56 protein-coding genes and 1 pseudogene (1 of these 57 only partly in view) are annotated in these 54,900 nt (G+C 73.1%); 20 read left to right on the forward strand and 37 right to left on the reverse strand.

Features of this window, described 5'->3' with window-relative positions:
- A partial coding sequence (locus ACLJWH_RS32165; RefSeq protein ID WP_411145292.1) for a terminase large subunit domain-containing protein occupies positions 1-580 on the reverse strand: 580 nt, incomplete at its 3' end.
- Positions 573-1,097, reverse strand: a complete 525-nt coding sequence (locus tag ACLJWH_RS32170) for a helix-turn-helix domain-containing protein (protein WP_411145293.1) — start codon at positions 1,095-1,097, stop codon at positions 573-575. The genes ACLJWH_RS32170 and ACLJWH_RS32165, both read right to left, overlap by 8 nt.
- Positions 1,098-1,168: 71 nt before the next feature.
- Here ACLJWH_RS32170 and ACLJWH_RS32175 point away from each other — a divergent pair, with 71 nt between their 5' ends.
- Positions 1,169-1,495 carry a DUF2511 domain-containing protein gene (locus tag ACLJWH_RS32175; RefSeq protein WP_411145294.1) on the forward strand — a complete coding sequence of 109 codons (327 nt, stop codon included), beginning with the start codon at positions 1,169-1,171 and terminating at the stop codon, positions 1,493-1,495.
- A 266-nt stretch (positions 1,496-1,761) separates the two neighbouring features.
- Here the strand turns inward: ACLJWH_RS32175 and ACLJWH_RS32180 are convergent, their stop codons facing one another.
- The 20 genes from ACLJWH_RS32180 to ACLJWH_RS32275 all read right to left on the reverse strand — a co-directional run bounded on the left by ACLJWH_RS32180 (position 1,762) and on the right by ACLJWH_RS32275 (position 13,095).
- Positions 1,762-2,442, reverse strand: coding sequence for a hypothetical protein (locus ACLJWH_RS32180; protein WP_411145295.1), 681 nt, complete (start codon positions 2,440-2,442; stop codon positions 1,762-1,764).
- A gap of 58 nt (positions 2,443-2,500) precedes the next feature.
- Positions 2,501-4,030: a hypothetical protein gene (locus ACLJWH_RS32185; protein ID WP_411145296.1), complete on the reverse strand. Its 1,530-nt coding sequence runs from the start codon at positions 4,028-4,030 to the stop codon at positions 2,501-2,503.
- 185 nt (positions 4,031-4,215) lie between these two features.
- On the reverse strand, positions 4,216-5,031 hold the full coding sequence (locus tag ACLJWH_RS32190; RefSeq protein ID WP_411145297.1) for a hypothetical protein: 816 nt from the start codon (positions 5,029-5,031) through the stop codon (positions 4,216-4,218).
- Positions 5,028-5,285: a hypothetical protein gene (locus ACLJWH_RS32195; RefSeq protein WP_411145298.1), complete on the reverse strand. Its 258-nt coding sequence runs from the start codon at positions 5,283-5,285 to the stop codon at positions 5,028-5,030. The genes ACLJWH_RS32190 and ACLJWH_RS32195 overlap by 4 nt, the downstream gene beginning before the upstream one ends.
- Positions 5,286-5,311: 26 nt before the next feature.
- A complete protein-coding gene (locus ACLJWH_RS32200) occupies positions 5,312-5,593 on the reverse strand; it encodes a hypothetical protein (RefSeq protein WP_411145299.1) in 282 nt (93 codons plus the stop codon).
- Entirely contained in the window at positions 5,590-5,973 is a 384-nt protein-coding gene (locus tag ACLJWH_RS32205; RefSeq protein ID WP_411145300.1) for a hypothetical protein, read from the reverse strand. Before ACLJWH_RS32205 ends, ACLJWH_RS32200 begins: the two co-directional genes overlap by 4 nt.
- Positions 5,974-6,069: 96 nt before the next feature.
- Positions 6,070-6,429, reverse strand: a complete 360-nt coding sequence (locus tag ACLJWH_RS32210; RefSeq protein ID WP_411145301.1) for a hypothetical protein — start codon at positions 6,427-6,429, stop codon at positions 6,070-6,072.
- Between the two features lie 80 nt (positions 6,430-6,509).
- Positions 6,510-6,974, reverse strand: a complete 465-nt coding sequence (locus ACLJWH_RS32215; protein ID WP_411145302.1) for a single-stranded DNA-binding protein — start codon at positions 6,972-6,974, stop codon at positions 6,510-6,512.
- A complete protein-coding gene (locus ACLJWH_RS32220; RefSeq protein WP_411145303.1) occupies positions 6,974-7,486 on the reverse strand; it encodes an HNH endonuclease signature motif containing protein in 513 nt (170 codons plus the stop codon). Before ACLJWH_RS32220 ends, ACLJWH_RS32215 begins: the two co-directional genes overlap by 1 nt.
- A 126-nt stretch (positions 7,487-7,612) precedes the next feature.
- Entirely contained in the window at positions 7,613-7,753 is a 141-nt protein-coding gene (locus ACLJWH_RS32225; RefSeq protein ID WP_411145304.1) for a hypothetical protein, read from the reverse strand.
- Positions 7,750-8,325 (reverse strand): hypothetical protein, encoded by a 576-nt coding sequence (locus ACLJWH_RS32230; protein WP_411145305.1) that lies wholly within the window; start codon positions 8,323-8,325, stop codon positions 7,750-7,752. Before ACLJWH_RS32230 ends, ACLJWH_RS32225 begins: the two co-directional genes overlap by 4 nt.
- A complete protein-coding gene (locus tag ACLJWH_RS32235; RefSeq protein WP_411145306.1) occupies positions 8,322-9,044 on the reverse strand; it encodes a cell surface glycoprotein in 723 nt (240 codons plus the stop codon). The genes ACLJWH_RS32230 and ACLJWH_RS32235 overlap by 4 nt, the downstream gene beginning before the upstream one ends.
- The gene (locus ACLJWH_RS32240; protein ID WP_411145307.1) at positions 9,041-9,937 is read right to left on the reverse strand and encodes a hypothetical protein; all 897 of its coding nucleotides are present in this window, start codon (positions 9,935-9,937) and stop codon (positions 9,041-9,043) included. The genes ACLJWH_RS32235 and ACLJWH_RS32240 overlap by 4 nt, the downstream gene beginning before the upstream one ends.
- Before the next feature lie 70 nt (positions 9,938-10,007).
- Positions 10,008-10,244, reverse strand: coding sequence for an aromatic ring-opening dioxygenase LigA (locus tag ACLJWH_RS32245; protein WP_411145308.1), 237 nt, complete (start codon positions 10,242-10,244; stop codon positions 10,008-10,010).
- Positions 10,241-10,807, reverse strand: a complete 567-nt coding sequence (locus tag ACLJWH_RS32250) for a hypothetical protein (protein WP_411145309.1) — start codon at positions 10,805-10,807, stop codon at positions 10,241-10,243. The genes ACLJWH_RS32245 and ACLJWH_RS32250 overlap by 4 nt, the downstream gene beginning before the upstream one ends.
- On the reverse strand, positions 10,804-11,862 hold the full coding sequence (locus ACLJWH_RS32255; RefSeq protein ID WP_411145310.1) for an ERF family protein: 1,059 nt from the start codon (positions 11,860-11,862) through the stop codon (positions 10,804-10,806). The genes ACLJWH_RS32250 and ACLJWH_RS32255 overlap by 4 nt, the downstream gene beginning before the upstream one ends.
- A complete protein-coding gene (locus ACLJWH_RS32260) occupies positions 11,859-12,236 on the reverse strand; it encodes a hypothetical protein (RefSeq protein ID WP_411145311.1) in 378 nt (125 codons plus the stop codon). Before ACLJWH_RS32260 ends, ACLJWH_RS32255 begins: the two co-directional genes overlap by 4 nt.
- Complete coding sequence (locus ACLJWH_RS32265; RefSeq protein WP_411145312.1) at positions 12,233-12,610, reverse strand: hypothetical protein; 378 nt, start codon at positions 12,608-12,610, stop codon at positions 12,233-12,235. Before ACLJWH_RS32265 ends, ACLJWH_RS32260 begins: the two co-directional genes overlap by 4 nt.
- A gap of 66 nt (positions 12,611-12,676) precedes the next feature.
- Positions 12,677-12,874: a hypothetical protein gene (locus ACLJWH_RS32270; protein WP_411145313.1), complete on the reverse strand. Its 198-nt coding sequence runs from the start codon at positions 12,872-12,874 to the stop codon at positions 12,677-12,679.
- The gene (locus tag ACLJWH_RS32275; protein WP_411145314.1) at positions 12,871-13,095 is read right to left on the reverse strand and encodes an XRE family transcriptional regulator; all 225 of its coding nucleotides are present in this window, start codon (positions 13,093-13,095) and stop codon (positions 12,871-12,873) included. The genes ACLJWH_RS32270 and ACLJWH_RS32275 overlap by 4 nt, the downstream gene beginning before the upstream one ends.
- A gap of 342 nt (positions 13,096-13,437) precedes the next feature.
- Between ACLJWH_RS32275 and ACLJWH_RS32280 the strand changes: the two genes are divergently transcribed.
- The 6 genes and pseudogenes from ACLJWH_RS32280 (at position 13,438) to ACLJWH_RS32305 (ending at position 18,661) form a co-directional block, all read left to right on the forward strand.
- Positions 13,438-13,827, forward strand: coding sequence for a helix-turn-helix domain-containing protein (locus ACLJWH_RS32280; RefSeq protein ID WP_411145315.1), 390 nt, complete (start codon positions 13,438-13,440; stop codon positions 13,825-13,827).
- A 26-nt stretch (positions 13,828-13,853) separates the two neighbouring features.
- A complete protein-coding gene (locus ACLJWH_RS32285) occupies positions 13,854-14,258 on the forward strand; it encodes a hypothetical protein (RefSeq protein WP_411145316.1) in 405 nt (134 codons plus the stop codon).
- Positions 14,255-15,904 carry a recombinase family protein gene (locus ACLJWH_RS32290; protein ID WP_411145317.1) on the forward strand — a complete coding sequence of 550 codons (1,650 nt, stop codon included), beginning with the start codon at positions 14,255-14,257 and terminating at the stop codon, positions 15,902-15,904. The genes ACLJWH_RS32285 and ACLJWH_RS32290 overlap by 4 nt, the downstream gene beginning before the upstream one ends.
- A 107-nt stretch (positions 15,905-16,011) precedes the next feature.
- Positions 16,012-16,965, forward strand: a pseudogene (locus ACLJWH_RS32295) (AMP-binding protein); the annotation flags it as partial.
- A gap of 245 nt (positions 16,966-17,210) precedes the next feature.
- Positions 17,211-18,041 (forward strand): enoyl-CoA hydratase family protein, encoded by an 831-nt coding sequence (locus ACLJWH_RS32300; protein ID WP_411145450.1) that lies wholly within the window; start codon positions 17,211-17,213, stop codon positions 18,039-18,041.
- Positions 18,029-18,661 (forward strand): TetR/AcrR family transcriptional regulator, encoded by a 633-nt coding sequence (locus ACLJWH_RS32305; RefSeq protein WP_411145318.1) that lies wholly within the window; start codon positions 18,029-18,031, stop codon positions 18,659-18,661. Before ACLJWH_RS32300 ends, ACLJWH_RS32305 begins: the two co-directional genes overlap by 13 nt.
- Before the next feature lie 70 nt (positions 18,662-18,731).
- Here ACLJWH_RS32305 and ACLJWH_RS32310 read toward each other — a convergent pair whose 3' ends face one another.
- Complete coding sequence (locus ACLJWH_RS32310; RefSeq protein WP_411145319.1) at positions 18,732-19,832, reverse strand: citrate synthase 2; 1,101 nt, start codon at positions 19,830-19,832, stop codon at positions 18,732-18,734.
- Between the two features lie 423 nt (positions 19,833-20,255).
- Here ACLJWH_RS32310 and pdxH point away from each other — a divergent pair, with 423 nt between their 5' ends.
- On the forward strand, positions 20,256-20,987 hold the full coding sequence (pdxH, locus tag ACLJWH_RS32315; protein WP_411145320.1) for a pyridoxamine 5'-phosphate oxidase: 732 nt from the start codon (positions 20,256-20,258) through the stop codon (positions 20,985-20,987).
- Positions 20,988-21,640: 653 nt separating this feature from the next.
- Positions 21,641-23,095, forward strand: a complete 1,455-nt coding sequence (locus tag ACLJWH_RS32320) for a PAS domain-containing protein (protein ID WP_411145451.1) — start codon at positions 21,641-21,643, stop codon at positions 23,093-23,095.
- A 141-nt stretch (positions 23,096-23,236) separates the two neighbouring features.
- Here the strand turns inward: ACLJWH_RS32320 and ACLJWH_RS32325 are convergent, their stop codons facing one another.
- Positions 23,237-23,995, reverse strand: a complete 759-nt coding sequence (locus tag ACLJWH_RS32325; RefSeq protein WP_411145321.1) for an SIS domain-containing protein — start codon at positions 23,993-23,995, stop codon at positions 23,237-23,239.
- Positions 23,996-24,265: 270 nt separating this feature from the next.
- Here ACLJWH_RS32325 and ACLJWH_RS32330 point away from each other — a divergent pair, with 270 nt between their 5' ends.
- On the forward strand, positions 24,266-24,958 hold the full coding sequence (locus ACLJWH_RS32330; protein WP_411145322.1) for a metal-dependent transcriptional regulator: 693 nt from the start codon (positions 24,266-24,268) through the stop codon (positions 24,956-24,958).
- A gap of 877 nt (positions 24,959-25,835) precedes the next feature.
- Complete coding sequence (locus ACLJWH_RS32335) at positions 25,836-26,735, forward strand: alpha/beta fold hydrolase (protein ID WP_411145323.1); 900 nt, start codon at positions 25,836-25,838, stop codon at positions 26,733-26,735.
- A gap of 360 nt (positions 26,736-27,095) precedes the next feature.
- Here ACLJWH_RS32335 and ACLJWH_RS32340 read toward each other — a convergent pair whose 3' ends face one another.
- The 4 genes from ACLJWH_RS32340 to ACLJWH_RS32355 form a co-directional block, all read right to left on the reverse strand.
- Positions 27,096-27,779, reverse strand: coding sequence for a hypothetical protein (locus ACLJWH_RS32340; protein ID WP_411145324.1), 684 nt, complete (start codon positions 27,777-27,779; stop codon positions 27,096-27,098).
- A 421-nt stretch (positions 27,780-28,200) separates the two neighbouring features.
- A complete protein-coding gene (locus ACLJWH_RS32345) occupies positions 28,201-29,838 on the reverse strand; it encodes a transporter (RefSeq protein ID WP_411145325.1) in 1,638 nt (545 codons plus the stop codon).
- Positions 29,835-30,668 carry an ABC transporter ATP-binding protein gene (locus tag ACLJWH_RS32350; RefSeq protein ID WP_411145452.1) on the reverse strand — a complete coding sequence of 278 codons (834 nt, stop codon included), beginning with the start codon at positions 30,666-30,668 and terminating at the stop codon, positions 29,835-29,837. The genes ACLJWH_RS32345 and ACLJWH_RS32350 overlap by 4 nt, the downstream gene beginning before the upstream one ends.
- A 273-nt stretch (positions 30,669-30,941) precedes the next feature.
- Positions 30,942-31,613, reverse strand: coding sequence for a bifunctional DNA primase/polymerase (locus tag ACLJWH_RS32355; protein ID WP_411145326.1), 672 nt, complete (start codon positions 31,611-31,613; stop codon positions 30,942-30,944).
- A gap of 494 nt (positions 31,614-32,107) precedes the next feature.
- Here ACLJWH_RS32355 and ACLJWH_RS32360 point away from each other — a divergent pair, with 494 nt between their 5' ends.
- Both ACLJWH_RS32360 and ACLJWH_RS32365 read left to right on the forward strand, forming a co-directional pair.
- Positions 32,108-33,508 (forward strand): transcriptional regulator, encoded by a 1,401-nt coding sequence (locus ACLJWH_RS32360; protein WP_411145327.1) that lies wholly within the window; start codon positions 32,108-32,110, stop codon positions 33,506-33,508.
- A 325-nt stretch (positions 33,509-33,833) separates the two neighbouring features.
- The gene (locus tag ACLJWH_RS32365; RefSeq protein ID WP_411145328.1) at positions 33,834-35,825 is read left to right on the forward strand and encodes a hypothetical protein; all 1,992 of its coding nucleotides are present in this window, start codon (positions 33,834-33,836) and stop codon (positions 35,823-35,825) included.
- A gap of 118 nt (positions 35,826-35,943) precedes the next feature.
- On the opposite strand, the gene ACLJWH_RS32370 is transcribed toward ACLJWH_RS32365, so the two are convergent.
- Positions 35,944-37,296, reverse strand: coding sequence for an ABC transporter substrate-binding protein (locus ACLJWH_RS32370; protein ID WP_411145329.1), 1,353 nt, complete (start codon positions 37,294-37,296; stop codon positions 35,944-35,946).
- Positions 37,297-37,466: 170 nt separating this feature from the next.
- Between ACLJWH_RS32370 and ACLJWH_RS32375 the strand changes: the two genes are divergently transcribed.
- Together ACLJWH_RS32375 and purU are read left to right on the forward strand one after the other, a co-directional pair.
- Positions 37,467-37,925, forward strand: a complete 459-nt coding sequence (locus ACLJWH_RS32375) for an SCO4402 family protein (protein ID WP_411145453.1) — start codon at positions 37,467-37,469, stop codon at positions 37,923-37,925.
- Positions 37,926-37,957: 32 nt separating this feature from the next.
- Entirely contained in the window at positions 37,958-38,839 is an 882-nt protein-coding gene (gene purU, locus ACLJWH_RS32380) for a formyltetrahydrofolate deformylase (RefSeq protein WP_411145330.1), read from the forward strand.
- Positions 38,840-38,936: 97 nt separating this feature from the next.
- On the opposite strand, the gene ACLJWH_RS32385 is transcribed toward purU, so the two are convergent.
- Both ACLJWH_RS32385 and ACLJWH_RS32390 read right to left on the reverse strand, forming a co-directional pair.
- Positions 38,937-40,415 carry a zf-HC2 domain-containing protein gene (locus ACLJWH_RS32385; RefSeq protein ID WP_411145331.1) on the reverse strand — a complete coding sequence of 493 codons (1,479 nt, stop codon included), beginning with the start codon at positions 40,413-40,415 and terminating at the stop codon, positions 38,937-38,939.
- Entirely contained in the window at positions 40,412-41,125 is a 714-nt protein-coding gene (locus tag ACLJWH_RS32390; RefSeq protein ID WP_411145332.1) for a sigma-70 family RNA polymerase sigma factor, read from the reverse strand. Before ACLJWH_RS32390 ends, ACLJWH_RS32385 begins: the two co-directional genes overlap by 4 nt.
- 460 nt (positions 41,126-41,585) lie before the next feature.
- Between ACLJWH_RS32390 and ACLJWH_RS32395 the strand changes: the two genes are divergently transcribed.
- Entirely contained in the window at positions 41,586-41,960 is a 375-nt protein-coding gene (locus ACLJWH_RS32395) for an STAS domain-containing protein (RefSeq protein WP_411145333.1), read from the forward strand.
- Positions 41,961-42,481: 521 nt separating this feature from the next.
- Here ACLJWH_RS32395 and ACLJWH_RS32400 read toward each other — a convergent pair.
- The 5 genes from ACLJWH_RS32400 to ACLJWH_RS32420 form a co-directional block, all read right to left on the reverse strand.
- Positions 42,482-43,273 (reverse strand): ABC transporter permease, encoded by a 792-nt coding sequence (locus tag ACLJWH_RS32400; RefSeq protein ID WP_411145334.1) that lies wholly within the window; start codon positions 43,271-43,273, stop codon positions 42,482-42,484.
- Entirely contained in the window at positions 43,270-44,325 is a 1,056-nt protein-coding gene (locus ACLJWH_RS32405; protein ID WP_411145335.1) for an ATP-binding cassette domain-containing protein, read from the reverse strand. Before ACLJWH_RS32405 ends, ACLJWH_RS32400 begins: the two co-directional genes overlap by 4 nt.
- Before the next feature lie 41 nt (positions 44,326-44,366).
- Entirely contained in the window at positions 44,367-45,203 is an 837-nt protein-coding gene (locus ACLJWH_RS32410) for a DUF4097 family beta strand repeat-containing protein (RefSeq protein ID WP_411145336.1), read from the reverse strand.
- A 131-nt stretch (positions 45,204-45,334) separates the two neighbouring features.
- Entirely contained in the window at positions 45,335-45,871 is a 537-nt protein-coding gene (locus ACLJWH_RS32415) for a hypothetical protein (RefSeq protein ID WP_411145337.1), read from the reverse strand.
- Between the two features lie 79 nt (positions 45,872-45,950).
- Positions 45,951-47,048, reverse strand: a complete 1,098-nt coding sequence (locus tag ACLJWH_RS32420; protein WP_411145338.1) for a hypothetical protein — start codon at positions 47,046-47,048, stop codon at positions 45,951-45,953.
- Between the two features lie 312 nt (positions 47,049-47,360).
- Here ACLJWH_RS32420 and ACLJWH_RS32425 point away from each other — a divergent pair, with 312 nt between their 5' ends.
- From ACLJWH_RS32425 to ACLJWH_RS32435, 3 genes are all read left to right on the forward strand, one after another.
- Entirely contained in the window at positions 47,361-49,349 is a 1,989-nt protein-coding gene (locus ACLJWH_RS32425) for a protein kinase domain-containing protein (protein ID WP_411145339.1), read from the forward strand.
- 138 nt (positions 49,350-49,487) lie between these two features.
- A complete protein-coding gene (locus ACLJWH_RS32430; RefSeq protein ID WP_411145340.1) occupies positions 49,488-51,155 on the forward strand; it encodes a succinic semialdehyde dehydrogenase in 1,668 nt (555 codons plus the stop codon).
- Positions 51,156-51,229: 74 nt separating this feature from the next.
- Positions 51,230-53,215 carry a GMC oxidoreductase gene (locus ACLJWH_RS32435; RefSeq protein ID WP_411145341.1) on the forward strand — a complete coding sequence of 662 codons (1,986 nt, stop codon included), beginning with the start codon at positions 51,230-51,232 and terminating at the stop codon, positions 53,213-53,215.
- A 667-nt stretch (positions 53,216-53,882) separates the two neighbouring features.
- Here ACLJWH_RS32435 and ACLJWH_RS32440 read toward each other — a convergent pair.
- Positions 53,883-54,212, reverse strand: coding sequence for a chorismate mutase (locus ACLJWH_RS32440; protein WP_411145342.1), 330 nt, complete (start codon positions 54,210-54,212; stop codon positions 53,883-53,885).
- A gap of 249 nt (positions 54,213-54,461) precedes the next feature.
- On the opposite strand from ACLJWH_RS32440, the gene guaA reads away from it, so the two are divergent.
- A protein-coding gene (guaA, locus tag ACLJWH_RS32445; protein WP_411145343.1) for a glutamine-hydrolyzing GMP synthase crosses the window boundary here: on the forward strand, positions 54,462-54,900 show its 5' portion. 1,148 nt of this gene lie beyond the right edge of the window; 439 of the gene's 1,587 nt are visible here — the first part of the coding sequence; its start codon is at positions 54,462-54,464; its stop codon lies off the right edge, out of view.

A 54,900-nucleotide genomic window follows, 5' to 3' on the forward strand; every position in this document is an offset into this window, starting at 1 on the left:
TTGACGCACCGCGCGGGGCCGTTCTGTGTGCTGGTGTTCCTGACGAGAGTTGGTCGATGCGAACAATCCGTGACGACCCACCGGCAGGGATATTCATGCGCCGATGTCTCGGATGAATGTTCGTCGTCGCGAGGATCTTCGATCCTGGCACGCTGCAACGGGCCGTGAGCTGGTCAAAGAACGACTTGGGGAGTGTCGTCGCCTCGTCCACGTACGCGCCCGCGCACGTCAGTCCTCGTACTTTCGGTTCGGCCTGGGCGTCGTTGGCGCCGAGGGCGTGCACAGTGCGGCCGAGGACGTGAGCGGTCGGGGCGCCGCTGGTGTAGTGGATATCTTGCGCGACCTCGCCGAACACGTCCGGGTTCATGAGCGGCCCGAACACGTTCCGGGCGAGGCTGTCGCGGGTGCGCCCGACCATGACCAACTCGCCGCCCTTGGGCGGGTCGGCGACGTACCCCAACCACGCTATGAGGCTGGCGATCGTCTTCCCGCTACGTACCGACCCTTCCCACAGGTTCAGGAAGTCGGCGGCCTCGACGATCGAATCGGCCTGCTTCGGGGACAGGGCAAGATCAGTCATCGTCGCCGCCCGGTGCGCTGCCGTGGCGCTCGGCGTAGTTCCGGGCGAGGCCGTCCATAAGGCGGCCGATCACGGAACGGGACTGCTCGCCGGCTTCCTCGCGCGGGGGTGCGAGCTTGAGGGACCGGTCGAGGGCGGCGCCGGCGGTGGCCATCATGGCGCGCCGGTCGGCGGCGTGCGGCTCGGGCTGTACGCGCTCGTCGTACTCGTGGTCCTTGCCCCCCCAGTCCCAATACGTCGTGGGCTCGCTCATCTTCGACAGCTCGCGCTCGGCGATGTCGTGGAGGCGTGAGGCCATTTCGGTACGGCGTGCGGCGAGGTCTGCCGTACGGACTGCGGTGGCGGTGGCGACATCGGCGGCGCGGTCGAAGCTGAGGGGCGGCTCGAACGCCGCGGCGATCTTCGAGACGGTTGACGGCGACCGGCCCATCTGCCGAGCGATCTCGTTGCGGGCCATGCCTCGGCCGTGGAGGCGGCGCACCTGCTCGCGGTCGGTGTCGGTGATTGATCGAGCCATGGGTGGTCACCTCCGCGGCCGGGTAGTGTGCGGATTCTGTGCCTGAATCGTGAATAGGTGGAGGGGACGTCATGCGGCGCATGGTGATGGTTGGTGCTGTGCTGTCAGGTCTACTGCTGGTAGCCGGGTGCGGCGGGAGCGCGGACGCGAAGTCTGGCCAGGAGGTGTCGGCTGCGGAGGTGACGCCGTGGCCGTTGACCGTCGACAAGGGGAGGTTGCAGTGTCACGACGGCGCGGCTGTCACGATCACGGCCGGCGGCACCGAGTACGCGCTTAATGGCACCGCTAAGGCGAAGTACGCGGATCTCGGGCCGATCTGGAAGGACAATCCGAAGATCGCGGGAACCAAGGTGCCGGTAACGAGGCTGTTGGAGCGCGGGCAGAAGCTCTGCGGCTGACAGGGCGACGCCCCGCCGTACGGGGGATGACGGCGGGGCGCTGCTGGTGTTTCCGGGCACGCCGGAGACGCCTCCGATTAGATCACGGATTGGTAACGGTGGCAATGTGCGTCCCCGCGCGCGGGCGTGCGACCGCACCCGCGTCCGGTCGCGCGCGGCACCGACGTAGGGTTGGTGTCAGCCATGGCGGGGGTTGCTCCCACCGTGGCGAGTCGGCCCGCCCGGTGGTGACGTCACCGTGTGCGGGCCGCACCTATGTGCGGGGTCTACTGTTCGGTGCCGGCGGTCCGGCCGCGCTTGCGGTCCTCGGCTGCGCGCCGGGAGCGGCCCAGGGAGTCGGACACGCCTTTCAGCTTGTCGGCCACGTCGCCGACCAGGTCGGCCCGCTGGCGAAGCAGGCGATAGACGAACGACTCGGACACGCCGAGATCGGCGGCGGTGTCCTTGGCCGATACGCCGTGGTCGGCGTCGTCGTAGACGAGTCGCGGTGTCACCGCGGCGGCGGCCTCGGCGGCGAGGCGCAGTGCGCATACTTCGCTGGTGTCGAGCCGGTCGGCGAGGTCGTCGAGGAACTTCTCGCGCGCCTCGGCGTCCTCGGCGGTCGCGGCCCACTGCTCCGCGATTTCGCGTACGTCCTCGAACGGGTCGCGGTCGTCGTCGGGGTCGCCCCCGGCCGCGATGATCTCGGCGCGGCGAGCGTGCTCGAACTCCAGGTGAATGAGGTAAAGCTGGCGGGCAAGATCCTGGGTCACCTTGCCCGGTTCCGGCACGCGGCGCCGTCGGGCCTTCTCGGCGCGGATGAGTTCCCCGGACGTCCACCCCTCGGCGGCGGCCGTCCCCTCGACGGCGGCCTGTTGGCCGGCGGGATCGGTCGGGAACTTCGTCTGGTCGGCGCGCACGTACTCGGCGGCGGTCTGCTCGTCGTCCGGCTGCTGATCGTTGGTCATCTCTGCTGCTCCTTGTGGGAGAGGGGCCCGCCCCCGGTCGAGGGCGGGCCGGGTCGGGCTACTCGGGGCGCCACGCCATGACGCAGCGGCGGGTGTGGGGCTCGATCCGCCATCCGGCCTTGCGCAGCTTTTCGGCGCCGATTTCCAGTTCGACGGCGAAGGGTGCGCCGTCGGTGCGGACGTACCGGCCGGCCTCCAGCCAGTACAGGGCGACGCGGCCGTTCCCGCGGGGTTCGGCGAGGAATCCCCACGCGTCGGGCTTGTGGCCGTCGTCGCCGGGCTCGGCGGCGTAGTCGGTGTGGTCGCTGACCTCGGCGAGGCGCAAGGGGGCGAGCGCGGCAAGGGCGGCGCGGGCGTCGGGGTCCTCGGCGTGCTTGGGCGCGGTGCCCAGGGTCATGCCGCTGTGCGCGACGACGACGCCCTCGACGACGCGGCGCTCGGGGGCCTGCGCGGCGGCGCGGACGGCGATCCGGTCGGCGACTGCCTGCGAGGGGGCCACGCCGTGGGCGGCGCACTCCGCGGCGATCTTGTCGTCGGTCTCGGCACGGTACGCCTCGCGGTCGGCGGCGGCCTTCGTCTTGATCCGGGCGAGGTCGTCGGGGCGGAAGCTCGCGCGGGCGACGATCGGCTCGCGGACGGTCGGGGCGAACAGGGCGCCTTGGTCGGCCGGGCGGTCGACGGGGAACAGGGCGTCGTCGTGGTCCTGCTCGCCGATCCACTCGCCCCGCCACGTGCCGATGCTGGCCTCGGCGTCCGTGACCACGGCGGCGGCTTGCTGCGCCTCGGTGGCCACACTGGCTTGCTCGCTCTCCTCAATGGCGAACAGGGCGGCACGAACCTGCTCCCAGTCAGCGGCGATTTCGTCGCTGCTGATGCCATACGCCCACATGGCGACGGCCTCGGCGAGCTGTGGTGTGTGGATGCGCCGCATGATGTGAGGGCGGTGTGGGCCGCTGGCGAGAACGGCCGTGACGATATCGGCGACGCTCTGCTCGGAGACCTGGACGGGGGCGTGGCCGGCGCGCTGAATCCACAGGCGGGCGGCGCGAATCTTGGCGGGCGTGTGCAGGCTGCGGTTTTCGAGGATTGCGTCGGCGTAGGCGCTGATCACGTGCAGTGGGCGGGTGCTGGTCGGCTCAATGATCAGCGTGCGGCCACGGCCTCGGTGCGCGGCGTCGAGGGCGTCGCGGGTCTCGTCGTCGTTGATGCGCTGCTCGGCGAGGTAGTCGGCGAGGGCGCCGGGAATGACGACCTCACCGGAGCGCGGGGCGGCGGCGGGAATCTCGGGGTACGCCTCGGCGAGGGCCTGGTCGAGGGTGAGCCGTCCGGCGTCGGCCGGGCGCACGGTGCGGTACTGCGCGGCCAGGAACGCCCACGCCTTGGGGGTGAGGAAGTACCCGGCGCGGCCGTTCTCGTCGACGCCCAGACCGACCAGGCCGCGGCGAACCATGGCGCCGTGGGTGCCTCCGCCACGGCCGTTGTTGGTGCGGGCGGTGCTGCCCTGGGGGTTGCTGGCCCAGACGTGCAGGGCGTCGAGCATCCGCGAGGACAGGCCGTCGGCGAGGCGTAGTGCGGTGTAGACCTTCATGGGGGTTGCTCCCTTGGATCGGGCCGGGTGACGTCCGGCCGGCGGTGCCCCGTGTGACGTACGGGGCCCTGCAACACAGACTGTACCGGGTTCTGAACTGAGTTCACAAGAGGGGTGGGGAAAGGCGTCGGGCCCAACTCCCGCGGCGCGCACGAAGGTTGGGGCCGGTCATGGGTGGATGGGGTTCAGGCGGCCGTCGGGCGCCGCGCGCTGATCGCCACCCAAAGCGCGACCAGGTCGCCGCCCCGCCACGCCCTACGCCCCCGCTCGGTGTCCACGGGCGCCGGGCACTCCGGGCCGGTCGAGCAGGTCGCGGCGGCGGCCCGCGGGTCCCCGCCCCCGTTGTGCACGGTGATCCGGCCCACGTGGCAGAACGGGCACGCGTCGTCGAGCGTGAGCGTGCGCCCCTGGCGGCCGAGCGCGACCTCGACGCGGCGGCGCGCGGTGCGGGCCACGTCGGCTATCTGGTCGACCTGGGGCGCCGGGGTGGGGCGGAACAGGTCGCCGTCGGCCTCGGACAGGGCCCGCCCGGCGAGGTAGACGCACGCCCAGTGCAGCCCGTGCGCGCGCGAACCGACCCGGTCGACGATTCGGTCGGCCCCGTGGCGCCACTCGGCGGCGCGAACCGTGGGCAGGCTCCACAGGCGGGCGTCGGTGCGGTCGACGGTGCGCTGTACGCGCTCGGCGACGGCGTCGCACATGGCGAACACGTCGGCCTCGACGTCGAGGGCCGCGTCGAGGGCGCGCAGATTGGCCGGCGCCGGGTGCTCGCGCAAGACCAGGGGCAGGCGGCCGACGGTGGGCTCGGCGACGGCCTGGTCGTCGTCGCGGTCGGCGGCGGCGAGCTGGTCGAGGAATCCGCGGCGCTCGTAGGGCATCCACTCGGCCGGGCGCGGGGGCTCGGCGATGGCGGCGAGCAGGTCGCCCCACTGCTCGCGCACGGCGGCGAGGTCAACGGCGGCGCGGCGGGCTATGGGGTAGGTGGCGGTCTGCTCGGTCATGGGCGCGGCTCCGGAATTTCAAGTGCGGCGCGAATGCGGGTGACGGTGGCCCGCAGTGCGTCGGTGGTCTCGTCGTGGTGGCCGTTGGTCTCGGCTTCGATGGCGTCGCATGCCTCTTGCGCACGGGTGATGGCGTCGGCGAGGGCGTCGCGTTCGCGCTTGAGGCGGTCGCGGTGGCGGGCGCCAGCGGCGCCGGCGTTGGCCTGGGCGGCGATCATCTGCCGGCGGGAGACGTGCGACGGACGGTGCGACATGGTTCCTCCGGTCGAGGCGCGGGGCATCAGGCGACGTATTGGGCGAGGCGGTCACGCTCGTTCTCCGCCTCGACGATGGCGGCCTCGGCGGCGGCAAGGCGCTGCTGTGCTCGGCGCACGGCGGCCCGTTGCCCGCCGGCCTCGCGTCGGTACCGGTCAGCGTCGGCGACCTCGGCCTCGACATGGGCGCGCAGTAGGGCGGCCTCGGCCGCGGTGAGCACGACGCCCCGCTGCACGCGGGCGAGCAGTACGAGCAGGGAGTCGCGGCGTGCGGTGCGTGCGCCGTCGCGGTGGGCGCGGGGGCTCATTGCTGGGCCCGCTCGTCGAGGCAAGTGGCGTGCCGGTCGAGCATCCGGCGCACGCTGTGCATGCCGGTGAGCAGACCGCGGGTGCTGCGCGTGACGCCGTGCTCGGCGCGGTAGTCGTCGGCGCGCAGGGCGGCAAGGGCCGACAGTTCGCGGGTGTGGGCAGCGAGCAGCACGTGGGCGGCGACGGTGGCGGTGGCGGGGGTGTGCGCAGCGGGGTCGAGAAGGGCGTCGCGGAGGGCCGCGACCAGATCACCCGCGTTGAAGGCGACGTTGTCGCGCTGCTCGCGGATGATTTCGGCGGCAGGGCGTTCGCGGATGGCGGCCTCGGCAAACAGGGCGTCGAGGCCGGCCGGGCAGTGAGCGGAGGGGGTGCTGGTCATGGTGGGTGGCTCCTGTGTTGGTCGAGGGACGCGGTATTCGCGGTGCGGACGGCGAATACCGCGTCGTTCGGTGCGGGGCCGTGCTGCTGTGGCGTGCTACGCCTTGTGCGCGCCCTCGATGCCGCAGGCCGGGCAGACGAACCCGATGGGCGGCACGTCGTCGCAGTGGGCGCAGACGGTGAGCGGGGTGAGCAGGGCGGCCGAGGCGACCTCGAACAGGCGGGCGGCGGTGGCAATGTCGTTGGCGGTCCACGCACGACCCCCGGGGCGTTCGGCGATGCACCACGCGGCGTGCTTGATCGGCCGGCCGGTGATCCGGCCCCACTGCTGCGCGGCCTCGGCCTGAGTCCAGCGGTGGCGCCGGCGCAGCACGCGCACGTTGGCGCTGATGATCGCGGCGAGCGACGGCGCCTCGGTGGCGGGGGTGACGTCGGCGGCGAGGGTCTGCTCGGTCATGGTGCGTCCGTTCGGGTCGTGTCGGAGGGAAGGGGCGTTCCTGCGCGCGGGCCGGCCTGCGACCGGTCGCGCGGGCGGGCTTAGAACGGCGGCGGCTGGTCGCTGAATGTCTGGGACGACCACGGGTCGGTCTGGGGCTGGCTGTAGGGGCGTTCCTGGGGCTGCTGGGCGCCGCTGCTGCCGTTGGCCTTGGTGACGACGGCGGCCGCGCGGAGCAGGGATGGGGCGACCTCGTCGGCCTGGATCTCGTACGACGAACGGGTCTTGCCCTCGCGGTCTTCGTACTGGCGCTGGGTGAGGCGGCCGACGACGATCACGCGGTCGCCGCGCTTGATGGACTCGGCGACGTTCTCGGCCTGCTGGCGCCACACGCTGACGGACAGAAACAGGGTGTCGCCGTCCTTCCATTCGTTCGTGACGCGGTCGAACGTGCGGGGCGTCGAGGCGATCCGGAAGTTCGCCACGGCGGCGCCGGACGGGGTGAATCGCAACTCGGGGTCGGCGACGACGTTTCCGACGACGGTGATCGGGGTCTCTCCAGCCATTACGCGGCGGTCCTCTCGGGGGTGGTGCGGGCGGGAAGGGTGGCGACAGGGGCGAGCTGGGGCTCGCGGGTGCGGCGTGTGCGGTCGCGGGCGCACGCCCGGCACTTGCGCATGCCGTGCGGGTGCGACGGGGGATAGCTGATGTGTACGACCGCGGGGTCGGTGAGGTCGTGGTCGTTCACGCATCTGGTGCGGCGGGCGTTGACGGCCGATGGGCCGGTCGAGCGCAGGACGTTGGTGCGGTGGTCGACGGGTTCGAGGTGGTCGTCGGCGACGCATCGGCGGATGGTGCACAGGTGGTCGAGTTCGAGGCCGGCGGGTATCCGGCCGTGGGTTTGCTCGTAGCCGTAGCGGTGGGCGGGGACGTACCGGCCGTCGATCCAGAAGCGGCCGTAGCCGTCGCGGTCGAGGGCGGCCTTGGGCCAGAGCTGGCAGGGGGTCGAAAGGCCGGCGGGGGTGGGCCCGGTGGTCGTCTTGGCGGCGAAGCGCTCGGCGGGGGTGCTACGTGCCATGGGGACGTACCTCCGGGGGATGCGCGGCAGCCTACTGAACGTGCTCTCTTGGTTGGCAGGTTTCTATCAAGATGGAAAGTTATCAGCTGACAGGATGTCTTGGCGACGGACATCCCCCAGGGGTGCCTACCGGGTCGGTGCGAGCGTCCAGCCGTCGGCCAGTAGGCGGGCCTCGATCCGGTCGACGACTTCCTCGACGGTGTCGACCTGCTCGCGCTGGGCGTCCTCGACGGCGGCCCGGATCACGGCGAGGGCGGCCGGGATCATCGCTGCGCCCCGGTGATGTGCCGGGCGCGCCGGCGGTTTTCCGGGCGGACGTTCGCTGGGGCCGTCATCAGGGCGCGGGCGTGGGTGCGGACCTCGGTGGCGAGGCGGTGGCGCCGGGCGTCGGCCTCGGCCTGCTCGCGGGCAGCCCGCTCGGCCTCGGCGCGGTCGGCCTCGGCGCGGTCGGCCTCGGCGCGGGCGTCCATCCATGCGAGCCACGTGCGGTGACGGTCCTCGGCGTCCGGCCGGTATCCGGCTGGGGTGCGCGAGTGTCCGGCGCGGGCGAGGGCCTGCTCGGCGTCGCGCTCGGCGAGCAGGGCGGTGCCGTCGACCTCGCGCAGCGTGCGCCACGTGTCCCACCCGGTGTGTTCCTGGAAGATCACATAGGCGCCCTTGTCGGCAAGCTCGGTCACCTTGCGGCGGGCGCGCTTCTTGTCCGACGTGCGGATCACGACCGGGTCGTCGGGCCGGTGGTCCCAACTGGCCTCGACGCGCCAGAGCTGGACGTTCTTCGTGCGGTCGGTGGGCACGGCGCGGCGGTGGTGGGTGCGGGCTTGCTTTGAGGTGGGGCTCATGCTGCGGCCTCCTGGGTGGTGTGGCGGGTGAGCTGGGCGGCGGTGGCGTCCTCGACGCGGCAGGGGTGCGACTTGCCCATCGGGCGGTAACGGGTCTGCTGGTTACGGGGGTTGATGGCGCGGCCACGGCACGGCTCGTCCTCGGCGGCCTTGCACCACGTGCACGCGACGGTGAGCGGGTCGGGCGCGTTCTCGCGGGCCAGACGCTCGCGCTCGGCTCGCACGGGCCGGTACTCGGCGAGGGCCTGGGCGACGGTGCGCGGCATGTACTCGCCGAGCGCGGCGAGGCGGCGCTCGACCACGGCGGCGGCCGGGCCCGCGGTGAGGGCCCGGTGCGTGGTCGGCGCCTGGTGGCCAGCCGCGATGGCGTGACGCTCGGCGCGCAGCGCGGCGACATACGCGTTCCCGTACTGGTCGTCGGGGTCGACCTCGGGGTGTGCGGTCGGCTCGAACGTCCCCACGTGCCGAGACATGGCGTCGGCCTTGTGGGTGTGCCACGGCCGGGACACGTCCGACGGCTGGATTCGGTACGGGTTGCGGGCGATGTAGTCGCGGGCGACGCGGGCCGCGTCCCAACCGTGGGCGGTCGCCGGTACGTCGCTGAGCAGGTCGCACCATTGAGTGAGGCGTTCGGCGGCGGCGGCCTGGTCGTCGAGGGCGAGGCGGGGGTCGAGCTGCACCACGTAGGCGAGCAGGGCGGCAACTTCACGGGGGGTCACGGCTGGGCCTCCATGGCGGCGAGGGCTTGGGCGAGGTAGTCGGTCGACTGGGCGACGCGGCCGGTTCCGGCGGTGCCGGCGGGGACGGGGAACGGGACGACGTTCGAGCCGCGGGCGGGCGGGGCGGCCGGGACAGTGCCGGGCGCGGGGGCGGGCGGTAGGGCCTGCCACGCCCGCAGGAAGTACCGGGCGTGCGCGACGCCGTTGCGGGCCCGCTGGGCGGCTTGTACGGCGGTGGCGGCGAGCATGTCGTCGCCGCTGCGCTTGATCAGGGCGTGAACCATGACCCACTCGCCCGGGGTGAGCGTCCACGCGGGGTAGATCTGGGCGGCCGTGATCTGGTCGACCAGGGGGCGAGCGAACTCCGGAATCGTGGCGACCTTGGGCGCGCGCTCCCTCACTCCTTCACTCACTCCCTCTATGGGTGAGTGAAGGGGGCCGAAATCCGGTCCCATAGGGGGCCGAATCTCGGCCCCAAAGAGGGTGTCGGGAGTCTCGTCGGCGGGACCGGATTCCGGTCCGGTAGAGGGGCCGGATTCCGGTCCGGTAGCCGGTAGGGGGCCGGATTCCGGCCCGGTCGTCTCTGGGGCTATGGGGCCGGAATCCGGTCCTCTACGGCGGACGTACCCGACGGCTCCGGGGACCTTGTAGAGGGTCGCGCGGCTGCCCTTGGCGGGCTCCTCCTCGACCAGTTCCTCACTGGCGAGGGCGGCGTCAACGGCGGCCCGAGCGGTCGAGCGGGGCACGTTCAACCGGCTCATGATCTCGGCCGTGCCCATGCGGACGGTGGCCTCTGGGCCGGTAATGGCGTCGGTGATGGCGAGCATGACTAGGCGCGCGTTGCCCTTGGTCCTGGAATTCCGCCATACCCACGCCTGTGCGTCGAGGGTCACGGGGTGCTGCTCCTGTCGGGGGTGGGGCGCCCGGGGCGAGAGCGCGGTCGTCTCCTCGCCCCGGGGCTGGTCACGGGGTCTTGCGGCGGGTGGTGCGGGCCGGCTGGTGCTCGTCGCGCTTCCACCCGCACGGGTAGAAGCGGGTCGGTACGGCTCCGCATCGAGGGTTGCCGTAGCCGCAGACCTTCGGCGGCTTGTCTTCGGCGGCCGGGACGTCGAGGGCGAGCTGTCCGGGCACGTTCTCGGGCGGCGGCTCGTCGAGGCGGCGCCGTATGGCGGCGAGGGTGGCGGTAGTCGCGCGGGTCACTCGGTGCCCCCCGCTGTGATGGCGGCGAGCTGTCCGGCGAGGGCGCCCGTGCGCCACGCCTCAGCCGTCGCGTCCTTCCCGCCCTTGCGCCACGTAAGGGCGTGCGTTCGGGCCCTGGTGGGCTTCCACACGACCCCAGGCACGGTAAGCACTTCACCGGTCGAGTGGTCGGCGACCTTCGGGGCGCCGGCGGCCTCCATCTCGCCGACCAACTCGGCGAGCTTCCACGGGCGGACGGTGCGCACGATGCGCGTCTCGGTCCACTCCTGGCCGGGCCACGTCCGGCGTACCCACTGGGCGAGGGCTTCCTCGTCGACGACTACCGGGCCCGTCTCGCCCTTACGGAGCGAGATCGTGGCGACCTGCTCGCCGCTGGGGAGGACGGCGGCGATCCGCTCGACACCGTCGCGCGCCGCCGCGGCGTCGAGTGCCCTCTGTGTGCGGGCCCGTACGTCCTTCTTGGCGGCAGCCACACGGGCGGCGAGCAGGTCGAGGGCGGCCTCTTCGAGTGCGAGGTCGCGCAGCGACTCGACCGGCTGCTCGGCGGTCTGCCCGCTGCTCATGCGCTCGCCTCCTTCGCGGCGTCGAGCAGGTCGTCGCGCATCTCGCGCAGCTGCGCGACGGTGCCCTCGGCCGGCTGGCACTGGTGCCGGTTGGCGAACGTCTCGTCGGCCTCGGCCCGATCGGCGAGGCCGGCGGCACGAGCGGCGTCGTACATCTCGCCGAGCGCGGCGGCCTGCTCCTGGTCGTGCTGCTGCTCGGCCAGGACGGTGCCCTTCGTCCACTCCATCGCCCGACGCGGGGCGTCGGCGATCGGCCCCGGCCGCCGCTCTGCGGCCTGCGGCTGCACGGCGCCGGTCCGCTTCTGTGCAGCGACCATGTCGAGGCGGGCGAGGTAGTCGGCCGGTGCTCCGGCAGACACAGCGTCGGCGCGCACCTTGGCGAACGTCTCGGGGGTCGGCGCCTTCTGGGCCTCGTCGAGGTAGTCGCGGCGCGCCGGCGGGGCCGGTTCGGCGCGGCTGCTACGGCGCGCCTGCTGCCCATGCTGCTGGCGCCGTTGCTGGTTCTGCTGGCGTTCGGCGCGGTGCTCCGGGGTCGGCTCGACCGGGTGGTCGCGGTCGCCGTCGTCGACCGACCGGCCGTCCACGGGGATCATGAACAGCGTGAACAGGAGATATTTCAAGGCGGCGCTTTGGGCCTTGTTCGTGGCCTTGTCGGCGAAGTCGCTTGCCTCGCCCGGTACTTCGGCGGTGAGGCAGTCACCCGCGGGCCCGTAGACGTGATACCGCATGGTGATCGTGACGTGCGTCATCTTCTCGCCGCGGCGCTCGGCGTGGTGCGCGGCGATCGTCGGCAGGATGAACACACCGTGCGTGCGGAGCGGGCCCGCCATGGCGGACATGACGTCGTCGATACCGCGGAACTTGTAGCGCTGCTGAGTGTTCTCTTTGTCCTTCGCAACCGGCATCACGTCGCGCATCACGGCGGCGATGGCACCGAACACGTTGGGCGTGCCCTCGGCGGGGCCGACGGGCGCGGGCTGGTAGATCGGGGCCGCGACCGCGGCGGCCGTCGGGACGGCCGGGGGGTGGGGCAGGGGCAGGGCGGTGACGGTCACGGGCGGGTGGTTCCTTCCGGTGCGGTGCGGTTGCGGATGTGGGCGGCGAGTCGGGTGATGCGGCCGGCGAGGGTGATTGCCTGATCGGGGTCGAGGAGGGCGTCGAGGTCGGTGGCGGGCGCCTCGGCGGCCAGTGCCTCGCGGCTCCCGTCCGCGGCGGCGGCGCGCATCGCCCGGTCGTACTCGGGCACGTCGTGCGCGCAGATCGCGTGGTCGAGGGCGGCGATGTTGTCGCCGTGGTGGGCGAGCAGGGCGCCGAGGGTGGCGGGGTCCTCGACGTAGGCGAGGGCGAGGTCGTCGAGCAGCTGCTCGACGCGGCCGGCGATCGGCAGACGGACGGCGAGGCCGTCGGCGGTGAGCTGGGGGCGGATCACCGGTGCAGCTCCTCGGGCATGGCCGGCGCGTCAAGGGCGAGGGCGCCCGTCGCGGTGTCGTAGGTGTGCGGCTGGGTCCAGTCGGCGGCGGGGAACGCTGCGCGCAACAGGCGGCGGGCGGCGGTGTGCGCGGCGCGGTCGGCTTCGATCGGCAGACCGAGGGCGTCGTCGAGGACGACCCACGTCGCGAGGCGCTGCTCGCCGTCGCGGTCGGTGTGCACGGGGACGGTCCGTACACGGGCGGTACCGGGGACGATCTGGTCCAGCTGCCGGGCCAGTACGGCTGTGAGGGCGAGGCGCTTCCGGGCGGCGGTGAACGCCTGAGCGGCGAGGGCGGCGCGCGGGGTACGGCGGGTAATCTCGGAGGTGTTCACGATTCGTACCTCTCGGGGTTCGGTCGGGAGGGCCGTCCGGGTCGCATCCGGGCGGCCCTCGGCGTTTCAGGCGGCGGCGCGGTCGGGGGCGGTCTGCTCGGCCTGCTCGGCGCGGTGCGCGCGCTCGATGCGCTGGATGATCAGTTCGGCCGCGGGGGTGAGTCGGCCGGCGGCGCGGTCGCGGGCGATTCGGAAGCGGGCGCGGTCGAGAACGGCGCGGGCGGCGGCGATGGCCTGCTCACGGGGGATGACCTCGCCATTCATGCGGCGGCTCCGGTCTCGGCGCGGTGGTACAGGCTCGACGCGGAGATGCCGACGATGTCGGCGACGCGGTCGGCGTGGTCGCCGCGGGGGGCGCCGACGCCGTTCCAGATGCGCCACGCGGTGGGCACGGACAGGCCGGCCTTACGGGCGAGCTGGGAGGGGTTTTTGATGCCGCGTATGCGGGCGGCGGTGTGCAACAGGGCGCGGTCGTACGGAGGCACGGAAGCACCGTCCTTTCTGTCTCGGCAGCTAGCTACCGAGACAGAAAGGTAGCACGTTTCTTTCAGGATCGAAAGATATTGGCCTGTCACTGATCACTAATGTCCGTTGACACGTGGTGATGAGACGTACACAATCGTTCAAGCGTGCGAATCAAATGGTGTGGTTCGGCGCGGAGTAGTACGACAATGGTGTCGAATGGGGATGAATCGCCATGTCTGGAACTCGGCGTGTCCATCCGAGGAATTACGCGCTACATTTCAACCATGAAAAACAGCAAGCGCAGTACAACCCCTGCGCCCGCTCATGCGTCTACAGCTCCAGCCGACTTCGGCAGGTGGCTCATGCAGCGGCTCGAAAGCCTCGGATACAACCTGTCCGGCCCCCGTAGCGGCGGGCGCTCAGCGTTCGCTGAACAGGCCGGACTCAGCCCATCAACGGTGACCCGCCTACTCAGGGGCGAAATGCCGACCGATACCCGCATCCTCCGAACGCTCGCCGAGTCAATCGACGTGCCATATCCCGAGGTGCTGGTACGCGCCGGCGTCCTGACGCCCGATGAACTCGCGGCGGTACGGCGACCTAGCCCGGCCCCCGGGGGCCCTCTTACGCCTGAGCAGGCCGCCGACGACCTCGGCATCACCGACCCGGCCGAGCGCAAAGTCTTCGTGAACATGGCAAAGACCCTGCGCCGCACCACGCCAGACGGAGGCGAGCAGCAACTCGCCGACTGAACCACCAGCACGGAGGACGCCCGCACATGACCCCGCTCGCACAGCGCACCTACGTTCCGTCGCTCACCGTTGCCTTTCTCGGCACCGTCGCCGCGACGACTGGGGTCCTCCTCGACCATTACGACGTCTGGCGAATGGGTCTGCTCGGCCTGATCGCCTCTATCCCCGCCCTCTGCTACTGCATTGCCCACCGCGCCACACGGGCGAGCGACGACCAACTCGCCGAAACGCACAGCGCCGGCTACCGGCTCGCGCTGCAACACGTACACCTGGGACTCCTCGACACCCCCGACGCACCGCCGGACGGGGGCGAGGGCGCCGAGGAAGAAGACACGCAGAGGATTTCGATCATCCGGATTGCGGATCTTCCCGGCAACGTGCGGCCGTTCCGACCGCGCGACAAAGAGGACGACAACAGGAAGGCCATATGACACCAGCGGAGACACCCGCGACCTTCCGCGGCTCGCTCGGCGGCGAGCCGTGGCTCGGTTACATCCGAGTCTCAACCTGGCGCGAGGAGAAAATCAGTCCAGAGCTGCAACAGTCGGCCATCGAGTCATGGGCGGCCCGCACGGGGCGCCGGATTATCGACTGGATCACCGACCTTGACGCGACCGGCCGGAACTTCAAACGCAAGATCATGGGCGGTATCCAGCGCGTCGAGGACCGCGAGGCCGTCGGCATCGGCGTATGGAAGTTCAGCCGCTTCGGTCGAAACGACCTCGGTATCGCGATCAACCTTGCACGGCTCGAACACGCCGGCGGGCAACTCGCTTCGGCCACGGAAGAAGTCGACGCCCGCACGGCCGTCGGACGCTTCAACCGCGCCATCCTGTTTGATCTCGCCGTGTTCGAGTCGGACCGCGCCGGCGAGCAGTGGAAGGAGACGCACGCCCACCGAAGGGCGTTGCAGCTCCCTGCCACAGGCCGCCCCCGATTCGGGTACATCTGGCACCCCAGACGCATACCGGACCCGACGGCGCCCAACGGCATCCGGCTGCAAGAAGAACGCTACGAACGGCACCCCGACGTCTCACCCGTCGCGGCCGAGTTGTACGAGCGCAAGCTCGACGGGCAGGGGTTCGCCATGCTCGCCCACTGGCTGAACGACGAACTACTGATTCCCACCACCCGCGGGAACCGATGGGGCGTCAACACCGTCCAGCGGTACCTCGACTCAGGATTCGGCGCCGGCCTGCTGCGTGTCCACGATCCGGAGTGCCGTTGCAGGCTGGGGCAAGAGCACTTTTCGGGGTGCAAGGAAGGCCGCATGCTGTGGCTCCCCGGGGCCCAACCGGCACTCATCACGCCCGACCAGTGGAAGGAGTACGAGGAGCACCGCAAGGAGACGAAGAAGAGGCCCCCGCGGGCCCGCCGCGCCACCTACGCGATCACCGGGATCATGCGTCACGGGCACTGCCGCGGGACGACCGTTTCCCGGTCCGGACGCGCCCCCGGCGGCGGATACATCCCCGGGCATACGTTCGTGTGCTTCAACCACAAGAACAAGGGCAAGTCCGCCTGTGAACCGGGCGTGTACGTGCGCCGCGACGAAGTCGAGGCCGAGGTACGGAAGTGGCTCGCCGAGAACGTCGCCGAGGAAATCGACAGCGCGCCGTCCCTGCCCGAGCAGCAAACCGCGCCGGCCACCTCGCCGGACCCTCGCGCACGGCTGGTCGAGGAACGGGCGCGCACGGAAGCCGAGATTGCCAGGATCGAGGCCGCCCTCGATCGCCTTGTGACTGAGAACGCGATGGACCCGGAGAAGTACCCGGCCGATTCATTCGCGCGCGTCCGTGACCAGTTTCTCGGTCAAAAGACCAATCTCGTCAAGCACTTGCAGTCGCTTAGCGAGGTCGAGGGCGGGCCCACGCGCGAGGAGTTCCGGCCCCTGATCGTCGGACTCATAGCGGAGTGGGGAGCGCTTCATGAGGTCGAGCAGAACGCCATGTTGCGCCGGCTGTTGCGCCGCATCGTGATCAACAGTCGCAAGAGCGACCAGGGCGCACAGTGGAGTCTCGTGCGCACCTACGAGTTCCACCCCGTGTGGGAGCCCGACCCCTGGGCCGACGCCTAGAGCACGAACTATGCAGGCACGCTTGATTGTTTCCGCGCCTGCTGCCACCCTCTGAAAACCGCACCTCAGTGCAGGGGAGGGGGTAGATGCTCGGCTGTCCTTTAGAACCGCTGTCCCATATGTACGGCCTTACCGCCCTGATGAACGCCCCGCTGCGCAACGGCTGCACCGTCGTCGTACTGCCCCGCTTCGACCTGGAGCGCTTCCTCGCGGCGATCGCCGAACACCGCATCACCGCCGCGTACGTCGCGCCGCCGATCGTGCTCGCACTCGCCAAACACCCCCTGGTCGCCGCGTACGACCTGACCTCCCTCCGGTACCTCGTCAGCGCCGCCGCCCCCCTGGACGCCGAACTGGCGGCCGCCTGCTCCCGGCGGCTCGGGCTGCCGCCGGTCATGCAGGCGTACGGTATGACCGAGCTGTCGCCCGCCACCCATGTCGTACCGCTCGGCGCGCAGAACCCGCCGCCGGGCGCCGTCGGCAAACTGCTCCCCGGCACCGAGATGCGCATCGTCCCGGTGGCGGACGGCGGCGGGGGCGACGGGCGCGGTACGGGACCGCGCGCCGACCTCGGCGTGGGGGAGACCGGCGAGATCCTCATCCGCGGGCCGCAGGTGATGAAGGGGTATCTGGGGCGTCCGGCCGAGACCGACGCGATGATCGACGCCGACGGCTGGCTGCACACCGGGGACGTCGGGCGGGTGGACGGCGACGGCTGGCTGTATGTCGTCGACCGCGTCAAGGAGTTGATCAAATACAAGGGCTACCAGGTGGCCCCCGCCGACCTCGAAGCGCTGCTGCTCGCCCATGACGACATCGCCGACGCGGCGGTCATCGGCGTCCCGGACGGCGACGGCGGCGAGATCCCCAAGGCGTTCGTCGTACGACGGCAGGGGAGCGCGCTGAGCGGGGAGGAGGTCATCGCGTACGTTGCCGGGCAGGTCGCCCCGTACAAGAAGGTACGCCGGGTGGAGTTCCTGGACAGCGTGCCGCGCGCCACCACCGGCAAGATCCTGCGGCGCGAACTGCGCACCAGGGAAGGGAGCCCGACGGCCCGATGAGCGAGGCGACGCGGGACGCGCGGGCGGACGACGGGAGAGCACATGACGGGAGGGCACATGACGGGAGGACACATGACAGGAGGGCGTATGACAGGAGGTCACGTGACGGGAGGGCACATGACGCGCGGACGGGGGACGGTGTGACGGACACCGGTGCGCAGGCCGGTACGGCGGCGGGCACGGACGTAGGAACGGAAGCGGGTACGGAAGCGGGTACCGGCGTCGGCCCAGGCAGCGGCACGGTTATCGATACGGACGCCGCTACGGCCACCGGTGCGGCGGCCCCGCCCCCACCACTGGTCCGGATCGCCCGCGACCGCGGGATCACCACCCTCACCCTGGACTCCCCGCACAACCGCAACGCGCTCTCCGCCCGCCTGGTCGCCGAGCTGTCCGCGGCGCTGGCGGCGGCGGCCGCGTCCGAGGACACCCGCGCCGTTCTCCTCGCCCACACCGGCACCACCTTCTGCGCCGGTGCCGACCTCACGGAGGCCACCGGCACGGCCACCGCGCCCGCGACGGCCACCGCCACCGACCCCGCGACGGCCGGACCGCTCGGCCTGGCCCGGCTGCTGCGCACCCTCGTGGAGCTGCCCAAACCGGTCGTCGCCCGGGTCACCGGGCACGTCCGGGCCGGTGGCCTGGGTCTGCTCGGGGCCTGCGACATCTCGGTGGCCGGGCCCGGCGCCACCTTCGCCTTCACCGAGGCCCGGCTCGGCCTGGCCCCCGCCGTGATCTCCATGCCGCTGCTGCCACGGCTGGACGCGCGCGCCGCGGCCCGCTACTACCTGACCGGGGAACGGTTCGACGCGGCGGAGGCGGCCCGGATCGGGCTGGTGACGCTGGCGGCGGACGAGGTGGACGCCGGGCTCGCACCGGTCCTCGACGGGCTGCGCAAGGGCTCGCCGCAGGGCCTGGCCGAGTCCAAGCGGCTGGTCACGGCAGAACTGCTGCGGGTCTTCGACCGCGACACCGACGCGCTGGCCGCCCGCTCCGCACGGCTCTTCGGCTCCGCCGAGGCCCGGGAGGGCATGACCGCGTTCCTCCAGCGACGGGCCCCGGCATGGCGACGGTGACCCCGGCCCGCGGCGCCCGGCAGCCCCAGCAGGAGCGCAGCCGCGCCACCCGCCGCAGACTGCTGGAGGCCGCCATCTCCTGTCTGGCGGACCACGGCTGGAGCGGCAGCACGGTCTCCGTCGTGGCCGAGCGGGCCGGCGTCTCCCGGGGCGCCGCCCAGCACCACTTCCGCACCCGCGAGGACCTCTTCACGGCGGCCGTCGAGCATGTCGCGGAGATGCGCCAGGGGGCCGTGCAGGCGGTCGCGGACAACCTGCCGCCGGCCGGTTCCCGCGCCCGTACCCGGATCATCGTCGAGGAACTCGTCGGCCTCTACACGGGCCCGCTGTTCCGCGCCGCGCTCCACCTGTGGGTCGCCGCCGGTGACGAGGAGCCGCTGCGCGAGCGGGTGACGGCCCTGGAGGCGCGCGTCGGCCGCGAGGCACACCGTACGGCGGTGGCCCTCCTGGCGGCCGACGAGTCCGTCCCCGGCGTACGCGAGACCGTCCAGGGCCTGCTGGACATGGCCCGCGGCCTGGGCCTGGCCAACCTGCTGACGGACGATTCGGCCCGCCGGGAGCGGGTCGTGGCGCAGTGGTCGAGGATCCTCGACGGGGTACTGAACCCGGTGGCGGGATAGCGCGGGCGGCGGGGGCCGGGCCGGACGGACCGTGTCGGCCGGCCCCGCCCGCAGCCCCGCGCCGCGTGCCTCAGCCGGCGATGTCGCCGAACCCCGCGATCTCCCGCGGGTCACGGGACGCGGGCCCCACGTACCGCGCCGACGGCCGCACCAGCCGGCCGGTCCGCTTCTGCTCCAGGATGTGCGCGCTCCAGCCGGCCGTCCGGGCGCAGGTGAACATCGACGTGAACATGTGCGCCGGCACCTCCGCGAAGTCCAGCACGATGGCCGCCCAGAACTCGACGTTGGTGGCCAGCACCCGGTCCGGACGGCGGCTGTGCAGCTCCGCCAGCGCCGCCTTCTCCAGCGCCTCGGCGACCTCGAACCGGGGCGCGCCCAGCTCACGCGCCGTACGCCGCAGCACCCGCGCCCGGGGGTCCTCGGCGCGGTAGACCCGGTGCCCGAAGCCCATCAGCCGCTCGCCCTTGTCGAGGGTCCGGCGGACGTAGGCCGCCGCGTCGCCGGTCCGCTCGATCTCCTCGATCATGCCCAGGACCCGGGAGGGCGCGCCGCCGTGCAGCGGTCCGGACATCGCGCCGACCGCGCCGGACAGCGCGGCGGAGACATCCGCGCCCGTCGAGGCGATCACCCGGGCGGTGAACGTGGAGGCGTTCATGCCGTGCTCGGCGGCCGACGTCCAGTACGCGTCCACCGCCGCGACGTGCTTGGGGTCCGGCTCGCCCCGCCAGCGCTTCATGAAGCGCTCCACGACCGTCTCCGCCGTGTCGATCTCCCGCTGCGGCACCATCGGCAGGCCCTGCCCGCGCGCCGACTGGGCGACGTAGGAGAGCGCCATGACGGCGGCGCGGGCGAGGTTGTCGCGGGCCGTCCGCTCGTCGATGTCCAGCAGCGGCCGCAGGCCCCACACGGGCGCGAGCATGGCCAGCGCGGACTGCACATCGACCCGGATGTCACCGGAGTGCACCGGGATCGGGAACGGCTCCGCGGGCGGCAGACCGGGGTTGAACGCCCCGTCCACCAGCAGGCCCCAGACGTTCCCGAAGGACACCTGCCCGACGAGGTCCTCGATGTCGACGCCGCGGTACCGGAGCGCGCCGCCCTCCTTGTCCGGTTCGGCGATCTCCGTCTCGAACGCGACGACACCCTCAAGTCCGGGTACGAAGTCGGACATCACGCGGCTCCTCAAGATGGGGACGGCAAGCGGATGGTGACCGGATGCCGTGCGGTCGAGTCTGGTGTGCGGTGCCGGTGAGGTTACGCGGCTGCGCCGGGCAGCTCGCGGTCCGTTCCGGTCATCGCGCTATGCGCTGTATGCGCGGTATGCCCCCGACGGGGCATGCGCCACGCGGCCGTGGTGCCCGCGGCGGGACGGCCAGGGCACGGGACGGTGTCCCCGTGTCCGTGTGTCCCTTCAGGCGGGACACGATAGCTCCCGGGGTCCGGAGGCCACAGTGGGCCGGGCCACGATTTTGGCGGGTCCGCCACGGGCGGGGAAGCGTGATGTCCGGCACACGGGTCGATTCGCTGACGAGAGGGTTACGGCCGGTCGACGGGGGGCAGACTTCCGGCCCGCCCGGTGCCCCCGGCGGGCCCGATGCTGCAAGATGAGGCCGTGCACTCCGCCGACGCGCCCTCCCCCGACGAAACTTCCGACCTCCTGTCAGCCCCCGACCCCTCGTCCATGCGCAAGCACTACCGCGCCGAGGGACTCGTCGAGTCCGAACTCGCCGCCGGCCCGTACGAACAGTTCGCGCGCTGGTTCAAGGACGCGGCCGACGCCGGCCTGCACGAGCCGAACGCGATGGTCGTCTCGACCGCGGACGCCGCGGGCCGGCCGAGTTCAAGGACCGTGCTCCTCAAGGCATTCGACGCCCGCGGATTCGTCTTCTTCACCAACTACACCAGCCGCAAGGGCCGCGAACTGGCCGAGAATCCCTATGTCTCCCTGTTGTTCCCCTGGCACTCCCTGGCCCGCCAGGTCATCGTGACCGGCACCGCGGAACGCGTCGGCCGGGACGAGACCGCCGCCTACTTCCGCACCCGCCCGCACGGCTCCCAACTGGGCGCCTGGGCCAGCGACCAGTCCTCGACGGTCGGCTCCCGCGCCGAACTGGAGCGCGCCTACGAGGAGTTGGCGGCCCGCTACCCGGAGGGCGAGCAGGTGCCCGTACCGCCGCACTGGGGCGGCTACCGCGTCACCGCCGAGGCGGCGGAGTTCTGGCAGGGCCGGGAGAACCGCCTGCACGACCGGCTGCGGTACGTACGGGCGGGGCGCAACGGCGGCACCGGCGGGGCCCTCTGGCGGGTCGAGCGGCTGGCGCCCTGACGCGGGCGGGCGCGCCTCGGGCGCGCCCGTGACCGCCGCATCCGCGGGCCGTCCGAAGGGCTCCGGGCCCGCACACGCAGACGACCCGCGGGCTGCTTCCCCCGCGCTCGGTGGCGCGAAGGGCCGGTCGGACGAACCGGCAGCCCGCGGGTCGGGTGACTGCTTGGGATTGGCCGGCTGCGCACCTGTGTGGTGCGCCGGTCCGGCACTGCACTACGTGAAGCGACGGGCCGTCAGCCCGCAGCCACCTCACATGTCCGGTGCGAAATCATCTGCCGAACCACCTCCCTTCTTGTGTGCTCCACACCCTAGGAAGCCGACCTGGGCCGGACAACCGAATTTCCGGGAGGCAACGATTTCCGCGAATCGGGTGTGGGCTGGGTCACGTTCGAGTTGAATGTGCCGAGGTGCAGCACGTGCGGCCGCGTTCGTAAGGGGTGCCAGTGACTGCTTCATCTGGCTCGTCAGCGTCGTCTCCCTCCTCTCCGTCCCACCCGCCGTCGTCCTCGGCCGCCCGCTCCGCGGCGCCGCCCGGTGCGGCGGACCGGTCACCGGCCCAGGGATCCCCGGGTCCGGCGTCCGACCCGGCGGCGGACCACGACCGGCCACCGGACAACGACGACTCCGGTCTGCTCGCCGCCCTCCTGGACGGTATGGACGCCGCCCTGCTCGCCCTCGGGGCGGACGGCGCGGTCACCCACTGGAACCACGAGGCCGAACGGATCCTGGGCTGGACCGCCGCGGAGGCGGTCGGCCGTACGGGCCTGGCCGGCTGGGCGGTCCGCAAGGAGGACGCCGACGAGATCGAGGCGACGCTGCGGGCCGCGATGCGCGCCCCGGGCCGCCAGGTCCATGAGTTCGCCCTGCTGACCAAGGACGGCCACCGCGTCCTGGTCCGTACCCAGTCCTCCGCGGTCCGCGGCCCCGACGGCCGGCCCGCCGGTGTGTACTGCGCCTTCAGCGAGGCGCACGCCCAGATCGACCTGGAGCGGTCCATCGCGCTGAGCGAGGCGCTCTTCGACGATGCCTCGTGGGGCGTCATCCTGGTCGACGCCGATCTGCGCCCCGCCGCCGTCAACGCCCACGCCGCCCGCACCCTGGGCGTGGGGCGGACGACCCTGCTGGGCCGCCCGCTGGCCGGCCTCCTGGCGCAGGGCGTGGAGGAACTGGAGAGCGCGCTCCAGCACGTCCTGGCCGAGGGCGCGCCGCCGGCCGCCGCCGACCTGTGGGTGACGCTGCGCTCCGAGGAGGCCGAGCAGCCGCGCCGGTGCTGGCGCAGCGGCTTCGTCCGGCTGGCCTCCCCGCTGGCCGAGGAACCGGTCCCGCTGGGCGTCGCCTGGCTCTTCCAGGACGTGACGGACGCCAAGCGGGCCGAACGGGAGAGCTCCCTGCTGCGCTTCCGCTTCCATCAGCTGCACCGCGCGGGCCGCGCCGCCGCCGAGTGCCCCGACCCGGCCGAGGCCGCCGCACTGCACCTCGACTTCGCCCTGGCGGGCTTCGCCGACCACGGCCTGATCGACCTCGCGACGGCACCGCCGCCGGCGGCGTACGGGGCGGTGGACGCCGATCCGGACGCCGATGCCGATGCGGAGACGGATACGTATACGGAGACGGCTACGGGCGGGGGCGCGGGCCCCGAGGCCGGGCCGGGCCGTCGTGATGACGGGGCGGCCGGGCCCGGCGGAGGTGGTGGTGCGTGGCGGGGCGGCTCGCCGCGGCTGGTGCGGGCGCTGGCCTCCCCGGCCGGTTCGCCCGGCCCCACCGAGGCGCTCCCGGCCACCGGCATCCCGGTGGCGTACGGACCGGGCCATCCGGCGGCCCAGGCGTACGAGCGCCGCGGATCGGTGCGCACCAGCGCGGGCGGCGCCGCGACCGAGGGCTGGGCGGCCGCCCGCAAATGGCCGGACGGTACGGTGCACGGCCTGTGCGTCGCACTGCGCAGCCGTGGCCGCACGCTCGGCGTCGCGACGTTCCTGCGGGTGCCCTCGCGCCGCCCCTTCGACCGCGCGGACGCCGCCTACGCCGAGGACGTCGCGGCCCGTATCGCGGCGGCGCTCGACCTGGCCGGGGCGGGGACGGAGACCTGGACGCGGACGTGGACGGGCTGAGGACGTGGCCGGACCGAGCGCCGGGCGGGGGCGGAGCGGCGATGTCCGCGGCGGGCCGCCGGGCGCCTGCTGCCGGTAGCGGATCCGTCTGCTGCCGGTAGCCGGTCCGGCCCTCCGCCGTAGCCGGTCCGGCCCTCCGCCCTACTGCCGGTAGTAGATCCGGTCCGCGTACTCGGTCATCACCCGGCCGTTCCAGTCGTGCCCGCCGTCCACGTTCCCGGAGCGCAGCAGCGGCGGGACGATGCCCCGCTCGGCCAGCGCGCCCGCCGCCGTCGCCACCACGGCCTGCATGATCGCGCTGGTGACGACCGTCGAGGCGGGGGCGAAGGGCGCCTCGATGCCGGGCATCGTCAACTCCGCGTCGCCGACCGGGATCCGGCTGTCCAGGACGATGTCGCAGTGGTCCTTGAGGAACGTCCCGGAGGTGTGCCGGGACTTGGTCGCGTCCGCGTACGCCACCGACGTGACACCGATGACCCTCAGGCCGAGCGCCCGCGCGTTCATCGCCATCTCGACGGGGAGCGAGTTGCGCCCGGAGAGCGAGATGATCACCAGCACATCGCCCGGCTCCAGCGGGCTGGTGTCCAGGACGGCCCCGGCCAGCCCGTCCACCCGCTCCAGCGCGCTGCCGAGCGTCGCGGGCCGGACGTCCACGCCGACCACGCCGGGGACGGAGAGCAGGTTCATGATCGCGAGGCCGCCCGCGCGGTAGACCGTGTCCTGGGCGGGCAGCGAGGAGTGCCCGGCGCCGAAGGCGAAGACCCGGCCGCCCGCCTCGAAGGTGTCGGCGATCAGCTGCCCGGCCGCGGTGATCCGGTCGCCCTCTCCGTCGCGGACCTGCCGCAGCAGGTCGATCGCGGCGTCGAAGTACTGCCCGGCCAACCGGTCACTCTCAGCCATTGCCGCGGCCCCTCTCGTCGAAACTGGTCGAATCTCGTCGGATCTCATCGGATGTCGTACGCCGTACCGTCAGGCCACCCGTGTCACGGCCCCCGCGGTAGCGCCAGATTCCGGCGGCCGGGCAGTCGTGGCGCGGATCACGTTGCGGTCTGGACCAGTGCCCTGTCAATACGAGTGCAGGGTCCGGCGCACGGGGAAGGAGGCCCCGTTGTCAGTGGGATGCGTCAGAATTGAGTTCAGGGCCACCGCACGACATATCGAGGGGCACGCATGTCCGGACTGATCGACACCACGGAGATGTATCTCCGCACCATCCTCGAACTCGAAGAGGAAGGTGTGGTCCCCATGCGCGCCCGGATCGCGGAGCGGCTCGAACAGAGCGGTCCGACGGTCAGCCAGACAGTGGCGCGCATGGAGCGAGACGGCCTGCTGACGGTCGCGGGTGACCGGCATCTGGAGCTGACGGAAGAGGGCCGGCGGCTGGCGACGCGGGTGATGCGCAAGCACCGCCTCGCCGAATGCCTGCTCGTCGACGTCATCGGGCTGGAGTGGGAGCAGGTGCACGCCGAGGCGTGCCGCTGGGAGCATGTGATGAGCGAGGCGGTCGAGCGCCGCGTCGTGGAGCTGCTGCGGCACCCGACGGAGTCCCCGTACGGCAACCCGATCCCGGGGCTGGAGGAGCTGGGCGAGAAGTCCGAGGCCGACCCGTTCCTGGACTCCGGCATGGTGAGCCTGACGGAGCTGGACGCCGGGACCGACGGCAAGACGGTCGTGGTGCGCCGGATCGGCGAGCCCATCCAGGCCGACGCCCAGCTGATGTACACGCTGCGGCGGGCCGGTGTGCAGCCGGGCGCGGTGGTGAGCGTGACGGAGTCGCCGGCCGGGGTGCTGGTCGGCAGCAGCGGCGAGGCCGCGGAGCTGGAGGCCGAGATCGCCTCCCACGTCTTCGTCGCCAAGCGCTGACTCCGTAGCGTCCGTCCCGTCCCCGCACGCGCTCCGTATCTCCCGCTCCCGCACCCTCCCCGTCCGCCCTCTCCGCCACCGTTCCCCACGAGCCCGCCGAACTGCGCCGACGCGCCGCTCGGCGGGCTCGTCCATGCCGCCTGCCGGGTGCGCCGACTCCCGTTCCGGTGAACGGACTTGTGCGAATCCGTGCGGTACGGCCGGGTGCCATGCCAGGCTGGCGCCGGCGCGGATAGGACATGCCGGCGGCCGCGTGCTGCCGGAATTCCGGGTCCGGGCGGCTGAACTGGTACGGGGCGGGGGCGCCCGCCATCGGCTCCGAGGATCGGGGAGGGAGCTCGGATGGATCCGCTGAGTCCGCCGGGTGTGTGGGTTTGGCCGAGCTTGTTGGTTTCGCCGCACCGGACTGCCCGGTCGGCCCGGTCGGCTCGGCCGAGTCCGTCGGTTCTGCTGGGGTCGCGGGGTGGTGTGCGAGGCGATGCGGGACCGCCGGAGCTGCCGGAGTCGCCGGAGCCGACAGGGCTGTCGGGAGTGCTGGGTGGCCCGCGACGGGGGCGGCCCCGGGAGGAGGGGCCGCCGAGTGGTGCGGGCTGCCGCCTGGTGGTGGACGATCGGGGCCCCGGTGCTGCGAGCAGCCGGGGCCCCGCCTCCCCCTGTCCCCCCGTCGAGACCCGGAGCCCCGAGCTCCCAGGGTCTTCCCCTGCGGGCCCCCTTCCCGGTAGGGCCCGCCTCCCGGTAGCTGTCTCCCCTCGGGGGGTGCGGCCTATCCCTGAGCGAGGTCACTCGAACGAGCGGTGTTGGGTGTGCGGACAGTGCGTTCGAATAAAGGTTCGATAGTGTGGGGCTGTGCACGGGATGATGGGGGGTGCCAGGGCAGATGGCGCGGCGCATCGATGTGACAGGAGCCGGTGGTGTCCGGCTCGCAGCCTGGGAATTCACCGACCCGCCCAAGGACGGCGGCGGTCCGGGGGAGGGCGCGCCCGGCCCGGGAGTGCTGCTGCTCCACGGCCTGATGGGCCGCGCGGCGCACTGGGCGGACACCGCCCGCTGGCTGAGCGCGCGACACCGCCCGGTCGGGCTGGACCAGCGCGGCCACGGCCGCAGCGAGAAGCCCGCCGACGGTCCGTACGACCGCGGGGCGTATGTCGATGACGCGATCGCCGCCATCGAGCAGCTCGGGCTGGCACCGGTCGCCCTCATCGGACACTCCATGGGCGCCCTGACCGCCTGGCAGTTGGCGGCCCGCCGCCCGGACCTGGTCAGCGCGCTGGTCATCTGCGATATGCGGGCCGTGGCGCTCGGCGCGGCCTCGCAGCGCGAATGGGCCGAGTGGTTCCGCACCTGGCCGGTCCCGTTCGCCACCCTCGCCGACGTCCGTAAGTGGTTCGGTGCGGACGACCCGGTCCTGGAGCGGCCCAGACCGGCCCGCGGCGAGTACTTCGCCGAGGTGATGGCCGAGCGCGCCGACGGCTGGCGCCCCGTCTTCTCCCGCCGCCAGATGCTCACCGCCCGCGAGACCTGGGTCCACGACGCCCACTGGGAAGAACTCGCCCAGGTCCGCTGCCCCGCCCTGGTCGTCCGCGGCCTCGACGGCGAACTGGGCCGCGCCGAAGCCCAGGAAATGGTCCGCGTGCTGCCCCAGGGCGCCTACGCCGAACTCCCCGACGCCGGCCATCTGCTCCCCTGGGAACACCCCGGTGAATGGCGCCGGGTGATCGAACCGTTCCTGCGGTCGGCCGTCCCGTTGCACGGCGGCGGAGGCGGGCCGGGGCCCTGACCGGGGCGTGAGCCGGAGCCATGAGCCGGGCGTGAGCCGGGTGCATGAGGCGGGGCGTGAACGAGGGACAGGAGCCGGGGCCGTGAGCCGGGGGAAGGGACGCCGACCGTTGCGGTACGGCAAGGCGCTCTGCCATGGATCGCGTGCCGTACCTGCCTGTCGGCGAAGGCGCGGCGGGGTTCCGTGAGCTTCTGGCGGCGGGCGGTCTTCGCGCCGTGGGGGCTGTCGGGAAGCCTTGCGTAAACCTGCGCGGGCCGGGGGCGGTTGGCCGGCGTGCTGCCGTTCCCGGCGGCGTGCCACCGGTCGGCATGGGCGCGCCCCTGATCGTGCGGCGCGGACCGAGCGGACGGAACCGCGCGATCAGGGGCGCGCTCGACGGATGCCGGATCGCCCTGCGCGGCGCGCGCCTCCGTACCGAGCCGTACGACCTGTTCCCCCGCGCGGTCGCGGAGTTGGGCCTCGTCGGCCCGGCGCGGCGGCGAAGACGGAGCGTGGCAGCGCGAACGGTGTGGACAGCTCGCGCAGTCGCGAGCGCCGCAGCAGCAGCCCGGCCGTCGCGAGCAGCAGCATCGGGCCGATGGCGAGGGTCAGGAGCCGGGCGAGCGGGGAGGACGACGAGCCGGCCTCGGGCGCCGGAGCGCGGAGCCCGGCCGTGGCCTGCTCGTACACCTTGTCGCCGTTGCCCGCCTCGATGATGTCGATCGCGCGGGTGAGCCGCTTGGGCAACCCCGCGCCCGCCATGTCGTGCTGGTGGAAGACCGCGGCGGCGGCCCGCTGTGCATGGTGGGCATCGGCGGGCCATTCGTGGGCGGCGATGGACGGGGAGAACGCCCCGAGGGTGATGACGATGGACGGGCCGCCGCCCATCCGATCATGGATCACCTCGGCGAGCTGCCGGGCGTCGCCGCCCCAGCTGTCGCCCTCGACCAGGGGCACCGGCGCGACACGGATCGGCAGGCCGGAGTGCCGGATCCGGTGGACGAGTTGCTGCCGCTGGCCGGGGTCGACGGCCGAGGAGAGGGAGGAGCCGGGCAGGACGAGCACATACGTCGGAACGCCGAGCCGCCGAGCCGCCGAGCCGCCGGGTCTCCTCGGCGAATTCGGGTGCGGTCGAGCGGGGGACCTCGCGGGGGAACCGATCGCTGATGCAGACCGGATTCTCCCGCAGCCGGTCGGCGAGACAGGCGGTCTGGGTCCGGTCGTCCGGCGGCGCGGGCACGGCCTGTCCCGTACCCGCGGCGCGCACCACCGTCAGCCGGCCCGCCAGCAGCACCATTCCGGCGCGCAGCACTGCCTTCACCACACACCCCCGTTGTCCGTGTCGCGCCATGACGCTACCGCCGCCGCGCCCGCCCGCCGGAGCCTGTGGACAGCGTCACGGCGGGCTCCCCGGCGGCGCGGAGGGTGTGGAAAAGGCGGGGCCGGATCCGCCCGGACCCGGCCCCGCCCTCTTCCGTCGGCTGCGTCAGCCCTTGCTGACCGCCAGCAGGATCTCCGGCAGCCGCCGCGCCACCCGGGGCGCGGCCACCCGCAGCCCCAGCTGGGCGATCAGCACTCCGTAGACCGCGCCGACCGGCAGCAGGATCCACAACAGGCCGTGCAGGTCCGCCAGATGCAGCCAGAGGGTCAGCGCCAGCATCGGCGAGCTCAGCAGGCTGCCGACCACGATGCCGCCGAAGAGGCTGAACCAGGCGATGGAGCCCTGCCCCGGCGCGACGCTCTTGTTGCCCTCCGAGGGGATCGAGTACGGGAAGAGCGCCGAGGCGAGCGCCCCGGTGGCCAGCAGCGCGCCCAGCAGGGCCAGCGAGAGCCCGTACACCTCCAGGAAGTCGGACCAGGGGCCGATGAAGGCCGCCGTACCGGCCACGACTACCGTGACGAACGGGACCGCCACCAGTGCCAGCGTGAACGCGCGGGCCCGCAGCTCCAGATAGGCGTCCCGGGGTGTGGAGATCGTCGAGGCGACCATCCAGAACGCCGAGGTGTCCTGCCCGAACTGGTTGTACATCTGCATGCCGAGCAGCGCGGACGCCGAGAACGACGTGTAGATGCTGCCGTTGCCCTGGAGGGACGAGACGATCGGCACCATCAGGCCGACGCCGATCGCCATCGCCCACGACATCTTCGACTTCGGGTCGCGCCAGGCGTAACGCATCATGCGCAGCATGACCGGGCCGGTCCGCCCGCCGGGCAGCAGCCGCGCCGGCCCGCGCCCGCCCGGCCGGGAGCTGCGCGCGCTGTCCTTCCCCGCCGCCTGGAGGGTGGAGGAGTCGGGCGAGGTCATCACGGTCGTCAGCGTCCGCTGCCACCACCACAGCAGCAGCGCCAGCGCCAGCACGGTCAGCGCGAGGCCGGCCGCGGCCCGCCCGTACGCACCCTGGCCCGCGTCCTGTACGGCGCTTATCGCGGAGGCCGGCGGCACCCAGCGCAGCACCTCGCCCACCGGCTCCAGCGCGGACAGGCCGTCCGGGCGGCCCAGCTTCGTCGCGGCGATGTTGACGCCCTGGGCGCCGAGCGCGATGAACAGACCGCTCAGCACGGCGAGATCACGGCCGCGGCGGCTGGTCAGCAGCCGCACCGACGCGGTGGCGACGGCGCGCGCCAGCGAGACACACACCAGCACCACCAGGATGACGGCGAGTACACCGACGACCGCGGCGGCCGGACCGTCGGCGACCGCGATCACCGAGCCGATCACCAGCGCCAGGGTGAAGACCGGTCCGATGCCGACGAGCGACGCGGTCAGCAGCGAGACGATCAGCGAGCGCGGCCGCAGTGGCAGCATGACCAGCCGGGTCGGGTCGAGGGTCTCGTCGCCGGTGGGGAAGAACAGCGGCATCACCGCCCAGCCGAGCGTGACGATCCCGGTGAGCAGCACGGCCAGCGAGCCGATGTGCGCATTGCCGCGCAACGCGATCAGCCCGGCCATGACACCGGCCGCGAACAGCAGGCCGACGACGACCGACGCCACGTACGCGAGGGTGCGCCCCGTCGACTGGCGTAGCCCGTTGCGCAGCAGGGACAGTTTCAGCCGTACGAAGACCGGGGTCAGCGACGGCGCGGCGGCCGGGGGAGCGGCCGGGGCGGCGGATCGGGTACTCATCGGGCGCCGCCGCCCAGCCAGTCCAGGTTCTGCCCGGCGCCGCGCCCCTGCGCGCCGACGAGTTCGAGGAACGCGTTCTGGAGCGAGGGCGCGTCGCCGCGGACCTGCGCGATCGGGCCGTCGGCCCGGATTCGCCCGGCGGCCATCACCGCGACCCAGTCACAGAGCGACTCGACCAGTTCCATCACATGGCTGGAGAAGATCACGGTCGCGCCGGAGGCGGTGTAGCGCTCCAGGACGCCGCGGATGGTCTGCGCCGACACCGGGTCGACGCCCTCGAAGGGCTCGTCGAGGAAGAGGATCTCGGGGTTGTGCAGCAGCGCGGCGGCCAGCCCGATCTTCTTGCGCATACCGGTGGAGTAGTCCACGACCAGCTTGTTCTGGGAGCCGGCCAGGTCCAGCACGTCCAGCAGCTGGCCGGCCCGCTTGTCGACCTCGTCACCGGGCAGACCGCGCAACCGCCCCATGTAGCCCAGGAGTTCGCGGCCCGACAGTCGCTCGAAGAGCCGCAGCCCCTCCGGCAGTACACCGATCCTGGACTTGACGGCCACCGGGTCACCCCAGACGTCGTGCCCGCCGATCTCCACCACCCCGGCGTCCGGCCGCAGCAGCCCCGTCACCATGGACAGCGTGGTGGTCTTGCCCGCGCCGTTGGGGCCGACCAGCCCGATGAAACGGCCCGCGGGCAGCGTCAGATCGATGCCGTTGACGGCGATCTGGTCGCCGAACTTCTTCCACAGCCCCTGGATGCGCACCGCGGGCGGACCGGCCGCGGCCCCGCCGCCGGCCGCCGTCGCGCCCCCTTGAGCGGCGTCCCCCTGAGGCGCCAGCCGGGAAGCGGCCGCCTCGTCCGCCAGCGGTGCCGACTCGTTCCGCTGGTCTATCTGCTCCGGCTCGTACGCCACCGGTCCTGCCCTTCGACGTCCCCGCAGGGGCGGTCGTGCCCCCGTCAAGCGCCCACAATACGTGCTATGTCCTTACAAGGTCCGGGCGACGGGTGCCCGCGACGGCGGGGTCAGCGGGGGTGCGGGGGTTCGGTGGATCCCGCGGGGCGGGGTGCGGGCGGGCCTCTCGGGCCGGGTGGACGGCGGCCGTTGGGCGGGTCAGGCGCCGCGGGCCGCCGCCGCGTCCCGCCCGCAGGCGTAGGCGAGGGGGCTGATCAGATCGTCCGCGTCCGGCAGCCAGCGGTTGGTGGCGGTCGGACGGCGCGCCCACTGCACCGAGCCGTACGGTCCCACCCGGGTCGGCGGCGCGGCGATGTACTCGCCCTCGCCGCGGCACACCAGGTCGAGGCCGGCCGGCGACCAGCCCAGACCCCGCAGCCGGTCCGGTACCTTGGCCGCCGCGCCGGGCAGCACGAGAAAGAGCATCCGGCGGCCAGGGGTGCGGGTGACGGGGCCGAGCGGCAGGCCCAGCCGCTCCATCCGGGCCAGGGCCAGGCAGCCCGCGGTCTCCGGTACGTCGAGCGCCTCGAACGTCCGGCCCGTCGGCAGCAGGATCGACGCGCCCGGCTGCTTGGTCCACATCCGGCGCACGGCGCTGGCGCTGCCGGTGGCCTGGCCCGTCCAGCCGGGCGCGGTGGGGTGTGCGCCGGGCGCGGCGCAGCCGGCGTCGGCGCACGAACAGCGGGGTGCCCCGCTGCCGTGCTCCAGCCATGCGCCGGGGAATACCTCCCAATGCCGCTCTTCCGCGTAACGCACCGCAGCGTCGAGCAGTTGCTCGTCCCGCTGCCGTGGGAGCTGTGTGACTGCTGTGACTCCGATGGTCTCTTCCATGCAGGGGTCAACTTTGGCTGTCACCAAGGGTTACGGCCTGCCCGAAGCTGCCCCGGCGCATCGTTCTCGCACGTAGGGCGCATGGGTGCATCGGCGGGGGCGCGTATGCGGACGTGGTCCGGGGAGCGGGTAGCCACCTGCGTGACGGGCGGAGAGGCCGCCCGGCGGCCGTCCGCGGTGCACCCGGCAATCCCGGGCACGGCGGCGCCGCGATCTGTACGTGGGCACCGAGCGCCATTCTCATTTCGCAGGTCAACTCCTGGGACCCGGACGCGGGTCCGGGTACGGGTCAGCTCCGCACGAGGATGCAAAGGACACCGCCCAAATCGCTCGTTTTCCGTCTATCCCTTGCATCCCTTGCATAGTGCGTATCGCTCGTATCACTCATATTCAGGATGTCCCGGATGTCTCGGGTATCTGGGATATCTGCGGGGAATTGATCGCAGGGAACGGCGTTCGACGGTGAACGCGCCGCAGTAACAGGGGGTACAAGCATGGCCGCCAGGCCACTCGTCGCGCGGCAGCCCAATGAGCGGCTGCAAGCGCTGATCCAGGAAGCCGCGTGCTCCAACGCCGGGCTCGCCCGCCGCGTCAACATGTGCGGCGCGGAGCACGGCCTGGACCTGCGGTACGACAAGACCTCTGTGGCCCGGTGGCTGCGCGGACAGCAGCCGCGCGGCCGCGCCCCGGCCGTCATCGCGGAGGCATTGGGCCGGAAACTGGGCCGCACGGTCACCATCGACGAGATCGGGATGGCCGACGGCAAGAACCTCGCGTCCGGGGTGGGGCTCCAGTTCTCCCCGACCGTCCTCGGCGCGATCGAGCAGGTCTGCGAGCTGTGGCGCAGCGATGTCGGGCGCCGCGATTTCCTGAGCGGTTCGACGGTGGCGGCCTCGGCGCTGGTGGAGCCGAGCCGCGACTGGCTGATCACCGGCGCCGATTCGCAGGTCGCCCGGAACGCGGGGGCCCGGGTCGGCCTTTCGGACGTCGCGGCCGTCCGCGCCATGACCTCGGCGCTCGGTGAGCTGGACCACCGCTTCGGCGCCGGCCACGTCCGGCCCGTCGTCGTGCACTACCTCAACAGCGTCGTCTCGGGGCTGCTCGCGGGCTCGTACCGCGAATCCGTCGGCCGCGAACTGTTCGCGGCGGTCGCACGGTTGACGGAGCTGGGCGGCTACATGGCCGTCGACACCGGTCAGCCCGGCCTCGCGCAGCGCTACTACATCCAGGCGCTGCGGCTGGCCCAGGCGGCCGGCGACCGCGGCTACGGCGGCTACGTACTGGCCGCGAGTATGAGCCATCTCGCCGCCTCGCTCGGCAATCCACGGGAGATCGCCCAGCTCGCGCGCGCCGCACAGGAGGGCGCCCGCGGCCAGGTCACCCCGCGGGTGGAGGCGATGTTCTTCGCGGCGGAGGCGCGCGGTCACGCGCTGCTGGGCGACAACCGCGCCTTCCAGACGGTGGCCGGCCGGGCCGTCGCCGCGCTGGAGCGCGCCGAGGCGGCGTCCGAAGCGGGCGACGACCCGGCCTGGATCAGCCACTTCGACCACGCGTATCTGGCCGATGAACTCGCCCACTGCCACCGGGACCTGGGGCAGCCGGGTCCGGCCGGACAGCGCGCGCAGGAGGCGCTCGACGGCCATCCGGAGGGCCGGGTGCGGCGCCGCGCCATCGATCTGGTGCTGCTGGCCGGGGCCCAGGCGCAGCAGCGCGAGATCGAGCAAGCCTGTTGTACGGGCACCCAGGCGGTGGAACTGCTGAGCGGGCTGCGCTCGGACCGCGGCGCGGAGTATGTGGAGGACCTCCAGCAGCGACTTGAGCCGTACCGGGATGAACCGGTGGTACGGGAATTCAGCGCCCGGATGGAGCTGAAGGCCGCCGTCGCGGCGGCCTGAGGGCTGTCCCGTCATACCTGGCGCGGAGCGCGGGCGCAGGAGCCGGTGAAGGGGAGGCGGCGGCGGAGGGGGCGGCCAAAAGGAGCTCATGGGCCGGCCGGAGACCGGACGGCGTGCCGGGGATATTCGGTGCTGCCGGGGATATCGGGGGATGGCGGGGCTGGTGGGGAGTTGGCCCTCCGCGGCGGGCGGACCGGAGGCCCGGGTCCGCCCGCCGCCCCTTGGGGAGGGCGGGGGTGGTGACCAGGCGACATGGTCGAACGCCGCTGCGAACCGGTAGCGTGAGCCGACGATTCCGTAGGTCTGCGCGATGGTAGGAGTCCCGGTGAGGCAGAGCGGACAGGGCCAGGACCCGCAGAATTCTGCGGCCGGCCCCGCACGAGAGGGCCGTGTGCTGCCCGCCAATGGCGAGTCGTGGGCGCCCGACCACCAGGCCGCTCCACCACCCGGCCAGCCGTGGGGCCAGCCCTGGGGGCCCGGTCAGCACTCCGGCGGCCAGGCCGCTCAGCAGCCCGGCGGTCAGCAGCCCGGCGGTCAGCCGTACGGCCAGGCTCCGGCCCAGGGGCAGCCGCCGCACCAGGGGCAGCATTCCCACCAGGAGCAGTTTTCCCCTCAGGGACAGCATTCCCACCAGGGACCGGGACAGGGACAGGGGCAAGGACAGCCCTACGGCCAGGCCCCGATGCCGCACCAGCCGCTCCCGCCGCAGCAGTCCTTCTCCCCGCAGCCGCTCCCGCCGCACCAGCCGTTCCCGGCGCAGGGCGCGGCGTTCCCGCCGGCCCAGGGGCAGCCGCCGGTGCCGCCCATGCCGCCGTCGATGACGCAGCAGGCGCCCCCGCCCGTCGCCGACGCCGAGGCGACGGCCCTCCTGCCCCCCATCGCCGCGCAGGACGGCCCCGGTGCCCCCGGCGCGCTGCCGCCCGAGGGCCAGTCGTACGGCGGGCAGCAGAACTTCGCCCCGCAGCAGAGCTACGGGCAGCAGCAGAACTTCGCCCAGCAACACGGGCAGCAGCCGTACGGTCAGCAGTACCAGACCCAGCACCAGCCCCAGGCGTACGGGCAGCAGCCGCCGCAGGCCGCCTCCGGGCAGCTCGTACCGGCGACTCCGCAGCCCGGTGCGCCGCTGCCGCCCGCGGTGAGCGACGCGGAGGAGACCGCGCTGATACCGCCCTTCGGCGCGCAGCCGGGCGGACCGGGCGCCGGCGCCGCGCCGCTGCCCGGGGCGAACACGCGGCCCGAGACGCCCGGTGAGTCCACCACGATGCTGCGCCGCGTCAAGCCGCAACAGGGCCCGCCCCCGGGGCAGTCCCAGCCGCTCGCCGCGGCCGGTGTGGACGGTTCGGCGCCCACTCAGCTGATCCCCCCGATCGGCGCGGGTACGCCGCCCCCGTCGGCCGGGGGCCCGACCCCGCCGCCCGGCGCACCGTTCGGGAGCCGTCCCGGCGCGCCCGAGGAGCGGCCGACGCCCGCCGAGTTCGACGGGCTGTTCCGCAGCGGGCCGGGCACGCCGGGACCGGCCGCGACACCGGATTCCACCGCGCAGCTGCCGCGTTTCGAGGAGCCGGGCCGGCCGCCGTTCGGCCGGCCGGGCCACGGGCAGCAGCCGGTCCCGCCGCAGAGCGGTGGCCACGAGCCGCAGGTGTCCTACGACGACGGCCACGACGGGCGGCGCCGCAAGCCGGCGCCCGCCCTGGTCATCGGCATCGTCGTCGTCGCCCTGGCCGGGGTGGGGCTCGGCGTCGGCTGGGCGCTGAGCGGCGGCAGCGGCGACGACACCGCGAAGAAGCCGGACACCGGTGCCGGCGAGGAGAAGCCGGCGCAGAAGGCGAAGGACAAGCCGCCGGCGCAGCCTGCCGCCGATCCGGCCGAGGCGCAGGCCAAGGGCCTGGAGGCGCTGCTCGGCGACAGCAACAGCAGCCGCTCGGCCGTGGTCAACGCCGTCAAGAGCATCAAGACCTGCGACAACCTCGACGGCGCGGCCAAGGACCTGCGCTCCGCGGCCGGGCAGCGCAACGATCTGGTGAACCGGCTGAAGCAGCTGCCCGTCGACAAGATCCCTGGCAACGACCAGCTGACCGCGGCGCTGACCACGGCCTGGCAGTCGTCCGCGGCGGCGGACGACCACTACGCGGCCTGGGCCGACCAGGTCGGCGGCGACAAGGGCTGTCACAAGGGCAAGGCCCGCGGTACCGAGCAGGCTGCCCAGGGCAACACCGCCAGCGGCGAGGCGACCAAGGCCAAGCAGGCGGCGGCGAAGATCTGGAACCCGATCGCCCAGAAGTACGGCCTGACGGAGCGCCGCCCCGAGCAGCTCTGAGCGGCGGCCGGGCGGGGCCGGGCGGCGGGCGGCGGGCGGCGGGCGGCTCCCCGGCCCGCGGCCCCGGCCGCTCCGGCCACCCGCAGGGGGCCGGCCCCCTGACCCGGTCCGTACCTCCTCAGCCACCCGTACGGCGTCGCTCCAGCGTCGTCGTGACGTTCACGAAGCCGTCCTGGGCGGCGACCACCTGGCCGTCCCGGACGGTCTGGTAGGTCACCATCGCGTTGACGATGCGCGGGAAGTCCCGTACCGCCAGCATGTCGGCGGCGCGCCAGCGCAGCTCCGGGGTCAGGCCACCCGTGTCGATGGCCCGGCTGCCGCGGTCCAGCGCGGTCTGGAGGGCGTGCGAGGTGATGTCCTCGACGCCCTCGTCGTCGAGCTGCCGGACGAGGGCGTGCAGCGCGGTGTAGGCGATCCAGGTCGTCTGGACGCCCTGGTCGGCCGGGTCGATGCGGTTGTCGCCGAACGCGAAGTCGGTGACGACCTTGCGCATCGGCTTCCAGCGGGCGTCGCTCGCGACCGGGTACCAGCCGGTGAGGTAGGCGCCCTCCAGCGGCCCCGACCGGCCGCCCGTGCGGTTCACCAGCGACTGGTCCACGCTGCCCTGGACGGAGGAGATCCGCACCTTGGCGCGGTCGTCCCGGAGCCGCCGGAAGGAGTCGAAGAAGGTGTCCGTGTGATCGCCGAGCGAGGCGGTCACACACCCGCCCGCCGCCGTCCCGCCCGTCGTCCCGCCCGCCGTCGCCGTGGAGCGGCCGGCCGGCTCCGCGCGTACGCCGTCCAGCGCGCGCGTCACCGCGTCCGTGTAGTCGCTGCTGTCCTCGGGCGCCCGGATGTCCTTCACCGGGTCCCGGCCGCCGCTCTCCAGACCGGAGTTGAGCAGCTCGGGCATCCGGTCGCCCTGGAGGGTGTCCGGCCGTACCAGCGCGACGCGCTTGCAGGCGGCCGCCAGCTGCCGTCCGTTCCCGGCGAGCAGCGACGCCTGACCGCCGTTGACCGGGTAGGAGAGCGGGCTGGTGAACTCCTCGTCGGAGGCGCCGTAGCCGCCGATGAAGGGGATGCCCTTGGCTTCGAGCGGTGAGATGAACGAGCGGCCGAACTGGCTGTACGACCCGACGACGGCGACGGCCCCTTCGTCCACCGCGCGCTGCGCGCACCGGGCGGCGGCCACCGAGTCGTTGCGCTCGTTGCAGGTCAGGATCTTCAGCGGGTGCCCGGCGAGGCCGCCCTGGGAGTTGACCCACCGGGCGTACGCCTGCGCCATGGCGGGCATTCCCGGCATATTGGTCGCCTTGGTGCCCTCCGGCGCCCAGGTCATCACCGTGACCGGTGACTTGTCCCCGGAGTCCCCCGAGGCCCAGGGGAGGGAGCCGCAGCCCGTCACCAGCGACGCGACGGCCGCCGTACACGCCACCGCCGAAGCGGTCGCGGGCGGGAAGGGGCGGGGGAAGGGGCGGCGCCGTCCGGTCATGCTCAGGAAGATTCCGCGCCGCTCGAAACGGATGAGTGAAGGCGGGTCAACGGAGGGTGACGCGGTGGTGAACTCCGGGGGCCCGCCGCGGCCGATCAGCGGGGAACGTACGATCGAACACTGTGCAAGGTTCGGAGAAGTCTTCCCGTCGCGGGCGCCGCTCGACCACCATGGGCGGTATGCCACTCAAAGACATGCCGTGGTGGCGCTGGCGCAGCAATGTGCGCTCCGCGCTGCACATGCTCTCCGACCCCGCCTTCCAGCAGGAAGCCTGGCTGGCCGGTCTCCCCGGGTACGGAGACGTGACCGACGCGGTCTACCGCCTCGTCGAGGACACCTGGCTGGACAACTGGTCCGCCGACAAATACATCGGCACGGTCTTCCGGGACACCCAGGAAGCGGCCCTGGTCGACCTCGCCGTGCTGCGGGTGCTGCGCATCATGCACCAGGTGGGCGCGGACGCCCCGGTCGCCGCCTATGTCGGGCACCACGCCTGGCCGGAGGCCGTACGGGCGGCCCGGGAGGCGCATGTGCGGCTGGCGGTGGCGGACGGTGAGGACCCGGACGTGCCGCCGCATTCGCTGGAGGTCCTGGCCATCATGACGCGCAGGGCGGACGCCCCGGCCTGACCGGTCCCACAGGTGTGCGACCCTATGAGGTCATGAGCGAGTCGCAGTCCCCCCAGCCCGGTCGGCCCGACCAGTACGTCCTGACGCTGTCCTGCCCGGACAAGCAGGGGATCGTGCATGCGGTGTCCAGCTACCTCTTCATCACCGGCTGCAACATCGAGGACAGCCAGCAGTTCGGCGATCACGACACCGGCCTGTTCTTCATGCGGGTCCACTTCAGCGCGGACGCCTCGGCGAGCGTCGAGAACCTGCGGGCCGGCTTCGCCGCGGTGGGCGACTCCTTCCACATGGACTGGCAGATCCACCGGGCCGACGAGAAGATGCGCGTCATCCTGATGGTGTCCAAGTTCGGGCACTGCCTCAACGATCTGCTCTTCCGCTCCCGGATCGGCGCGCTGCCGGTCGAGATCGCGGCCGTGGTCTCCAACCACACGGACTTCGCCGAGCTCGTCGGCTCGTACGGCATCCCGTTCCACCATGTACCGGTGCGCCGCGACACCAAGGCCGCGGCCGAGGCGGAGCTGCTGGAACTGGTCCGCAAGGAGAACGTCGAGCTGGTGGTGCTCGCCCGCTATATGCAGGTGCTGTCCGACGATCTCTGCAAGGCGCTCTCCGGCCGGATCATCAACATCCACCACTCCTTCCTCCCGAGCTTCAAGGGCGCCAAGCCGTACCACCAGGCGCACGCCCGTGGTGTGAAGCTCATCGGGGCCACCGCCCACTATGTGACGGCCGATCTCGACGAGGGCCCGATCATCGAGCAGGAGGTCGAGCGGGTCGGCCACGGGGTCACGCCGGACCAGCTCGTGGCGATCGGCCGCGATGTGGAGTGCCAGGCGCTGGCGCGGGCCGTGAAGTGGCACAGCGAGCGCCGGGTGCTGCTGAACGGCAGCCGGACGGTCGTCTTCGCGTAGCCGGTAGCCGGTAGCCGCCCGTAGCCCGTCCGGCTTCGCGCGGGCCGGCCCGGCCCGTCGTCCGACCGGCCCGGCCGCCCGGCCCGCCGGGTGGTGGTCAGAGGCGGGACAGGGAGGCGGCCGCGAAGAGGACCTCGCGGATCGCCTCGCGTTCACCGTGCTGGCCCGCGGCGGCCTCGTCCGGCGAGACATGACCGGCGGCCAGCTGGCAGAACTCGGCGCTGTCCAGCGCGATATGCGCGACGGTGAGCTCCCGCGTGCCGACGGCGGCCGGGGAGTCCAGGGCTATGTACCAGTCACCGCCGCCGTTGCCCTCGACCTCCAGATGGAGCGTACGGCCCGGGGTGCCCGCCTCGACCAGCCGCCGTGGCGGCGAGGCCAGCCCGGCCCGGCGCCGGTGGGCCAACGCACGGGGCAGCAGCCGGGCGGCGAGATCGACCAGCCGGTGCAGATGCCCGGCGGCCGGGGGTTCGTACGGATAGTCCACCGCGTCCGCGATGTCTCCGGCGTGTACCCAGCACTCGAAGGCGCGGTCCAGGAACGCGTCGCGCAGGGGAAGGCCGAAATGGCCGTACGGTACGGCGGTTTCGGCCACCTGGGCGCCGCCGAACGACGCCGTCCTTATCAGCGTGTGACTCTGCTCGCGCCACGGGCCGTGGGCGGCCGACGGGCGGTGCTCTCCGTGCGCCGTCCGCCAGAACGCCTCGGTGCGGACGGTCGGCCCCCGGGTGTCCGGCGGGACGGCGCCGAGCGGGTCGGCCAGCCCGAGCGAGGCCGCGACCATGCCGTCCACCGCCGTCAGATGCCCGATGACACCGGCCACGGTCGTCTCGCGCTCGACCGGCCGGTCGCCCTCGAACCAGCGCAGCCGCACCGGGGCGCGCCACTCGGCCTTGCCCATGTCGCGGAGCAGCGCGTCGAGTTTGGCGGTCTCGGCGTCGTACGGAGTCGCCCACTCGGGCACGGGGATACGGGCCGGGCGGCGGCCGAGGCAGCCCGCCAGGACGCGGGAGCGCAGCAGCGGATCGAGGTCCAGGCTGTCGGCGGGGTGCAGCAGGCCGACGGCGTCGCGCAGCCGCAGCGCCTCGTCCGCGCAGGAGGCGCAGTCGGTGAGATGCGCCTCGACGAGGGCCGTCTCCTCGGCGGAACAGGCGGCCAGCGCCCAGGCGCCGAGCAGCGACTTGAGGACCCGGTGCGGCGGCGCGGCGGACCCGGCGGGCGTTCCCGGGACCGGGAACGGGAGGGGCGCCGGGACGGGCTCGGGCGGGGACCCGGACGGCAGCGCGGGCGCGCGCCCGAAGCCGGTCTGCGTGGGGCCGCTCACCGGGCCGGGGGCGGGCGTGATGTCGGGCAGCGGGCCGTGGTCCTCGGCGGCGGAACGCGGTGCCGGTATCCGCGGCAGACCGAGGGGCACACCGGGCACACCGTCGCTCTGAGGTCCCTGCGGTCCTTGCGGGTTCTGTGGTCCCCGCGGGCCGTGCCGGCCGGGCTGCGGACCGGGCCGGTCCCCGTGGTCCTCCGGATCGTGCGGTTCCTCGGGGCCGTCGTAACCGCCGTACTCGTCCGGGCCGTTCACCACGGCCGTCCGTGGTCCGTGCCGGGCGGCGGGGTCATCCCCGGGCCCGCGTGCGGGGTCTGGGACTGGGCGCCGCGAGGAGTGTGCGGCGGCTGGGACACGGGGGACGGCGCGGACGAGGAGTGCGGGGGACGGGCGGAGCGGGACGCGACCGACGGCGGGGACTGGTGGTTGTGGGCGGTGGACAGGAGTTGCAGGCCCAGGCGGAGCCGGCGGCGCGCCTCGTCCTCCGTGACGCCGAGGTCGGCGGCGGTCTGGCGGTAGTCCCGCCGCTGGAAATACGCGAGTTCCAGCGCGGCGCGCAGCGGTGCGGGCATGGACGTGACGATGTAGTCGGCGCGGGCGGCGGTGGACGCCTCGCGGATCTTCTGCTCTATCTCGGCGGGCGCCGGGGCATCGGGACCGCTGTCGCGCGCCGAGTCGGCCTCGGTCTGCCGCAGCCGCTGGACGGCCTGGTGGCGGGTGAGCGCGGCGACCCAGGAGCGCAGCGAGCCCTGCTTGGGGTCGTAGGAGTCCGGGTGCTCCCAGATGTAGCCGAACACCTCGCGGGTGATGCGGTCGGCGGCGTCCTCGTCGTCCAGGACGCGGTGCGCGAGGCTGTGCACGAGCGAGGCGAAGCGGTCGTAGAGCTCGCCGAGCGCGGCCGCCTCGCCACGGGCCAGCCGCTGCTGCATCCGCCTGTCCCAGCGGGGTGGTGCGTCGTTTCCCATTGGACCCCCATCCATGCCCGTCGCCGCCGTGCTCACACATCTGCCGGTACCCGTGCCCGGATCTGTGCTCACGATCACACGGTCCGCCGTGTCATCGAATGTAGTGCGCGGGTCCGACAACGCATGCCCCTTCGCGCAAACGGTGCCCGCGGGAGAACGCGGGCGGTGACGAGGCGGCGGAGGTGCGGCACTTCGTGGTGGTAATGCCCGATTGGGGCGGATCGAAGCGCATCGAAGTGGATCGTTCGTGCCCGTATCGGGCGATGTGTTATCCGTGTGTGACCGGATCCGTGGGAATGGGGGCCTCTTCATGGGCATAGTTGGGTGGGAACGGCCTCTTGCGCTAAGGATTCGAAAGAGTTTCAGGGGGGCGAGGCCGGGCACTCGTGCCGGGGAAGGGTGGCTTCCCGGTACATCTGGGGAGCATCCAGCACGAAAGCGAGCGAAAGGCTTCGAGCGCGTGTCATTGAAGGTGGCGGAGGACGCACAGGGCGCATGGGCCGTATTCCAGGTTTCCGGTGAAATGGACCTGGTCACCTCGCCCGCGGTGCGCCAGCATGTGCACGACGCGGTGGCGGACGGCCGGCGCAGCATCGTGCTCGATCTCTCCGAGGTGCTGTTCTGCGATTCCAGCGGCGTCGGAGTGCTGATCGCCGCGCGCCGGTTGATGCGCTCCTGCCAGGGGCGGCTGCGGCTGATCCTCCCCGCGCAGGGGGCCGTCGACGGTTCGCACGTCAACCGTGTGCTGGCGGCGCTCGGCGTCCGCCGGCTCTTCGAGGTCTACCCCGACCTGCACACGGCCGTCGACGAGAAGGCCGCACCGCTGACGGCCTGACGCGGTCGTGGCCCGACCCGTTCACCGCCCGGCGCGTTGTCGGTCCGACTCGTTCTCCGGCCGTCCTGTTCCGGGTCCGATCCGGTCGTGTCCGGCCCCGGGAACTCCGGCCGCCCGCCGCTGATTCACTCCGGCGCGTGAGATACCGCCGCCCCGTTCACCCGGCCCCGTACGGGAATTCCGCCCCTACGAGGAAGCCGCCACCGGACGTATGACGCGCGGCCCGCGTTCCGCGCGGGCTCCGGGTGCGTTCGCGCCGCCCCACCGGACGAGGGCCGCCGCGCAGTGCACGCGACGGCCGCCGTGGGTCCGCTCCGACAGCCGGGCCGGACAGGTTCCGCCGGGCCGTCCCGGTCCAGTGCCCCGCCCGGCAAGCTCTGCCCCGTCGCGCCGCCCAGCAGGCACGCTCGCCGCGTCGGCCAAAAGCCCTGGCAGCTCCGCTACCAGGGCTTTTTTGGCTGCCTTGCGATCGCACGCACCGGACGATGCTCCGCACGGGGCAGACATCGCCGGTCAGGGCACTAGCGTGTGGCGCCGCGGCGGAAGACCGCCCGCGCCCACAGGTAGCCGACCAGGGTGAGGCCGGCGCACCAGGCGACGGCGATGAGCGCGCTGTTGCCGATCGCGGTGCCCGTCAGCAGGCCCCGCAGGGTCTCGATGACCGGGGTGAAGGGCTGGTACTCGGCGAACCAGCGGAGCCCGGTGGGCATGGACTCCGGGGGGACGATGGCGCTTCCGAGGAAGGGGAGGAACGTCAGCGGCATGGGGATGTTGCTGGCGGTCTCGGGGGTCTTGGCCACCAGGCCGATCGCCGCCGACAGCCAGGTGAGCGCCAGGGTCAGCAGGGCGAGGAGGCCGAGGGCCGCGAGCCACTCGACGGGCGTGGCATCGGGCCGGAAGCCCATGAGGAGCGCGACGCCGATGACGAACGAGATGCTGACCATCGTCTGTATCACGCCGCCGACGACATGCCCGGTCAGGAAGGAGGCGCGGGAGATCGCCATCGTGCGGAACCGGTTGACGATGCCTTCGGTCTTGTCGACGCAGACGCCGACCGCGATGGACACGGCGCCGGAGGTCGCGGCCATCAGGATGATGCCGGGGGCGACGTAGTCGATATAACCGGCGCCGCCCTTGGCCGCCCCGCCGATACCGGTCCCCAGGGCGCCGCCGAAGACGTAGTTGAACAGAAGCAGCATCAAGACGGGCATCGCGACGACCGAGACCGTCATCGAGGGGTAGCGCAGCGCGTGCTTCAGGTTGCGCCGCAGCATCGTCGCCGAATCGCTGACGGCGTAGGACAGGGTGGTCATCGCGCGTTCTCCTTCGACGAGTTCGACGAGTTCGACGAGTTCGACGAGTCCGGTGCCCCGGCCGGGTGGCCGGGCCGGGGCTGCCCGGTCAGGGTGAGGAAGACGTCGTCGAGATCAGGGGTGTGCACGGTGAGCGACTCGGCCCGGACCGCCGCGGTGTCGAGGGCGTCGAGGACGGCGCGCAGGGCGGGGATGCTGCCGTCGCCGGGGAGGTGCAGGGCGAGCGCCTCGCTGTCGCGGGTGCCGGTGCCGAAGAGCGCGGCGGCCGCCGCGAGCCCGTCCGCATCGGCGAACTGAAGGCGGAGGTGGCTGCCGGGGATACGGCGCTTCAGCTCTGCCGCGGTGCCTTCGGCGACCAGCTTCCCGTGGTCCAGCACGGCGATACGGTCGGCGAGCTGGTCGGCCTCCTCCAGGTACTGGGTCGTCAGGAAGATCGTGACGCCGTCGTCGGTGACCAGGCCGCGGATGATCTCCCACATGGTGCGGCGGCTGCGCGGGTCGAGGCCGGTGGTCGGCTCGTCGAGGAAGATGACGCGCGGATCGCCGACCAGGGTCATCGCGAGGTCGAGCTTGCGCCGCATTCCGCCGGAGAAGGTGACGACGGGCTTGGCCGCGGCCTCGGTCAGATCGAAACGGCGCAGCAGGTCGGTGGCGCGCCGCCGGCCTTCGCGGCGGTCCAGATGGTGCAGGTCCGCCATGAGGTGCAGGTTCTCCCTGGCGGTGAGCAGGTTGTCCACCGCCGAGAACTGGCCGGTGACGCCGATCGCGGCGCGGACGGCATCGGCGTCCCGGGTGAGGTCGTGGCCCGCGACGCGCGCCTCGCCGGCGGTCGCGGGGATGAGCGTGGAGAGGATCTGCACGGTGGTGGTCTTGCCCGCGCCGTTGGGCCCGAGCAGGGCGAAGACGGTGCCCTCGGGGATGTGCAGGTCGATACCGTCGAGCACCACCTTGTCGCCGTAGGACTTGGCCAGCCCGGTGGCGGTGATCGCCGGGGGGCGGGTGGCCGTGGCGGCCGCGGTCGGTGTGGTCGGGCCGGTCGTCGTGGCGGTCATGGCAGTCGTGTCTCTTCCTGTCGCTGCGGTGGGGTGGCCGGTCAGGAGCGGTGGATCACGATGTCGCCGAGCCCGGTGCGGGCGCGTACCTCGACGGTCTCGTCGGACTTCTCGGGGCCCTCGGACGGTTCGAGGGTGTTGCGCACACCGCCGAGGCGGGTGTGTACGTCGAGCCAGGCGGCGCTGGACTCCCGGATGCCGACCTCCAGATCACCGACGGCGGTCTGGAGCACGATCTGGCCGCGCGCCACTTCGCCGATCCGGATGCCGCCGTTGGCGGCCTTGGCCTCGACGCCGGCGTGCGCGATGCCGACGGAGATCCGGCCGTTGGCCGCGTTCGCCCGCAGGTCGCCGGTGACCTCGGCGAGCGTGATCTCGCCGTTGCTGTTCTTGACCGTCGCCGCGCCCGCGAACAGGCCGGCGTCGATCCGGCCCGCCCCGGTGATCTCGGCGTCCCCCGCCGCGTGGTCCAGGCGGATATCGCCGTGATCGGTCTTCAGATGCACGGCCGCCGCCTGGTCGACCTGGATGTCGCCGACCGAGGTCTTGAGCCGGCAGCTCCCGAGGCGGCCCGTGCAGAGGAAGTCCGCGATGGGCGAGGTGCCCTGGACGTCCGAGCCGGCCGGCAACTCGATGCGCACGTCCAGCGAGCCGCTCCGGCCGAACGGGGAGCGCTTCTTGGGCCCCTTGACCACCAATGTGCCGTCCGAGCAGGTGACTTTGGTCTGCTGCGCGGCCCGCACGTCGGCGTCCATGGTGTCGTCGGCCGGCAGGACCTCGACGACCGTGTCCGTGCGGCTGCCCGCGGTGATGCGGGCGGTCCCGATGTCGAATTCGAGGATGACGGAGATCGGTTCGGGAGTGTCGAAAGCAGGCATGGCTGTCCCGTCCTCATGGCTGTGGTGGGTGTTCCCGCCGGTCGGGCGGGTGAAAGGAGTGAAGAAGTGAAGGGGGGTGCAGGGGGGTGAAGGGGGTGCGGGGGAGGTGGTGCGCGGTACGCCGGTGCCGGCTAGCGGACCCACCCCGTGAAGCCCTGCTGGCCCCCGTGGCGGCTGCGGCCCGTGGGGTGGTCGCGCCCGCCCGGTTCCAGGGCGGTGGCGACGGCCCGCACCAGCCAGGCGTTGACCGACAGCCCTTCTTGGCCCGCGGCGTCCTCGACCCGGGTCTTGAGGTGGGCGGGAAGGCGGAAGTTGATCCGCGCCGTACCGCCCTCGTCGCCCTCCGCGGGGGCGGGCGGCGCGGACGCCCGTACGCCGCTCGGCGCGCTCTCGCGCTCCCCGGCTCCCTCGTACGGTTCCGAAGCCGGTGGCGGGGTCACTGCGAACTCGGGGTCGAGGCCGCGCAGCCGTACGTCGACCGAGCCCGGTGCCAGGTCGCGGGTGACTTCGCCCATGGCGGCGGAGAGCACGTTCAGCAGGGTGAGCCGGGCGGCCGACTCCAGGGGGGCGGTGAGCCGTTCGGCCAGCGCGCGGGCTTCGTCGCCGCCGGCGTCCGCGGCGACCGCGAGTTCGTGCCGGAGGTTGTCGACGTACGGGGTGAGGTCCATAACGCCATCATGGCACCACGGTGGCGCCACTGCAAGCATGTGTGGCGCCACGCATGCGCCATGTGGCGCATCCGGCCGTCTACCGTTCCCCGTATCGCCCGTCCGGCGCCGCGCGGCACGCCTCCGGGCGGACCCCGCCGTACGGCCCCCAGACGCGGCCGGTGGCCAGCACCACCACCGAGGTCGTCGCCGCCAGGGCGTACGCCGTCAGCGCCATCGACAGTGCGCCCGTCACCGTGTCGAAGGCGTGGTTGAAGAAGCCCGACACCGTCAGCCACACCACCCCCCGGACGGTCAGATACAGCTGCACCGCCGCGCACACCAGCAGCGCGCCCCGCACATCGCGCCGGCCGCGGAACGCCAGCCCCCCGAGCAGCAGCAGCGCGATCACCGTTCCCACGGTCGTGAACCCGGCGGTGGCGGCCAGCCGGAGATCGCCGGGGACGGCGGCGTCGATCACCCCGCGCAGATAGCGCGCCGCGGCCAGCCTGCCGGACATCAGGTCCCAGGCGGTCCAGGCGAGCCGCGCCACCCCCAGGACCAGGAAGAGCACCCCGCAGATCCGGGACGGGCGGCGCCACCAGCCGCCGGGGGCGAGACCGGTGCGGGCGTCCGGACCGGGGCGGGAACCGGTGCCGGTCCGGACGCCGCCCTCGCGCGCGCGGCCCGGGGCGCGGCCGCGGCGCTCGGTGGCCGGGAACAGCGCGGCCGGTACCACCAGTGCCGTCACCAGACCGAGCCCATGGGTGGCGAGCGCCCAGCCGCCCCGCGGGTCGGAGCTGTACTGAGCGCGGTAGGCGGGCTCCAGCAGGCCCACGCCCTCGCGCAGCGCGGCGGCCAGCAGCACGAACCCGCACAGCAGCGCGGCGGTCCGCGCCACCCGCCGCTGCGCCAGCAGCAGCACCGCCACGACCAGGAGTGCCACGGCGAACGCCCACTCGCCGGGGCCGACCACCTGCGTCGCCGCGAACGCGCCCGGGTTGAACAGGCTCTCGACGAAATCACCGGCGCCGGCGCCCCGTTGGACGGTGTCATAGACCGTCCACGCCGCCAGCGCACCACCGCACAGAGCCAGGCAGAGACCGGCCGCGAGATACCCGCCGCTGTGCTCCTGGGCGGCCCGGCCGGGGTCGGGGTCCGGCCGTACGTCCACCGCTCCGCCGTCCTGCATCACCATGGCCGACCCCCCGCTCCGCCCGCGCCGGCTGCCGCACCGGCCGGTCCGGTACGGCAGCTTCACTGTGTCAAGGACGGCCCGCGGGCCGACGGAGGTTCCACCCCGTGTGTCGGCGGCGCGCCCGGTGCGCCGGGGGTGTGCGCCGCCTGTCGCGGGGGGTTCGGCTCCCGTGCGGCCGGGGCCCTGGCCCGTGTGCCGTCGGGCTCGGGCGCCGGGGCGGGGCGGCGGCCGGCGCGGCGGGCGGGCGACACGGGGGCGGGTGTGCGGGGCGCCGCCACTGCCGGTGCGGTGACGGTGCGGCAAGATGGGCCCATGGGGAGCTTCGGGGGCGAAGGCCGGCTGATCGCGGGCCGCTATCGCCTGGGAGTACGGCTGGGCCGTGGCGGTATGGGCACGGTCTGGCGGGCCTCCGACCAGCTGCTGGGTCGTCAAGTGGCGGTGAAGGAACTGCACTTGGACGACGACCCGGGCGAGCCCGCGCAGCAGGTGCAGCGCGAGCGCACGATGCGCGAGGCGCGCACGGTCGCCCGGATCAAACATCCGAACGTGATCGTCGTACACGACGTGGTCGAACAGGACGGCCGGCCGTGGATCGTGATGGAGCTGGTGGAGGGCCCCTCGCTCGCCGACCGGCTCAACGGCGGCGGTCCCGTCGCCCCGCGCGAGGCGGCCCGGATCGGGGTGGCGCTGCTGGGCGCGCTGCGGGCGGCGCACGCGCGCGGGGTGCTGCACCGCGATCTCAAGCCCGCCAACGTCCTGATGGAGGCGGGCACCGGCCGGGTCGTGCTCACCGACTTCGGCATCGCCAAGGTCCCCGGCGTCAGCACGCTCACCGAGACCGGCGGGTTCGTCGGCTCGCCCGAGTACACCGCGCCGGAGCGGATGGCGGGCCAGGGCGCCGGCCCCGAAACGGACCTGTGGTCGCTCGGGGTGCTGCTCTGTACCGCCCTCAGTGGCGAATCGCCCTTCCGCCGCGATTCGTTGGGCGGCATCCTGAACGCCGTCATCCACGACACGATCGAACTCCCGGAGGCGGCCCGCCCGTTGCTCGCCGTCGTCGGCGGCCTGCTGGAGCGCGATCCGCTGCGACGGCTCGGCGTCGGCGAGACCGAACGGCTGCTGCGCGGCTATCTCCATTCGGGCCGCGCCCCGGAACGCGAGGCGGCGGGGCACGGGCCGGGCGACTCCCGGACGGACGGCGCCGGCGGAGGGGCGGCCGCCCACCGCCCCGAGGCGGACCGCCCCGCCACCCACGCCCCGCTCCACGACGGACCCGGCGACGGGCTGCCGAGCGGGCATCCGACCGGTGAGGACCCGGCCGACGGCCGGGTCCCGGCAGCGGGCGGCGCACCAGGACCCGGGCCGGCCGGCCACACTCCGTACGGCCGCGCCCACGGCCGGCCGTCCTTCGGCCGCGGCGGCCGCACCGCGGGCCGGGCGGGCGGCCGGACCCCCGGCGTCCCGATCCCGGACGCACTGGACGACCGCGCGCTGGCCGCCGCCGCCCGCCCGCACACCGGCCGTATCCGCACCGTCCTGCTCATCGTGCTGGCGGTGCTCGTGCTCGGGGGCGCCGGGGCGGGCATCGCGGTACTGATCATGAACCGGAACGGTGCGGACGGCGGGGACACCGGGGACGGCACGGACGGCAGGGACGCCGGAACCGGCCGGTACCGGCCGGCGCCGGACCCGCATCCCACCCAGGACATCCGGCCCCGGCACGCCGCCCCCGGCGCCCGGCACCCGGAGGGCGCACCCGGCACCGCCGTCACCGCCGTCCCCGCCGCCCCGGGCGACACCGCCGATGCCCCCGCCGGCTACGGCATCGTCCGCGACCCGGCCGGTTTCGCGCTCGCCGTACCGGACGGGTTCACCCGCTCCTACGAGAAGCCGCGGATCTACTACTACTCGGCGGGCCGGCGCTTCCGGCTCGGCATCCACCTCCAGCGGCCGGCACCGGACGGACCGCTCGGCGCGATGCGCGCGGCGCACGCACAGGGCCCCGGCAGCTACCCCGGCTACCACGCCGGCCGGGTCACCGGGACCACCCACCACGGACATCCGGCCGCGCTCTGGGAGTTCTCCTGGGACGGCGGCCCCGAGGACGGCGGCCCGCGCCACACCTACGACCTCAGCTGGGACCAGGACGGCCGGATGATCGACGTATGGGTCTCGGCGCCCGTCGGCCAACTCGCCGAGTCCAGACGCCACTTCGCCACCGCACTCGGCACCTTCCGGGCGGCGGACCCGGACGCGTACGAGGACCCGGGCGAGGACGCGTACGCGGGCACGGACCGCTGAGCGCGGAGCCGCGCGCCACGCCATCCGCGCTGACCAGGCCCCTTACGGCCAGCGGCCACTGGCGCGATGCCGCGGCCCGCGCGAAAACTCGTTACTCCCTGGTACACAAAGCGCGCGGGGAGGAATACCCTCGCCGACATGACGGACTCGCAGGACACCGGAACAGCCGCCGCCCCCGTCGACGAGGCCCCCGCGGCCCCGGCGACCGCCCCCGCGCCCGCCGACGGCAACCCGGTCGCGCCCACCGCGGCGGGCACCCGTACCGCCGCGGACGTGGTGACCCCCGAGGTGGCCGCCCGGCTCACCCGCGGCGTGGTCGGCAGTGGCCGCACCGCCAACCACACCCCGTTCACCGGGGAGAAGCTCGCCGACCTGCCGGAGTCCACCCCCGCGGATGTCGCCACCGCCTTCGAACGGGCCCGTGCCGCCCAGCGGCGCTGGGCCCAGGTGCCGGTCAAGCGGCGCGCCGCCGTCCTGCTCCGCTTCCACGACCTGGTGCTCCGCCGCCAGGCCGAGGTGCTCGACCTGATCCAGCTGGAGACCGGCAAGGCGCGGCTGCACGCCCACGAAGAGGTGCAGGCGGTCGCCGTCGCCGCCCGCCACTACGGCCGCAAGGCACCCGCGTACCTCAGGCCCAGGAGCCACACCGGTGTCGTCCCGACCCTGACCAAGGTCACCGAGCTGCGCCAGCCGCGCGGCGTCGTCGGCCAGATCGCCCCCTGGAACTACCCCTTCGAACTCTCCGTCGGCGACGCGCTGCCGGCCTTCGCCGCGGGCAACGCCGTCGTCATGAAGCCCGACACGGAGACCGCGCTGACCGCGCTCTGGGCCCGTGAGCAGCTCATCGAGGCCGGGCTGCCGGAGGACGTCTGGCAGGTCGTGATCGGCGAGGGCCCGGTCATCGGCCCGGCCGTCGTCGGGCACGCCGACTACGTCTCCTTCACCGGCTCGACCCGTACGGGCCGCGAGGTCGCCCAGGGCGCCGCCGCCCGGCTGGTCGGCGTCTCCCTCGAACTCGGCGGCAAGAACGCCATGCTGGTGCTGCACGACGCCGATGTGGAGAAGGCCGCGGCCGGCGCGGTGCGCGGCTGCTTCTCCTCCGCGGGCCAGCTGTGCATCTCCATCGAGCGGCTGTACGTCCACGAGTCCATCGCCGACGACTTCGTCCGGCGCTTCGCCGCCCGCACCAGGGCGATGCGGCTGGGCACCGCCCTCGCCTACGGCGCCGAGATGGGCTCCCTGGCCGGCGAGCGCCAGCTGGAGACCGTCACCCGCCATGTCGAGGAGGCCGTCGCCCAGGGCGCCGAGCTGATCGCCGGCGGCCGCCCCCGCCCCGACATCGGCCCGCTGTTCTACGAGCCGACGATCCTCGACGGCGTACGGGCGCCGATGGCCGTCTGCGAGGAGGAGACCTTCGGCCCGGTCGTCTCCGTCTACCGCTTCGGCGACGAGGACGAGGCGGTCGCGCTCGCCAACGCCACGCCGTACGGCCTGAACGCCAGCGTCTGGACCAAGGACGGCCGCCGCGGCCACGCGGTCGCCGCCCGGCTGCGCACCGGCACCGTCAACGTCAACGAGGCATACGCCGCGGGCTACGGCAGCGTCCAGTCGCCGATGGGCGGGATGGGCGATTCGGGGCTGGGCCGCCGGCACGGCTCCGAGGGCATCCTCAAGTACACGGAGGCGCAGACCGTCGCCCAGCAGCGGGTGCTGCCGCTCGGGCCGTCGCTCGGGATGACGGACGAGCAGTACGCCCGGTTCATGTCCCGCAGCCTGCGCGCGCTGAAGGCCCTGCGGCTGCGCTGAGGGACGCCACGGGGCCCGCCCGCCGGGCCCCCGGCGCGGCCGGGCCCCCGCCCACCAGAAACCCAGGAGAGCCAGTGCCCCAGGACCACTCTGCCCGGACCCGGGCGGCGGACCCGAACGAAACCGGCGCCGACGGGTACGCCGACGGCGGCTCCGACAGCGACGGCAGCGACGGCAGCCACACCGGCCACGCCGTATCCGAGGAACCCGCCCGGTCCGGCGGACACCCCGGATACGACTACGACGTCCTCGTCATCGGCTCCGGCTTCGGCGGGGCCGTCTCCGCGCTGCGGCTGACCGAGAAGGGCTACCGCGTCGGCGTCCTCGAAGCCGGCCGGCGGTTCACCCGGCAGACGCTCCCCAAGAACTCCTGGGACCTCCGCAACTACCTCTGGGCCCCCGCGCTCGGCTGCTACGGCATCCAGCGCGTCCATCTGCTCGGCAATGTGATGGTGCTCGCGGGCGCCGGTGTCGGCGGCGGTTCGCTCAACTACGCCAACACCCTCTATGTCCCCCCGCGGCAGTTCTTCGAGGACCGCCAGTGGGGCCACATCACCGACTGGCAGGCCGAGCTGGCGCCCTACTACGACCAGGCCCGGCGGATGCTCGGGGTCCGCCTCAACCCGACGATGACGCCCTCCGACGTCCACCTCAAGGCCGCGGCCGACACGATGGGCGTCGGCGACTCCTTCCACCTCGCCCCGGTCGGCGTCTTCTTCGGCGACGGCCGGGACGCCGTCAGCGGGGAGGAGACCGGGACCGCGCGGACCGCGCCGGGCACCGAGGTCCCCGATCCCTACTTCGGCGGAAAGGGCCCCGCCCGCTCCGCGTGCACGGAGTGCGGCGAGTGCATGACCGGCTGCCGGCACGGCGCCAAGAACACCCTCAACGAGAACTACCTGTACCTCGCCCAGCAGGCCGGCGCGGTCGTCCACCCGATGACCTCCGCCGTCACCGTCACCGAGGACTCACGGGGCGGCTTCGCCGTCGCCACCCTCCCCACCGACAACAGACGCAAGGGCCGCGGCCGTACGTTCACCGCCCGCCGGGTCGTCATCGCGGCCGGTACGTACGGCACCCAGACCCTGCTGCACAAGATGCGGGACAGCGGCCTGCTGCCCGGCATCTCCGCCAGACTGGGCGAGCTGACCCGGACGAACTCCGAGGCGCTGGTGGGCGCGCAGACCGACAACCGCCGCTACCGCACGGCACACGGCACACGGCCCGACTTCACCCGCGGCGTCGCGATCACCTCGTCCATCCACCCCGACGCCGACACCCATATCGAACCGGTCCGTTACGGCCGGGGATCGAACGCGATGGGTGCCCTGTCCATCCTCCAGGTGCCGGCCGGCTCCCGGGCCCCACGCGCCGCCGCCTGGCTGGCCAACTGCGCCCGGCACCCCGCGCTGCTGCTCCGTTCGCTCTCCAACCGCCGCTGGTCCGAGCGCACCATCATCGGCCTGGTGATGCAGTCACTGGACAACTCCCTGACGACGTACCGCAAACCGGGCGGCATCGGGAAGGGCCTGCTCACCGCCCGCCAGGGCCACGGCGCGCCCAACCCGAAGCAGATCCCCGAGGCCACCGCGGCGGCCACCCTCATCGCCCGGGAGATCAACGGCTTCGCGGGCAGCAACATCGGCGAGCTGATGGGTACGCCGCTGACCGCGCACTTCCTGGGCGGCTGCCCGATCGGCGAGGACGCGGACCACGGCGTCATCGACCCCTACCACCGCCTCTACGGCCACCCGGGCATCTCGGTCGTCGACGGTTCCGCGGTCTCCGCCAACCTCGGCGTCAACCCGTCCCTGACGATCACCGCCCAGGCCGAGCGCGCGATGTCGCTCTGGCCCAACAAGGGCGAACGGGACCCCCGCCCCGCCCCGGGCCGGCCGTACCGGCGGCTGGCGCCGGTCGCGCCGGTCCGCCCCGCCGTCCCCGAGAAGGCGTTCGGCGCCCTGAACCTGCCGTTCCTGGCCGTACCGCCGGTGCCGCCGAAACGGCCGGCGGACGGGGCGGGAAAGGCCGCGGACGACGAGACGCCCGAGGCGTCCTGAGGGTGGACGGGCGGTCGTGGCCCCGGGACGCCGTCCGTGGGTCGCGGTCCGTGGGTCGCGGTCCGGGACAGAGCGAAGGGCCCCGGGACGCCGTCCGCGAGGGGGGTTCGCGGCCGGCCACGGGGCCCTTGGCTTTCGGTGCCGGCGTCAGGGCGTCGCCGGTACCGACGGGCAGCGCCGGGGGGTGGCGCCGCTGGCTCTGGGGTGGTGCTGGAGGTGGTGCCGGACGGTGGAAGGGCGCCGGACGGGCCCGCGGCAGCGCCACGGTCCGTACCGCAGCACGGCAGGTGGTTCGTCGAGCATCGTCCTGGACGCGCCTCACCGGGCGCAACCGTTCCGACCGGATGCGGTCGGCCCCGGGCGTCCCCAGGACCGACCACCCCACTCGGATGTGACCGGGCTGCTGTCCCCTGCTGACCGGCCACCGCACCGGAACGAGGTCCCACGACACGGACCGCGGCAAGCGGTCGGCGTCTCATCGCTCCGGCTTTCCGCCCGAGGGGCGGCGTCTACGCGTAGTCCCACTGGCCGCGCCTGGCTGACGTGGCACCGGGAACAACGAAGCCTCTCGGCGGCCGGTCACGCGCCGTACGGGTGAGAGCGGACCCGAACTCAGATGCGGCGGCCGCGCCGTGCCCCGGCCCCCGTGCCGGCCCGCGCCGAACGCTCAGATCCGGCCGCGGGAGAGCTCCAGCAGGGTCATCGCCAGCGCGGTGCCCGGCTTGCCCAGCCGGTCGCGGTAGTGGGCCAGGACCTCCATCTCGCGGGAGAGGTTCACCCGGCGCCCGCCGGAGGCGATGCGCTCGCGCTGGATGACGGCCGAGACGCCCATCCGTTCCTGTACGAGGGCGATGATCCGGCCGTCGAGATCATCGATCCGGCCGCGGGCGTCGGTGATCACGCCGGCGGCCTCGGGGGTCCGCGCCCCGGTGTCGGGGGCGGGGCCCGCGCCGGCCGTCGTCGTGCCGGTGACCGCTGCCGTGGTGTCGGTGCTCATATCCGTGTCTCCTGGGGTGGTGGCCCCGGAGCCGAGGACCCGGCCCGGCACACGCAGACGCCCCGGGCCTTGTCGGCCCGGGGCGCCTGGGAAGTTGCCTGTCAGTGGATCAAGCAGAACGACCATGGCAGCCGGACGGGCCGGTGCCATAGGTAAAGACGAAGGTCATCTGCTGGGACATGAGGCTCAGTATGAGCCCGTTAGAATTGAAAGTCCAACCCCTTGTCACACCGCCGGAAGGCCGCCGAAGTGCCATCAGGACCCCCTGCCGCCGCCCCGGACGTCGTCCTCGTAGTCGACTTCGGCGCGCAGTACGCCCAGCTCATCGCCCGCCGCGTCCGCGAGGCACGGGTTTACAGCGAGATCGTGCCGTCCACCATGCCGGTGGCCGACATGCTCGCCAAGAACCCGAAGGCGATCATTCTCTCCGGCGGCCCCTCGTCGGTCTACGCCGACGGCGCCCCCAGCGTCGACCGTGCGCTGTTCGAGGCCGGTGTCCCGGTCTTCGGCATGTGCTACGGCTTCCAGCTCATGGCGACCACCCTCGGTGGCGTCGTCGACGACAACGGGGCCCGCGAGTACGGCCGCACCCCGCTGACCGTCTCCCGCCCGTCCTCCACGCTCTTCGAGGGCACCCCGGCCGAGCAGTCGGTGTGGATGTCGCACGGCGACGCCTGCTCCGCCGCCC

The sequence above is a fragment of the Streptomyces sp. x-80 genome (genome assembly GCF_046549095.1).
GTDB classification, from domain to species: domain Bacteria; phylum Actinomycetota; class Actinomycetes; order Streptomycetales; family Streptomycetaceae; genus Streptomyces; species Streptomyces celluloflavus.

Bases quoted from the DNA above. Each gene is read 5' to 3' on its own strand.
- ACLJWH_RS32170 (WP_411145293.1), bottom strand. From the start codon at position 1,097: ATGGCTCGATCAATCACCGACACCGACCGCGAGCAGGTGCGCCGCCTC.
- ACLJWH_RS32175 (WP_411145294.1), top strand. From the start codon at position 1,169: ATGCGGCGCATGGTGATGGTTGGTGCTGTGCTGTCAGGTCTACTGCTG.
- ACLJWH_RS32180 (WP_411145295.1), bottom strand. From the start codon at position 2,442: ATGACCAACGATCAGCAGCCGGACGACGAGCAGACCGCCGCCGAGTAC.
- ACLJWH_RS32185 (WP_411145296.1), bottom strand. From the start codon at position 4,030: ATGAAGGTCTACACCGCACTACGCCTCGCCGACGGCCTGTCCTCGCGG.
- ACLJWH_RS32190 (WP_411145297.1), bottom strand. From the start codon at position 5,031: ATGACCGAGCAGACCGCCACCTACCCCATAGCCCGCCGCGCCGCCGTT.
- ACLJWH_RS32195 (WP_411145298.1), bottom strand. From the start codon at position 5,285: ATGTCGCACCGTCCGTCGCACGTCTCCCGCCGGCAGATGATCGCCGCC.
- ACLJWH_RS32200 (WP_411145299.1), bottom strand. From the start codon at position 5,593: ATGAGCCCCCGCGCCCACCGCGACGGCGCACGCACCGCACGCCGCGAC.
- ACLJWH_RS32205 (WP_411145300.1), bottom strand. From the start codon at position 5,973: ATGACCAGCACCCCCTCCGCTCACTGCCCGGCCGGCCTCGACGCCCTG.
- ACLJWH_RS32210 (WP_411145301.1), bottom strand. From the start codon at position 6,429: ATGACCGAGCAGACCCTCGCCGCCGACGTCACCCCCGCCACCGAGGCG.
- ACLJWH_RS32215 (WP_411145302.1), bottom strand. From the start codon at position 6,974: ATGGCTGGAGAGACCCCGATCACCGTCGTCGGAAACGTCGTCGCCGAC.
- ACLJWH_RS32220 (WP_411145303.1), bottom strand. From the start codon at position 7,486: ATGGCACGTAGCACCCCCGCCGAGCGCTTCGCCGCCAAGACGACCACC.
- ACLJWH_RS32225 (WP_411145304.1), bottom strand. From the start codon at position 7,753: ATGATCCCGGCCGCCCTCGCCGTGATCCGGGCCGCCGTCGAGGACGCC.
- ACLJWH_RS32230 (WP_411145305.1), bottom strand. From the start codon at position 8,325: ATGAGCCCCACCTCAAAGCAAGCCCGCACCCACCACCGCCGCGCCGTG.
- ACLJWH_RS32250 (WP_411145309.1), bottom strand. From the start codon at position 10,807: ATGAGCAGCGGGCAGACCGCCGAGCAGCCGGTCGAGTCGCTGCGCGAC.
- ACLJWH_RS32270 (WP_411145313.1), bottom strand. From the start codon at position 12,874: ATGAATGGCGAGGTCATCCCCCGTGAGCAGGCCATCGCCGCCGCCCGC.
- ACLJWH_RS32280 (WP_411145315.1), top strand. From the start codon at position 13,438: ATGCAGCGGCTCGAAAGCCTCGGATACAACCTGTCCGGCCCCCGTAGC.
- ACLJWH_RS32285 (WP_411145316.1), top strand. From the start codon at position 13,854: ATGACCCCGCTCGCACAGCGCACCTACGTTCCGTCGCTCACCGTTGCC.
- ACLJWH_RS32290 (WP_411145317.1), top strand. From the start codon at position 14,255: ATGACACCAGCGGAGACACCCGCGACCTTCCGCGGCTCGCTCGGCGGC.
- ACLJWH_RS32305 (WP_411145318.1), top strand. From the start codon at position 18,029: ATGGCGACGGTGACCCCGGCCCGCGGCGCCCGGCAGCCCCAGCAGGAG.
- ACLJWH_RS32310 (WP_411145319.1), bottom strand. From the start codon at position 19,832: ATGTCCGACTTCGTACCCGGACTTGAGGGTGTCGTCGCGTTCGAGACG.
- pdxH (WP_411145320.1), top strand. From the start codon at position 20,256: ATGCTGCAAGATGAGGCCGTGCACTCCGCCGACGCGCCCTCCCCCGAC.
- ACLJWH_RS32320 (WP_411145451.1), top strand. From the start codon at position 21,641: ATGGACGCCGCCCTGCTCGCCCTCGGGGCGGACGGCGCGGTCACCCAC.
- ACLJWH_RS32325 (WP_411145321.1), bottom strand. From the start codon at position 23,995: ATGGCTGAGAGTGACCGGTTGGCCGGGCAGTACTTCGACGCCGCGATC.
- ACLJWH_RS32330 (WP_411145322.1), top strand. From the start codon at position 24,266: ATGTCCGGACTGATCGACACCACGGAGATGTATCTCCGCACCATCCTC.
- ACLJWH_RS32335 (WP_411145323.1), top strand. From the start codon at position 25,836: ATGGCGCGGCGCATCGATGTGACAGGAGCCGGTGGTGTCCGGCTCGCA.
- ACLJWH_RS32345 (WP_411145325.1), bottom strand. From the start codon at position 29,838: ATGAGTACCCGATCCGCCGCCCCGGCCGCTCCCCCGGCCGCCGCGCCG.
- ACLJWH_RS32355 (WP_411145326.1), bottom strand. From the start codon at position 31,613: ATGGAAGAGACCATCGGAGTCACAGCAGTCACACAGCTCCCACGGCAG.
- ACLJWH_RS32360 (WP_411145327.1), top strand. From the start codon at position 32,108: ATGGCCGCCAGGCCACTCGTCGCGCGGCAGCCCAATGAGCGGCTGCAA.
- ACLJWH_RS32370 (WP_411145329.1), bottom strand. From the start codon at position 37,296: ATGACCGGACGGCGCCGCCCCTTCCCCCGCCCCTTCCCGCCCGCGACC.
- ACLJWH_RS32375 (WP_411145453.1), top strand. From the start codon at position 37,467: ATGGGCGGTATGCCACTCAAAGACATGCCGTGGTGGCGCTGGCGCAGC.
- purU (WP_411145330.1), top strand. From the start codon at position 37,958: ATGAGCGAGTCGCAGTCCCCCCAGCCCGGTCGGCCCGACCAGTACGTC.
- ACLJWH_RS32390 (WP_411145332.1), bottom strand. From the start codon at position 41,125: ATGGGAAACGACGCACCACCCCGCTGGGACAGGCGGATGCAGCAGCGG.
- ACLJWH_RS32400 (WP_411145334.1), bottom strand. From the start codon at position 43,273: ATGACCACCCTGTCCTACGCCGTCAGCGATTCGGCGACGATGCTGCGG.
- ACLJWH_RS32405 (WP_411145335.1), bottom strand. From the start codon at position 44,325: ATGACCGCCACGACGACCGGCCCGACCACACCGACCGCGGCCGCCACG.
- ACLJWH_RS32410 (WP_411145336.1), bottom strand. From the start codon at position 45,203: ATGCCTGCTTTCGACACTCCCGAACCGATCTCCGTCATCCTCGAATTC.
- ACLJWH_RS32415 (WP_411145337.1), bottom strand. From the start codon at position 45,871: ATGGACCTCACCCCGTACGTCGACAACCTCCGGCACGAACTCGCGGTC.
- ACLJWH_RS32420 (WP_411145338.1), bottom strand. From the start codon at position 47,048: ATGGTGATGCAGGACGGCGGAGCGGTGGACGTACGGCCGGACCCCGAC.
- ACLJWH_RS32425 (WP_411145339.1), top strand. From the start codon at position 47,361: ATGGGGAGCTTCGGGGGCGAAGGCCGGCTGATCGCGGGCCGCTATCGC.
- ACLJWH_RS32430 (WP_411145340.1), top strand. From the start codon at position 49,488: ATGACGGACTCGCAGGACACCGGAACAGCCGCCGCCCCCGTCGACGAG.
- ACLJWH_RS32440 (WP_411145342.1), bottom strand. From the start codon at position 54,212: ATGAGCACCGACACCACGGCAGCGGTCACCGGCACGACGACGGCCGGC.